The organism is Reyranella sp., assembly GCF_004297265.1.
Classification (GTDB): Bacteria; Pseudomonadota; Alphaproteobacteria; order Reyranellales; family Reyranellaceae; genus Reyranella.
In genome coordinates this window covers 169,361-220,603 of sequence record NZ_SCUT01000007.1, presented here as the reverse complement: position 1 = coordinate 220,603, position 51,243 = coordinate 169,361, and the positions used below count along the sequence as shown (strand labels likewise).

Sequence of the window (51,243 nt, the reverse complement as noted above, 5' to 3'; positions counted from 1 at the left end):
AAAGGGCGTTTAACCGCTTACGCGGTCCACTTGGGACTGGTTCTACCAGAGCCCGTCATGAACCGGCGACCGGAGCCACCCCAATACATCTTGTCCGTCTGAGGCAAAGCCTCGTTAGATTATTGCCGGATAGTCCGATGCCCGCTTTAGGCTCCGGCCCAAAGCGCCCCGATTGTTACTGCAGTTGCGCGGCGGCGATGAGTAATTGCAACGGTTATCCTAATTGCTCCTTTCCGGGTTGAAAGTTCTGGGATAGCGTTCACCCTCATGGTTGCAGTCTTTGATCGTCGCATCTAGGGCGCCAATTGAGGAAAGGCACACAATGCCGTCGATTGCTGACGTTGCGATGAAGTTCTTCGAGGCTTGCGAAACGGGCAAGGGATGGGAGGCCTGCAAATCCCACTGTGCGCCGGATGCTTCATTCTCCTGCCAAGCCGAACCTTTGGCCGACGTCAAAACGCTCGCGGAGTACGCCGACTGGATGCAAGGCTTGATGAAGATGATGCCCAAAGGAAATTACGAGGTTAAGTCCTTCGCGACTGACAGCACTCGCAATAACGTTGTCGCCTACGCCGTCTTCAAGGGAACACATACTGGTAACGGCGGCCCGCCCCCGACCGGCAAGAGCACGAGCTCAGACTATGTCTACTCAATGAATTTTGAGGGCGACAAAATCCGTCACATGACCAAGATCCGGAATGCTGGCTGGGCGCTGAAAGAGCTTGGCTGGTCTTGAGCCCTTCAGGATAGTGAGCAAAGGCCGCAGCGTCCCGGGACGATGGGGCCAGGGACCGACCATCAGCGCGTCGTACCGCCTGTTACGGTGAGTTGCGACCCACAATATGGCTCGGGCGCCGGCCGCGTCTCGACGCCGGAATCCGCGATCCATTGCTGCATCGCCTCGGCCTCACCCCTTGGTGGCGAAGTGGATCAGCTTGAAGTCGACATCAGAGGGCGACCAGCCGGCGACCGTCTCCCATCCCTTTGGCCCGGCGATCCGATCGGCGGCAGCTTCCAACTCTGCGTTGTCAGCCAGGCGGAAGGGCTCCGCCCGGTGCAGGCGGGCAACGTGGGGCAGCTCTCGCATGCGGCTCTGGTGGCTGTTCGGACTGCGGCGCGCCATGACGTGTCTCCGGTTGGCTACGGCCCCACGCCCCGCCGCCCGGTTCTGTCTCTGCCGACTCCTAGCGCGGGTTGACGGCGACGGGCCGTCGCGCACGGCGCCGGGGCCTTCAGCCTTGGAGAAAGGGTTCGATTCCCGCGGCCCTCGCGGGAGGTCCACGATGGTCCTCACCTATCGCGCCCTGATCCGTCCGGTCCCGCCGAGGGTGGACTTTCAGATCAGATAGATCCGATTGGGCAGCTCGCTCCGTTCCCCTTCGACCAATGGGAAATGAGCCGCCAGAACGGCACCGCACCGATCGATCGCCGTGACAAAGCCATCGGCAATGTGGCCCTCCCGCATATGGCCTTTCAAAACATCGATAGCGCCCTGCCATTCCTCCCGCGGAACGCGACTGGCAATGCCCTCGTCAGCAATGATGCGAGCGTAGCGCTCGGCCAACGAAACGAAGATCAGGATGCCGGTCCTCTCTCGCGTTCGCGCCATGCCGCGACTCACGAACTGTTCCATGGCCGCGCGGTGGGCGAGGGCGCGGCGCGCCGCTCGAGGCAGAAGCGCGACGCGCACACGTGGCAGGCAGAAGACCGCAAGAAAACCGAAGAAGGCCAGAACCTGCAGCGATAGCATCAGTTGCAGCGGTGCCGCCGTAAAGCTCATCAACATCCACGGTAGCGCCAGCGCAATGACCGCAGCCAGCATCACAGGCGCGCCGACGGCTTCCGACGACGAGGTCCTGGCCAGTACGCAGACGATTTCACCCGTCGTACGAGCCTCGCTGGCGTGGATGGCGGAGGAGATTCGCGCGCGGTCCTGTTCGCTCAATTCCATCACCAGCTCCCTGACGCTCCGCCGCCGCCGGAAGAGCCCCCGCGGCCTGAGAACCCACCACCGCCCCTGGAAGATCCCCCTCCGCCAAACCCGCCCGATCCGCCGCCCCGCCCGCTCATCAGCATGCCGATCACCAGCCACCGGAAGGCCGGCGACACGATCATCAACCCGATCACCGCGATGATGACGACGATGACGAGCCAGTTCACAGGAGCCGAGGCCGGTTCGCTGTCGACGCGCAGCGAGGGACGCTGCTGCCATTCCGAGGAATCGGTCGTGAGGACGATGATGATGTCGTCGACGCCGCGCGTTATGCCTCCGGCGAAATCGCCTGTCTTGAAACGCGGGGCGATCGCATTGGTGATGATCACCTTCGATAGCGCATCGGTCAGCGTTCCCTCGAGGCCGTACCCAACCTCGATCCGGACGCGCTTCTGGTTGGGGGCCACCAGAAGCAACACGCCATTGTTCCTGGTCTTGTCGCCGAGCTTCCAGGTCCGGAACAATTCGTTGGCGTACGGCTCGATTTCCTGGCCGTCGAGCGAGTTCACCGTGGCGACAACGAGCTGGATACCCGACCTCGATTCGAGGTCGGCGAGCTTGGACTCCAGATCTGCGACAGCAGACGCCGGCAAAATGCGGGCTTCGTCGACAACCCGGCCCGTCAACGGCGGAAAATTGGCGGCGAATGCGGACAACCCGAACAGCAGGGACAGCGCCAATCCTGCGATCCACGCGCCTGTTCTCAAGCGACCTAGACGCATGGTCGACGATCAGAACTTGACGGTCGGTGGCGTCTGGGCGGTATCGCTGGCGGTGAATTCAGCCATCGGCTTGTTCGACCGGAAGGCGGTCATTGCCCACAGCATGCCGGGAAAAGTCCTGAGCTCCGTATTGTAGGCCCGTACTGCTTCGATGTAGTCGCGGCGCGCGACGGCAATGCGATTCTCCGTGCCCTCAAGCTGCGACTGCAGCGCCAGGAAGTTCTGGTTCGATTTGAGGTCCGGATAATTCTCGCTGATGGCGATCAGCCGGCCCAGGGCGCCAGAAAGCTGACTCTGCGCATCCTGGAATTGCTTCACCTTTTCCGGATCGGTGAGCTGAGACACGTCGATCCTGGTCTGGGTGGCCTTGGCACGGGCCTCGACCACGGCGGTCAACACGTCCTTCTCCTGCTTGGCATAGCCTTGAACCGTCGCGACCAGGTTCGGGATCAAGTCTGCACGACGTTGGTAGTTGTTCTGGACGTCGCCCCACTTCGCTTTCGCTTGCTCCTCGAGCGTCGGGATATTGTTGTACCCACACGACGCCAGGGCAAGGCAGAGAACAGCAGTGGCCAGGCGTGAAAGGAATGAACTTGGGATCGATCTCGTGCCAGTCATGACTCTCCTCGCGAGGCCCACGCTCGTCGAGCCGCATCGGAAACGTCATTCCCTCCCGAAAGTTCCACGCCCCCCTGACGCTTCGCGTTGACCGGCAATTCGCCGCCAGCTTTGCTGACCGGGCAGCGCCCAGTTGCAGAAGATTCCGGCCGGTGCTTCTTTCACCACGAGGTGAACGCGATGCCCACGCCCGACGACATTGAGAAAGCCCTGTCCGCTATTGCAACTGAGGGCGTCGAAGAGGCCCCGGAGCCTCTGACGGTCCAGTCCGTTTTCTGGCGGCTGGACGACCTCGACAAGAAGCTGCGTGTCTTTCACAGGATGGCAGACAATCGCGATTTGCAGTTCGAGGTGATGACCTACGAGCTGCCTTCCTTCGCCAACCTCCGCCCGCCCACCGAACTGGGCGTGGAGGTCGACAAGGGACTGATCAAGCCGATCGCGGCAGCAACCTTGCTTCTGAAATCGCTTCAGCGCGCGCAGCGTATCGTTGTTGCAGGGCCGCAAGTCCTGGATGACATCCAGCGGTGCATCGACCGCTTCCTCCAGACCCTGCCGCAGGCGCGCGCTCATCTGCAGCTGTGTGGCGCTGATCCGAAACTGTCGCCACCGGCGGACGAGCTTTAGGGCGATTGGCCTTCCTGAGTTGCGCCAGCTCCTGACCGACCAGCGCCTTAATCACCTGCAGGCTCCAGACGATTCGCTTTGCTACGATGTCCTGTACCGTCTCAGGAAGAGTTCACAAGCGCCCGCGACGAAAGCAAAGACAGTAAGCCCTTGCGCGCCTGCCCCGCCGTCTACGACACTCACGACATGAACGACATCACCCCCGAGAACGAACTCTCCGAGCGCATTTCAGCCGCTGCCCTCGAGATCGAGGACAAGGTCATCGCGTGGCGACGCGACATTCATGAGAATCCGGAGCTTTCCTATCAGGAGACGCGCACCGCCGCGCTCGCCGCCGCGCATCTGGAGAAGCTCGGCTACGAGGTGAGGACGGGGGTCGGGATCACCGGCGTCGTGGGCGTGCTGAAGGGCGGCAAGCCCGGCGGCGTCGTGGCGCTGCGGGCCGACATGGATGCGCTGCCGGTCGAGGAGAAGGTCGACCTGCCCTTCGCATCAAAGGCCACGCAGCAGTATCTCGGACAGACCGTTCCGGTGATGCATGCCTGCGGCCACGATTGCCACGTCGCCATCCTGATGGGCGTGGCCGAGATCCTGGCCGGCATGAAGGACGAGATCCCGGGCACGGTGAAGCTGATCTTCCAGCCCAACGAGGAAGGCTCCAACGACGGCCGCCCGAGCGGCGCCGAGGCGATGATCGCCGACGGCTGCCTGCAGAACCCGGCGCCGTCCGCGGTGTTCGGCCTGCACGTCACCTCGGGCATCCGCTCGGGCGTGATCGCGCTGCGCCCCGGCGGGCTGATGGCGAGCGCCGATCGCCTCAAGATCGACGTCGAGGGCCGGCAGACGCACGGCTCGCAGCCGTGGCGCGGCATCGATCCCGTCGTCACCTCGGCGCAGATCATCCTGGCGTTGCAGACCATCGTCAGCCGCCAGCTCGATCCCACCCTCTCGCCGGCGGTCGTCTCGGTCTCGACCATCCATGGCGGCGTGCGCAACAACATCCTGCCGGACTCGGTCGCCATGGAAGGCACCATCCGCACCCACGACGAGGGCGTGCGCGCCGAGATCCGGAAGCGCATCGACAAGACCGCCAGCGCCATTGCCGATGCCGCCGGCGCCAGGGCCACCGTCACCGTCTTCGACGGCGTGCCGGTGACCTACAACGATCCGCCGCTCACCGACTGGGGCACCACCAGCCTGAAGAACGGTCTCGACCCCCAGCGCGTCACCGAGGTGCGCCCGGTGATGGGCGCCGAGGATTTCTCCTATCTCGCCCAGGTGGTGCCGGGCATGTTCTTCTTCCTGGGCGTGGTGCCGCCGGACGTCGACCCGCTGCAGGCGCCGGCCAACCATTCGCCGCTGTTCCGCGTCCACGAGCCCGCCCTCAAGTACGGCGTGCGCGCGCTCAGCTATCTCGCGGTCGACTATCTCAGGCGGAAGTAGCGACCGGGGTTACTTTCGCGCGGTCGCCACTGGCCAATCGATGCCAAGGCACGATATGCGGGGAGGATGAGTGATCCGACGGAAGACCAACTCGCCGCGCTCGGCACGGCCTTCGACACATTCGCGCGCCGCTACAAGCTGGCCGACGCGCAGCGTTCCGACGGGCCGCTGAACGAGTTGGACAAGGCCGCGCTGCTCTACATTGCGGAGCATGCAGGTTGCGGCCCGACCGACGTCGCCCGCTTCCTCGCGGTGCCCACGACCACGCTGTCTTCGGCCACCGATCGCCTGGTGAAGCGCGGCTTTCTCAAGCGTGAGCGCATCGAAACCGATCGCCGGGCGGTCGCGCTCACACTTTCTGCAGCGGGCGAAGCCTACGCAAAGGCACAGATCGAGGCGCATCGGCAAATGTACATGCTGATGCTTGCGCGACTGTCGCCCGACGAACGGAAACAGTTCATCGCGATGATCAGCAAGATCGTTTACAACGATACTTGAATAATACGAAGTTCGTTTTACATTGTGAGCAGTGCTGCTGCGGCGGCGCCCCGTCAGCAATGGAGCGAATATGCCGATACGTGTTAACGGCGCGGAAGTTCCACCCCCCGACGACGCCCGGATCTCGCTGCTCGACCTGTTGCGCGAGCACCTCCACCTCACCGGCACCAAGAAGGGTTGCGACCAGGGCGCCTGCGGGGCCTGCACGGTCCTTCTCGACGGAAACCGCGTCCTGTCCTGCCTCACCCTCGCCGCGCAAGCGGAGGGAAGCGACGTTCGAACGATCGAAGGCCTCGCGGGCGATCGTGGCGGTCTGCACCTGCTGCAGCAGGCCTTCATCGAGCGCGACGGACTCCAGTGCGGGTATTGCACGCCGGGCCAGATCTGCTCGGCGATCGCAATGGCGGAGGAGCTGCGCCGGGGCGACCCCAGCTATGTGACCCTCGATGTCGCTGCAGGCCCGCCGGTGGTGACGCGCGCGGAGATTCGCGAGCGCATGAGCGGCAATCTCTGCCGCTGCGGCGCACATAACGGGATCGTCGAGGCGATCGAGGACATGCTGGCGGAGACCGCGCGATGATGCCATTCGGCTATGTTCGCGCGACCGATCGGGCCGATGCCGTCGCGCGTGCCGGGAGCGGGACGCGGTTTCTGGGCGGCGGGACCAACCTCGTCGATCTGCTGCGCCAGAATATGGAGCAGGCGAGCAACCTGGTGGACGTCAGCCGTCTGGATGGCAGCATCCGGGAAAGCCATGGCGGCGGACTGCTGATCGATGCGTCGGTCAGGAATGCCGCCCTCGCCGCCCATCCGCTCGTGCGCCGCCGCTATCCGGTGCTCACACGCGCGCTGCTCGCCGGTGCCTCCGCGCAGATCCGCAACATGGCAACGGTCGGCGGCAACATTCTCCAGCGTACCCGCTGCCTGTATTTCTACGATGTCGATGGAGCGCGCTGCAACAAGCGGCAGCCGGGCGCGGGCTGCGACGCACGCGAAGGGTTCAATCGCTATCATGCCATCCTGGGCGCGTCGGATCAGTGCGTCGCCACGCATCCTTCCGACATGTGCGTCGCCCTTGCCATGCTCGATGCCGTGATCCATCTCTCCGGGCCCGATGGCGAGCGATCGGTGCCGCTCGCGGACTTTCATGCCCTGCCGAACGCCACCCCGCAGGTGGAGACCGTGCTGAAGCAGGGCGAGCTGATCACCGGTGTCGAACTGCCGCCGCCGTCGGATGCAGTCACCCACTCGGAATACCGCAAGGTCCGCGACCGCTCCAGCTACGCCTTCGCGCTGATCTCCGTCGCAGGTGGTCTGGCGCTTGCCGACGGGCGCGTTACCGAAGTCCGCATTGCACTCGGCGGCGTCGCCGCCAAGCCATGGCGGGCGAGGCGGGCCGAAACGGCGCTGGTCGGTCGTGCGCCGAGCCGCGACGCCATACTTGCCGCGATCCGCGAAGAACTGGTCGATGCCCGGCCGCTGTCCGGCAACGCCTTCAAGATCGGCCTCGCCGAACGAACGGTGACCGCCGTTCTGACGGACCTCGCGGGAGCGCGCGCATGAGCAAACTGCAGAATGCAATCATCGGCGGCGTGCGCGCTGTCCTCGGCCAGGTCCCGGCCGCCTGGCTGCCCGGCGGCACCCCCGATCCGCTGATCGACAAGCGTGTGGCGCTCGGCGGGCAGCAGTCGCGGGTCGACGGACCGGACAAGGTGCGCGGTGTGGCGCGGTTCGCCGCCGAAGTGCCGATGGAGGATCTCCTCTACGCGACCTTCGTCCATTCCACGATCGCGCGTGGCCGCATCGTCGAACTGGACACCTCCGCGGCCGAAGCGGCGCCGGGCGTCCAACTGGTCATGACCCACCGCAACGCGCCCAAGATGAGCGTCCCGCCGGCGATCGGGATCACCAACCTCAAGGCCGCCGGAAATCACACCCTGCCGATCATGCAGAGCAGCGAAATTCGCTGGAACGGGCAGGTCGTGGCGGTGGTCCTCGCCGACACGCGCGAGAAGGCGGACCATGCCGCCACTCTGGTCCGCGTGCGCTATGAGGCCTCGCCGGCTCGCACCCGGTTCGAGGTGGGCAAAAGGAGCGCCTACACGCCGGAGTCGCTCCTCGTCGAGCGCAACCGCCTCGACAAGGGCGATGCCGGCAAGAAGCTGGCCGAAGCGGCGTTCAAGATCGATGCCGTCTATACGACGCCCTGGGAGAACCATAATCCGATCGAGCCGCATGCCGCGACGATCGTCTGGCGGGACGGAAAGCTGATCGTCCACGACGCGACCCAGATGATCAACGCGACCGCCGGTTCGCTTGCGAAGATCTTCGGGCTGAAGGCAGAGGATGTCCATGTGAGCTCGCCCTATGTCGGCGGCGGGTTCGGCGCGAAGGGGATGTGGGATCATCAGATCCTCGGCGCGGCGGCCGCAAGGCTTTCGGGCCGCCCGGTGCGCATCACGCTCTCCCGCGCCAGCATGCACCGCCTGGTCGGGGGGCGCACGCGTACCGAGCAGCGGGTAGCCCTCGGGGCGGACGCAGACGGCAAGCTCAAGGCGCTGCTCCACCATGGCTATGGCGTCAAACCGCTGCATAGCGTCTGTGACGAGGCGTTCAGCCTCACCGGCCGCTCGCTCTACGCCAGCGAAAGCTTCGATGTCGTCCAGCATTATGTCGATCTCGACCTGCTGGCGAACAGCTTCATGCGAGGCCCCGGCGAGACGCCGGGCACCTTCGCGATCGAATGCGCGATGGACGAACTGGCCCATGCAATCGGCATGGATCCCATCGAACTGCGCCGACGCAACGCCTCGACCCGTGATCCCGTGAGCGGGGCGCCACACTCGCAGAACGCGATGATGGCGGCATACGATCTGGGGGCTGCGCGTATTGGCTGGGACCGGCGCACGCCAGAGCCGGGCACGCGGCGCGACGGCGAGTGGCTGATCGGCATGGGTTGCGCCAGTGGCACCTTCCCGTTCACGCGCATGCCCGGCTCGTCGGCGAGGATCACCATCGACGCCGAGGGCCACGCCCATGTCGCCAGCGCCGCCCACGAAATGGGCATGGGGACCGCGACGGTCCAGCGGCAACACACCGCCGATCGCCTGGGCCTCCCCCTGGACCACGTCACGGTAACGATCGGGGATTCGAGTCTGCCATTCGCAAGCTTCGCCGGCGGATCCTCTCAGACCGCCTCGCTGGCTGCGGCGATCAGCGCGGCGAGCCGAAAGCTCGCGACCGAACTGATACAGCTGGCGGGCAACGACACGCCGCTGGCCGGCCTCAAGGCGAGCGAGGTCGAATTCGCCGACGGCGGCCTGCGCAGTGTCGAAAATCCCGCCCGCCAGGAAAGCTTCGTCTCCATCCTGCGCCGCGCCAGTCGACGCGAACTGAGCGTGATCGGCGAAAGCGGCGCTCCCCTCGAGATCCTCAAATTCTCCATGCACAGCACTTCGGCGATCTTCTGCGAACTGCGGGTCAGCGAAGTCACAGGCGAAATTCGCGTCGACCGTCTGGTCGGCGCCTTTGATTGCGGTCGCATCCTGAATACCAAGACCGCGACCAGCCAGTTCAAAGGCGGCATGATCATGGGCCTCGGCATGGCGCTCGCCGAGGAGACCCTGCTCGACGAGCGGACTGGCCGCATCATGAGCACGTCCCTGGCCGACTATCATGTGCCGGTGCATCTCGACGTGCCGGACATCGACGTCTTGTGGACCGACATAGCCGATCCCCGCGCGCCGCTTGGCGCGCGGGGGATCGGTGAGATCGGAACGACTGGTGTAGCGGCAGCCGTTGCCAACGCCGTGTTCAATGCAACGGGCAAGAGGGTGCGCGAACTACCGCTTACACTCGACAGGCTGATCTGAAAGGCCGTTGCTACAGCCGGGCGCCTGCGAGGAAGGCGTGGCCGCGCGGAGTCACCTCGACAACAGGTCCCTTGCGGGCTACGAACTTCTGATCGGTGCATTCCTCCCAGACCGGGAGACGCGGACACGACGTGCGCCAGTTCTCGATCACTTCAGCGTGCAAACGCGGCTCCTTTGCCAGCCATGCCAGAAAGTCGCGGACCAGAGGTTCGATCGTGGCTTCCATGGGCGCAGTCTGGGAATCCTGTCGTCATATGTCAAAGATGCCAAGTGTTCCCATTGGATACTTCTTCGATATGGCCCGTCAGCCCCCTCGATAGCGGGCCGCCTATCGTGTGCCGTAGGCGATGCTCATGGTCTCGGCGACGCAGGCCGGGCGCTCCTGGCCCTCGATCTCGACAGTCCACTGGTAGGTCATGCGAATGCCGCCGTTCGGCATGTCGTCGGCGGCGAGCAGCTTCTGGCGGCCGCGGATGCGCGCACCGACCTGCACGGGGCTGGTGTAGCGCACCTTGTTCGAACCGTAGTTGATGCCGTTCCGCATGTTCTCGATCTTCAGCACATCGCGGGCGAAGGTGGAGATCACGGAGAAGGTGAGATTGCCGTGCGCGATGGTCTTGCCGTCCGGCATGTCCGTCTTGCAGCGCTCGACATCGACATGGATCCACTGATGGTCGCCGCTGGCTTCGGCGAACGTATTGATGCGCTCCTGCGTCATGACCAGCCAGTCGCTGACGCCCAGCTCCTGACCGACCAGCGCCTTCATCGCCTGCGGGCTCTCGACGATTCGCTTTGCCATGATGTCCTCCTTTTATCGTGCGATGCTTGGCATCAGCCGCCGATGGCGGCGCGGATGCGGTCGACCGCGGCATCGGGCGCGGTGAGCACGGGCGTCTTGACCGCGGCGCCGACGGCCGCCAGCGCCCGCGAGGTCGAGAAGTGCGCGAGCATGACGGCGTCGCAGTGCGCGAGCTCGGGCGCGCGCGCGGCGATCAGCGCGTTGTGCCGGTCGGCGTCCCCCTTGCGCAGCGCGTCCATGGCGCCCTCGACGACGATCGTCTCGAGCGTCGCCTGTGCGCCGGCCTCGGCGACGAACTGCTCGAACTCCTCGGTCATGGTCAGCACCGACGGCGCGAAGGTCGCGAGCATCCCGATCCGCCGTCCCCGGCCGATCGCCTCCCGGAACATCGCCTCGTTGGGCTTCAGCACGGGCACCGGCAGTTCCTTTGCCATGCGCTCGATCGCCGGCCCGAAGGCCGAGCAGGTGACGAGGATCGCCTCGGCCCCGATGCGATGGGCGTAGCCGCCCAGTTCGACGAAGCGCTCGAACATGCGCGGCGTCAGGTCATGGTCCTTGGCGCGATCGATCGACAGAGAGGCGTCGAGCAGGTCGACGGCCTCGGCCTCGGGCCAGCGCGTGGCGAAGGCGCGCTGGATGGGTTCCACGGCGACGGGCGTGCCGTGCAGGAGGACGATTCGAGGCTTCTTCGACATGCGGCCGGTCTTTCGAAAGGAGAGCGTCTTCAGGAATCAGGAATGCTTCAGGCGGGAAACCAGACCGCCGTCGCCATAGGCCTTCGCGGCTTGGGGCGAGGCGAGCAGCGCCATCCACGCAGCGGCACCTTCGGCGTTCGCGGCATCGGCAAAGACGGCGGCATCGAAGGTGGAGACGGTCTGGACCTCCGGCGGAAACGGACCGGCGACGGCGACGCCGGGGACCGACATCAGTTCGCTCACCTGCTGGATCGCAAGGTCGGCCTCGCCGCTGGCGACCTTCTCGCCGGTGAAGCCCATGGGAATCGCGACGGCGCGTGCGTTGACCTCGGCGGCGATCCCCAGCCGCTCGACCAGCCCGGTAAAGTAGATGCCGCTCGCACCGGCCCGCGAGTAGGCCACCGCCCTTGCAGCGACCAGCGTCCGCTTGAAGGCCTCGACCGTCGAGACGTCGGGTTTCGGCGCGCCTTCGCGGACGCCGACACCCAGGATCGAATCGGCGAGACAGACGCGGGTCTCGGGACGCACGACCCGGTCGGCGCAGAGTCTGTCCATGGCGCCGTCGATGGCGATGATCACGTCGGCGCGCTGACCTTCGGCGATCGACTTCATGAGCGCCGTGGTCGGACGCCAGTCGATCTCCAGGCGATAGGGCGATGCGGCCTCGAAGGCCGGCTTCAGCCAGCGATTGACGGCCACCTCGAGGGCGAGACCGCTCATGACGGCGACGGACGACGGCGATGCCACTGGATCTCACTCCTCGCAGAACGGACATCGCCACTATAGCGGGCTGCAGCCATAGCCGACGGCAAAATGTGCTATCGGTTCACAGAGATCCCGAAAACAGGAGGAGATCCAGTGAGCTTTCGTGCCTCGGGCCATAGCTGGCGTCTGTACTGCGGAACGAACGTCCTCGAGGGTTCCCTCAGGGAGGTCGCCGCGCGCGCCGGCGCCAAACGCGCCTTCGTCATTTGCTCACCGTCGATCAACGCGCGAACCGACACCGTTCGCCGCATAGAGAAGGCACTGGGGCCAACCTTCGCCGGCGTCTTCGACCGGATCGAAAAGGACTGCCCCTACCCCAACGTCTGCGCCGCCACGGATGCCGCACGCGAGGCCAAGGCCGATCTACTCATCGCCGTCGGCGGCGGAAGCGTGCTGGTCGCCACGCGGGCGGTCGCCATCTTCCTGGGGGAAGATCGTGATCCCTTCGAACTCATGACGCAGTACCCGGCCGGCAAGCCGGCCTACAGCCCGCGGCTCGCGGCACCGAAGCTCCCCATCGTCAATATCCCGACCACTCCCACCAGCGCCATGAATCGTGCCGGAACGGGGCTGAAGAACGACGACCTGGATCATCGAATGGAGTTCTTCGATCCCAAGACCCGGCCGCAGGCCATCCTGCTGGACCACGACGTCCTGATGACGACACCGTCCTCATCCCACCGGTCGACCGCCACAACTGTCTTTTCCAGTGCCGTTGCAGCCATCGCCGCTGCCGAATCCAATCCGCTGGTCGAAGGCGACCGCCTTCAGGCCTTCCGTCTCGCCTTTCGCGCCTATTCGGGCCTCGCCGAAAATCGCGACCATGCGGCCTCGCGGGCCGATCTCTGCATCGCCGCCTTCCTTCAGAACCGGGCCGAGGACGATGGAGCCCGCATGGGCGCAAGCTCTTCCTTCGGCGGAGACTATGCCGTGTCCACCGCCCTGCACGTCCAGTTCCCGCATGTCGGCCAGGGCGAGTCGATCTCCGCCATCCACGCCACCAAGATCCGGTTGTCGCAAGACGACGATGCGGCTGCGGCACAGGTCGTCGCCGAAGCCCTCGGCCTCGGTCGCAGCACCCAGCCGATCAGGCCGGTCATCGCCGACGAGCTGGAACGACTGTACCGTTGCGTGGGAATGCCGGTTCGTCTCAGCGAACTGAACATCCCGCGATCGGCGATCCCCCTCATCGCCGGGCAGACGGTGAAGAATTTCAACGCCAACGCCGGCGTACGATCCGACAGCGAACGCATTGCCGCGGCGCAGCAGCTGTTGGAGGCCGCTTACTGACCGACCGGCAGAGCATGACTGCGCAGCCGTTGAAACGTCGGCGCGACAACCAGCATCCTGGAAAAATACGTCGCGCGGCTTGCCGCATTGATCCGCTCCGGAAACAGCGCCACTGCCGCGCGTTCGTCGCAAGCGCCTGATCCATTTGGATTTTCCGGCGGGCCTCATCACCGCCTCCCGCGACCGACGGCGGCGCGACCACTATCCTTCCATATTGGATGAGTTCTCGCGCGACGCCGCGCCGAATCGGGGCTACCACACCATAAAGCGCCCGCCCCGCTTCCTTTGCCATACCAGGACAGACCATGCTGGCCGTCGCTCGCTGCATCGCTACAGAACACGATGCATTCATGATCGCCCTCGCCGCGCTGGTGTGCAGTCTCGGCACCGTGGTCGTCACCCAGATGTTCGAGCAGGCGCGCACCTCGCGCGCGATGGCCCGGATGTACTGGATCGTCCTCACCGGCGTCGCGGCCGGCGCAACGATCTGGTGCACTCATTTCGTGTCGATGATGGGGTATGCTGCGAACGCCGCCGTGCGAATCGATCCGCTGCTGACGGTGTTCTCGCTGATGATCGCGGTCGCTGGGACTTCCCTGGGCTTGTGGGTGGCCGTTGCCGGCGCCAACCTCCGCTCCGCCGCAATCGGGGGAGCGTTGGTCGGCGCCGCCGCTGCCGCCATGCACTTCCTGGGCATGGCGGGTTACCATATAGACGGCTTGATTCATTGGAGGCTGGAATACGTCGCAGCCGCGCCCCTTCTCTCGATGGCCCTGGCGGGCGCAGCCTTCGTGGTGCTTTGTGGCGATCGGGTCGGCCGCGCGCGCGTCCCGCTCGCCGCCGGTCTTCTCGTTGCGGGCATCCTGTCGATGCACTTCACGGCGATGACGGCCATGCAGGTTGCTTCGTTCGCACCCGACGAATCCAGCACCAGTTCCGACGGCAGGCATGCGCTGGGCCTGGCAACGGCGCTCGTCGGCGTGATCGCGATGGCCGCAAGCATAGCCGCCGCCCTTGTCGACCGCCGCACGAGGGTGGAAGCGTTTCGCCACGTTCGTCGCCTCGCCATGACCGATGCCCTGACCGGCCTCACCAACCGTCCGGGCTTCAACGAAGCCCTGAACAACCGGCTGGCGGCCGCCGAGCGTGCCGGGACGAAGCTGGCTGTGGTTGCCATCGACCTCGACCGCTTCAAGGAGGTGAACGACCTGTACGGCCACAAAGCCGGGGACGACGTTCTGGCCACGCTCGCGCGCCGCATGTCGGAGCAACTGCGCGCCGAGGACCTGATAGCCCGGCTCGGCGGCGACGAATTCGTCGCTCTCGTGGAATGCCGAAGCCGAGAAGAACTCCTTGTGCCGCTCCGGCGCCTGGAAGTGGCGCTGACGGCCCAGGTCGATCTGGAGGGCTTTGCCGGTTCGGTCGGCGCAAGCATCGGTGTCGCAGTCTACCCCGACGACGCGCTGACGGTAGAGACGCTCTCGACGAATGCCGACCTTGCCATGTATCGCGCCAAGCGCGAGGGGGCGTCCGAGCCCTGCTTCTACGATGCCGGAATCGACGAGGCTGCACGACGCAGGATCGAGCTTGCGCATGACCTTCGGATGGCCGTGCAAACCGGCACGCTCGAGCTGCACTACCAGCCGCAGTCCAAGGTGCGCACGGGCGAGGTGATCGGGTACGAGGCGCTGCTGCGCTGGAAGCGTCCCACTCTCGGCTCGGTACCGCCCTCCGTCTTCATTCCGGTCGCGGAGGAACACGGATTGATGGTGACGCTCGGAGAATGGGTGCTCCGGCGGGCCTGCGCCGACGCAACCAGGTGGCCCCGTGCCTGGAAGCTCTCGGTCAATGTCTCGTCGCAGCAGCTCAACAAGCCGGGCCTGTTCGAGCTTTGCGAGCGAGTTCTGCGGGAGACCGGGCTGCCGGCGCATCGGCTCGAGCTCGAACTGACGGAGACCGCCATTATGGAGAATCGCGAGCGCGGCCTCGACGTCCTTCGTCGGATTCAGGCGCTGGGCGTCAGCGTGGCCCTGGATGATTTCGGGACCGGCTACTCGTCCCTGGAGATCATGCGCCGCTTCCGGTTCGACAAAATCAAGCTGGACCGATTCTTCGCTTCCGAACTCGGCGACAGCACCCAGGCGCTCGCCATCGTTCGAGCCGTCCTGGAATTGGGCAGGAGCATGTCGATCCCTGTACTCGCCGAAGGGATCGAGACACGAAAACAGCTCGACATCCTCATTCGTGAGGGCTGCGAGGAGGCGCAGGGCTACCTGCTCGGACGCCCGGTACCCCTCAAGTCACTCTTCGTGGAGGATGCGGTGAGTTCCGGACCGCGAGGGTATTCGATGACTGATTGCCCGTCTCGCCCGGTGGCGGCTCAATAGGGCGATCGGCGGCGCCGGGGCGTATGGCAAGGGCCGAATGCGGCCTCACCCGACGACCCGTCCATCCGCCATCTGCACGATCTCGTCGGTGAACTGGGCAGCCGCGCGCGGATCATGCGTGATCAGGATGACCGTGCGGTGCGCCGTGGCGGCGCGCAGGGAGGCGATGAGCCGGCGCGCGGTGCTGGCGTCGAGATTCTCGGTGGGCTCGTCGAGGATCAGGATGCGGGGATCGCGAAGGAGCGCGCGGGCCAGGACGAGCCGGCGGGCCTGACCCGCCGACAGGCGCGCACCCGCCTCGCCGATCCAGGTGTCGATCCCATCGGTCAAATTGCGCACGAACCCGGCGAGCTGCACGACCTCGAGAGCCTGGTCCATCGCCGCGGCGTCCGCCTCCGGCGCCGCCATGAGGAGATTGTCGCGGACGGAGCCGTTGAAGAGCTGGGCATCCTGCGTGGCGATGCCGACGAGGCGGCGCAAGTCGTCCGGGCGATAGCGGCGCAGATCGTGGCCGCCCAGCCGGATCTCGCCTTCGTACTCCCAGAAGCGCACCAGGAGCCGGCCGAGCGAGCTCTTGCCCGCGCCGCTCGGTCCCAGGATGGTGAGATGCCGGCCGTCGGGGATCGCGAGATCGAGTCCGTCCAGGGCGGGCGGCAGGTCGGGCGCGTAGCGCAGTCGCACCGACGAGAAGACGATGCTCGCATCCCGCGGCGGGGGCGATGGGTCGGGCCCGGCAACGATGGCCGGGCTTCGATCGGCGAGATCGAAGATGCGGTGCGCCGCCGCCCTGACCTCACCCCAGCGCTCCATGGCCGCCGGCAACGGCGCCACCGCTTCGAAGGCCGCCAGGGCCGCCAGTGCGAGCGCCGGAACAAGGGCGGGCGCGACCTCGGGCAGGAGCGCGCCCGCAGCGACGCTCGCCGAGGCCAGCAGCGCGGCGGACCAAAGGGCCAGGCCGGCCGAAAGACCGACCGCCGCCTCTGCCATCACCCCGGCGTTCGCAGCACGCGACTGATTGTCGACCAGCCGTTGGCCGAGACCGTCGAGGGCGGCGAGCTGGCGCTCGACCGCGCCCGCCGCCCGGAGATCCGTCAGGCCTTGCAAAAGGTCGACCGTCGCCACGCGCAGGGCCGCACGCGAGGCGACGGCTTCCGCACCGGGTGCAGCGGCGGCGCGGCGCGCCAGCGCCGGCACGACGCCACCGGCCACGATCAGCAGTAAGGCGAGCGCCAGAGCCGTCGGCGGATGCAGAACGGCGACGACCAGCACGACTGCGATGCTGCACGCCAGCGCCACGGCGACCGGTGAGGCCAGACGCAGGTAGGCGTGCTGCAACGTCTCGACGTCGGCCTGCAGGCTGCCCGCCAGATCACCGCCGCGCCGCGCCTGGAGCTGCCCCGGCGACAGGGGAATGAGCCGGCGGAACAACCAGAGGCGCAGGCCGGCCAGGAGCCGTAACGTGGCCTCATGGCTCAGCAATCGCTCGCCATAGCGTCCGCCGGTGCGGACGATGGCGAAGAAGCGGATGCCGGCCGCCGGCAGGAAGTAGTTCATCATGCCGGTGGTGACTCCAGCGATCGCCATGGCGGCGATGAACCAGCCGGCGACACCCATCAGCGCCACGCTCGCCAGTACCGTTGCACAGGCGACGAAGACCGCGAGCCCCATCCAGCCGCGCCACGGACGGGCGAGCGCGAGCAGTCGACGCATCACCGCCAGGTCACTCATGGGGCGAGCCCTGCGTCGCGCAGGAGGCCCGCGAAGCGGCCATCGTCTGCCTGCACCGCGGCGCGCGGCCCCTGCTCCACGATGCGTCCCTCCTCCAGGAACACGACCCGGTCGGCGATCCGCACGGTGGCGAGGCGATGGGTGACGATCAGCGTGGTGCGACCCGCCGCGAGGCGACGGATGGCGTCGGCCACTGCCGCTTCCGTGCCACGGTCGAGTCCGGCCGTGCCTTCGTCGAGCAGCAGCACGCCGGCCTGCTCCTTGAGGAAGGCACGTGCCAGCGCCAGCCGCTGGACCTGGCCACCCGACAGCGTCTCGCCATGCTCGCCAAGCGGCGTGTCGTAGCCTCGAGGCAGCGCGGCGATGAACCCGTCGGCGGCGGCCAGCCGGGCCGCTTCCCGCACGCGGTCGAGGCCGGCGTCCGGGTCGCCCAGCCGGATGTTGTCGAGCACGCTGCCCTCGAACATGTGCGGCCGCTGCGGTACGACCGCGACATGGCCGAGCCAGTGCGCGGGATCGACGGTGGCGAGGTCGTGCCCGCTGACGAGAATCCGACCCGATTGCGGGCGCAGAAGGCCCAGCAGCAGCGACAGCAGGGTGCTCTTGCCCGCGCCGCTCGGCCCGACCAGGGCCACGATCTCGCCCGGCACGAGACGCAGCGAGAAGTCCCGGATTGCCGGTCTGTCCGGCTCCCAGGCGAAGCTCACGCCTTCGCACTCGATCGTGAGGGCCGGACCGAGGACGGGCCGCTCTTCTCCGGCTGGCATTGACGGCTCGGCTTGCAGGTCGAGGATGCGCTCGGCCGCGGCCAGGGCTTCCATGCGCGCGTGATAGTCGAGGCCGAGCTGGCGCAGCGGCGCGTAGAATTCGGGCGCGAGCAGAAGGACGAAGAAGCCGGCTTCGAACCCGAGCGTGCCGTCGAGCAGGCGGAATCCGATCAGCACGGCGACCAGCGCGATGCCCACGGTCGCGAAGAACTCCAGCGCGAGGGCCGAGAGAAAGGCAACCCGCAGCACTGCCATGGTGCTCTTTCGATAGTCCTCGGCGGCTTCCGCCAGCCGCTCGGCCTCGCGGTCGCCGGCATTCAAGAGGCGCAAGGTCGTCAGCCGCTGCAACCCGTCGAGCAGCCGGCCGGACAGGCGCAGAAGCCGCAGCCACTGCCGGCGGTTCAGCTTCTCCGCGCCGAGCCCCAGAAGAATCATGAACAGCGGGATGACCGGCGCCGTCACCAGCAGCACGAGCCCGGAGATCCAGTCGCGCGGCAGGACGACGACGAGCACGAGCGGCGGAAGGACGACGAGCACGCCGAGATGGGCGAGAAAGCGCGACACATAGGCGTCGAGTGCGTCGACGCCTTCGAGCACGACCGTCGCGGCTTCGCCCGATCCGCGCCCCGCGGTCGCCGCGGGTCCGAGCGATGCCAGATGGCGCAGCAAAGCCGAGCGTATGCGCGCCTTGACCCTGCCGGCAGCAGCAAGTGCCGCCCGACCGGATGCCGTGGCAAGGAAGAAGCGCAGCACCAGCAGCGGCAGGACCGGCAACAGCCAGAGAAGCGCCGAGGAGACAGGCGCCTTCTCCAGGACAACCGGAGCGATCGCATGCGCCAGCAGCCACGCCTGCGGGACGGCGAGGGCCGCCGCGAGGGCACCCAGCACGATCGCGCGCCGCACGCCGCTCCGCGCCGCTTGCGCGATCTCGCCGCGCAGCCAGCGCTCGACGCCGGCGCGTCGACGGCCGGGCGCGTCCGCCGGGTTGCCGGTCATGGGAAAGCGATTGTCAGATCAGCGCGAGGGCCGTTGCGCGGGCGCGTCGACGGCGCTGGAGACGTCCAGCGGTTCGCCGGGACGGCGGGCCGCCTTGGCCGCGTCCTCCTGTGCCTCGAACAGCACACCGGCCGAGACGGCGACCAGCACCATGAAGCCCGTGCCGAGGAACCATGAGAGGTACCAGGGGCCGTAGTCGCCAAGGATGATGGCGAACAGGATGGCCAGGGCCGCGAGCGTCATGGCGATGATGTAGCGCACGAACATGTCCGGCCTCCCCTAGTAGGCGTGGTCCGAGGTTTCGACGTGCTTCACGCCGACCTTGCCGCGCATCACCCAGAAGGCCCAGCTCGTGTACCAGACGATGATCGGCATGAAGATCACGACGAAGCCCACCATCCAGGTCAGCGTCACGAGGCTCGAACCGGAATTCCAGACCGTGAGGCTATGCGAGGGATTGCTGGACGACGGCATGATGAAGGGGAACATGGCGGCGCCGACCGTGCCGATCACGCCGATCCACGCCAACGCCCCCAGCCACCAGGCGAGGATCGGCCGCCGGATCGTATGCGCCAGCGCGCCCAGCAGCAGCCCGGCATAGACCAGCGCCGGCAGTGCCCACAGGACAGGATGCGCGGCGTAGTTCGCCAGCAGTGCGCCCGGCGCCCGCGTCACCTGCTGGTGCAGCGGCGTCTGCGGCACGCCCGGATCGGGTCCGGCCACCAGCTTGAAGCCCTCGATCGTCGAGACCCAGAAGCCCGCGACCGTGAAGATCGCGAGCGCCGCAAGGCCGCCCGCAATCGCCGCGCGCCGGGCACGGCTGCCGATCGGATCTTCGGCGCCGCCGGCAAGGCAGCTGCCGCCCATGTAGACCGCAAGCGCGACCGACATCAGCCCGCACAGGACGGCGAAGGGATTGAACAGCCACAGGAAGCTGCCGGTGTAGAAGGACGTGAGGCGCCAATCGAAATGAAACGGCACGCCCTGCAGCACGTTGCCGATCGCCGCACCGAACACCACCATCGGCAGCAGGCCGCTCAGGAACAAGGCGACGTCCCAGACGCCGCGCCACGCCAGCGACGGCAGCTTGCTGCGATACTCGAAGCCCAGCGGCCGCAGGATCATGCTCCAGAGCAGGAGCAGCATGACGATGTAGAAGCCGGAGAAGGCGGTCGCGTAGACCAGCGGCCAGGCCGCGAAGATCGCGCCGCCGCCCAGGATGAACCACACCTGGTTGCCGTCCCAGTGCGGACCGATGACGTTCAGCGCGACCCGCCGTTCGGTGTCGGTGCGCCCGACATAGCGCAGGATGGTGCCGACGCCCATGTCCATGCCGACCATGGCGCCAATGCCCGTCAGCAGCACGCCGAGCAGCACCCACCAGACGACCAGGAGAATCATGTAGGTTTCCATGACGCGTCTCCCTCAGTGCGCCGCGAGCGCGCGCCCGGCGGTTGGATGGCCGGCCGCGACGTGAGGACCTGCAGCATGTTCTTCCGGCCCTTTCCGGATGAACAGGAGCATCAGGTAGATCTCGACGATCGCGAAGGCGGTGTAGAGCAGGATGAAGCCCGACAGCGAGAACACCATGTAGGCGACGCTGTGGGTCGAGGCCGAGAGCCAGGTCGGCAGCATCTCGTTCACCGTCCAGGGCTGGCGGCCGACCTCGGCGACCAGCCAGCCGAACTCGCAGGCAAGGAACGGCACCGGCACCATCAGCAGGGCGGCCCACTGGAACCAGCGCTGCCGCTCGACCTGGCTGGAAAGCGTCATCAGCGTCGCCAGCACGAGGTAGGCCAGCATCAGGAGGCCGAACGCCACCATGATGCGGAAGGACCAGAAGACGATCGACACGTTCGGGATGGTGTCGCGGGCGGCGCGGGTGATGTCGGCGTCAGTGATCTTCGACAGGTCGCCCTCGGGGGCGTAGCGCAGCACCAGGAAGCCGTAGCCGACGTCCTTGCCATGCGCCTTGAACTGCGCGAGCGCGGCCTCGTCGCGCGGATTGGCGCTCAGTTTCTCCATTGCCTGGACGGCCGGGATGCCGTTCCGGATGCGCTCCTTCGCCTGGACCTCGAGCTGGTCGATCGCCGGCACGACGCCGTCGAGAGAATGCGTGACCAGGATCGACAGCATCGCGGGAATCTGGACCGTGAAATAATTCCTCTGCTCGGTCTGGTTCGGAAAGGCGATGGCATTGAACGGCATCGGCGCCTTCTCGGCCGTCCACAGAGCCTCCATGGCCGCGAGCTTGGTCGGCTGGACCTTGGCGCCGACATAGCCCAGCGCGTCGCCCAGGGTGATGACGCCGCCGCCGCCCAGCATGCCGAAGACAGCGGCGACCCGGAACGAGCGCCGCGCGAGATCGAGATGCCGCCCCTTCAGCATGTACCAGGCGCTGATGCCGCAGACGAAGATGGCCGCCGTCACGTAGCCCGCCAGCACCGTATGGACGAACTTGGACTGGGCATCGGAGTTGAAGAACAGCGCGCCGAAGTTCTGCAGCTCCATGCGCATGGTGATGGGATTGAACTCGGCGCCCTGCGGATGCTGCATGAAGCTGTTGGCCACCAGAATCCACAGCGCCGAGAAGTTCGATCCCAGCGCCACGGCATATGTCACGATGAGATGCTGGGCCTTGGACATTCTGTCCCAGCCGAACACCATCAGCCCGATGAAGGTGGATTCAAGGAAGAAGGCCATCAGGCCCTCGATCGCGAGCGGCGCGCCGAACGTGTCGCCGACGAAGCTCGAATAGAACGACCAGTTGGTGCCGAACTGGAACTCCATGGTGAGGCCCGTGGCGACACCCAGAGCAAAGTTGATCAGCAGCAGCCGGGTCCAGAACTGGGCCATCTGCTTGTAGATCTCGCGGCCCGTCGTGACATAGACGGTCTCCATGACGGCCAGCAGCACGGTGAGACCGAGCGTCAGCGGCACGAACAGGAAATGATAGAGGGCGGTGGCGGCGAATTGCGCGCGCGACAAGTCCACGACGAGATCATTCACCATCGACAGCCCCATCCCCCATACTCATGTGTCTGGAGAGACCCGCCAGACACGCATCAACATACCACTTTCGGGGGAGCTCGCTCATGCGACCCTATCGACAGAAAGGATATGATTGCGTGGCGAACCGATGAACTGTGCAGCGACAGCCCATTTCGCACTTGCTGCGCGAAAATTGTCGCTGGCCATTTTTCCGGCACCGCAACAGGGACCTGCTCCGCTTTTTCACCGAACCTTCACGAAGCGAGAAACCAAACATCAATAATAAGTCATTAGAATCAATGTGTTAGATACCTGTGACCATTGTGGCAAATATGCAACATTTGTTGGACGGATAAGGCAGGCTTCGCCACTATGCCCTTGGCCGTCGGCCACCTGGCACTGGTTCCAAGGGGGATTGAATTCATGGCTTTGAGAAACGGGCGCGGCACCACCTCAAACGTACAGACAATCTTCAAGGCGACGGGTTATTCGATCACGGTCCTGGCGGCCGTGGCCCTCTTCGGAACGACAGGCACCCTGTCTCCCGCCCTGGCGCAGGCCAGCAAGGCCCCTCCCAAGGCGAAGCTCAAGCCGGTGGCCAAGGCCGCCCCGGCCGATCCGACGGATCGCATGGCCGACGAACTCAATGCCAAGTGGCAACAGCAGAATGGCGCGTTCGCCGGCTTCAATGCCGCAGCGCCTGCCTCCGGCGTGGTGCCGGCAGCCTTCTCGGCCGGCCCGGCGGCCGCCCCCGGCAAAGGCGGCAACGAATGGGGCGACAAGCTGGTCTCGCGCGCCATGAACTATCTCGGCACCCCCTATCGCTACGGCGGCATCTCGCCGGCGACGGGCTTCGACTGCAGCGGCTTCGTCTACTACCTCTACGGCGCGGTCTTCGGACAGCGGATCCCGCGCATGCCGCACGAGATGGTGCGCGAGGCCACGCCGGTCGCGCGCAGCGACCTGCAGAAGGGCGACCTCGTGATGTTCGGCTATCGCGGCACCATCACCCATGTCGGCATCTACAGCGGCAACAACCATTTCGTGCACGCCACGCATCGCGGCTCGCCGGTCATGGTGACGTCGCTCGACGCCGATTACTACAACACCCGCTATCTGAAGGCGGTCCGGCTCGCGCCGCAGTAGCGGCGACCCGCATCGCCGTATCGCCAACCGGTACGGCCGAGTGACGCCGACCTCTCCGCCCGGCAATAATGACGCCGGAAAGAACGGAGAAGAAGAATGCCGGCGTCGTACGAAAACCACCGCAAGCAACTCGAACTGATCCTTGAGGCCTGGGGCATGCCCAAGGCGACGGCGGCCGGCACCGCCGAGATCATGAGCTGGGCCGACCTGCACGGCATCGACACGCACGGCATCTCGATGGTGCCGCCCTATGACGAGCGCCGGCTCGGCAACAAGCTCAACGTAACCGCCGAGCCGAAGGTCGTGAAGGAAACGCCGGTGTCGGTGCTGATCGACGGCGGCGGCGGCCTCGGCCATCCCGCCGGACGGCGCGCCATGGAAATCGCCATCGAGAAGGCGAAGAAGACCGGCATCGGCGTGGCGGCGGTGCGCAACTCGGGCCACTTCGGCGCCTGCGGCTTCTATGTCCTGCAGGCGGTCGGCGCCGGCTTCATCGGCCTGGCGACGACCTCGGCGAGCGGCATCCAGGTCGCGCCGACCAATGGCGCGCAGGCCCGCCTCGGTACCGACCCGATCGCCTTCGCCGCGCCGGCCAAGCCGGGCGAGCCGTTCCTGCTCGACATGGCGACCACGACCGTCGCCGCCGGCAAGATCCGCAACAAGGCGAACGAGAAACTGCAAACGCCGCCGGGCTGGCTGGTGACGAGGGACGGGCTGCCCAGCACCGACCCGCACGAGGTCAGCAAGGGCGGCTTCATGACACCGCTCGGCGGCACGCCGGAAGGCAGCAGCCACAAGGGCTACGGCCTCGGCGCCATGGTCAACATCCTGAGTTCGGCGCTGTCGGGCGGCGTGATGGTGACCGACCCGACGCGCAACACGCGGCCGGGCCCGATCGACATCGGCCACTTCTTTCTCGCGATGGATCCCGGCATGTTCCGCGACACGGCGGACTTCCAGGCCGACGTCGCCGCCTTCTGCGATACCTTGCGCGCGACGCGGCCGGCCGATCCGGCCAAGCCCGTTCAGGTGGCGGGCGATCCCGAGCGCCGCACCGCCGCCGCCCGCCTGAAGACGGGCATTCCCGTCGGTCCCAACCTGCTCGCCAAGGTCAAGGAGATCGCCCTGGCCTCTGGCGCGGAGTGGATCATGGAGGGCTGACGGTCCTCTCCATGCCCAGCTCCTGGCGACCCTCTCCGGCGCGGCTGCTGCCCGCCAATCCCGCGCTGTACGACGGACCGCAGCTTTCGTTCTGGGTGGCGATCGCCTGGCTCGGCGCGATCACCGTGCGTTCCTGCATCCATCTGCTGGCGCCGGACGGCGGCGCCCAATCGATCGCCACGATCGATGTCACGACGGTGGCCGGCGGCTCGAACATCGTCGCGCTCTTCGGCCAGTGGGGCGCAATCCAGCTCCTTCTCGCCCTGCTGCTCTGGGTGCTGCTGCTGCGCTGGCGCGGGACGGTGCCCCTCGCGCTGCTGGTCTTCGCGCTCGAGCCCGTGCTTCGTGGCCTGGCCGGACACCTCAAGCCGGTGACGACGATGGGGACGGCCCCGGGCGCTGCACTCAACTGGCTCGTGCTGCCGGTCATGGCATTCTTCTTCTACCTGTCGCTCTGCCCGGCGCGTCGCTGACCGCTCCCTTCACCGGCTCGGCCAGAGCGTGACCTCACCCGTGGGCTTGAACTGGACTCCGTACGAGGCGCCGTTGAGGCACACGGCCGTCAGCACGACGTCGTATCCGACCTGTCGCGGAGCCTCGATCCTGTGGATGCCGCTGCAGGGAGCCCGATCCCTGACCAAGGCTTCCATCAGGACCGTCTTCAATCGAGGCATCAGACTTCGGTCATCGGGCGGTGGAACGCCGAATACGGCGACGAGCTGCGCCGCCATCCAGCCCGGCGCCGCGTACAGGGCCACGCCAACGAGTCCTATCAAGAGGACCATGAGAATTCCGACGAGCTTTCCCAAATCTGCTCCCTCGGGACGGCGCCCCGCTCCTGTCCAGTCTGCGCCGGACATCTTCCGGAACCCTTAGCAGATTGAGATCGCCTCCGGCGTGGATTGGATCATGGAGCGCTGACGGCCCTCACGACTGTACCGATTCAACCAAGCGCCGCCCGCTTCCGTGCGGGGCGCAGCGTCGCGGTCGGCTCTTCAAGCAGCGCCTGCTCCTGGAGCGCCTTGAGACGCGCCGAGAGCTTCTCGCCCTCGACGAGGTTGTGCTGTTCGGACAGCTGTCCCGCCAGCTCGACATCGCCGGCCCTGATCGCATCGACGATGGGCCGATGCTGATCGAGCTTCAGGATTTGCGCCTCGGGATCGAAGGCATCGCTGGAGCGGATCAGCATCCGGACCTGCTGTTCGATGAGCGCATATTGCGCGGCAAGACGGCCATGATCGGCCAGCTTGATGATCGTGTGATGCAGGCCGAAATCCGCCTCCGCGATCCGGTCGACATCTCCACGCTCGCACTCCCTGACGAGCCGGTCCATCGCCCCGTCCAGGCGCTCGATCTTTGCCGGCGTGATCGTCGAGGCCACGAGTCGGCCCGCCAGCCGCTCGACAGCCGAGCGCAGCGTGTACAGCTCCCACACGTCGTGGGCAGACAGGGAGATGACCGTCCACCCCGTATAGGGGACAAGCGTCAGCAGCCCTTCCTTGGCGAGCTGATGCAGGGCCGTCCGCACCGTCGCCCGGGACAGGTTCATCTGCTGGGAAATCTGGATCTCCGTCACGCGTTCGCCCGCCGCGATGGAGCCCGAGACGATGGCATCGCGCAGGGCATCGGTGGCCTGCACTTCGATCGGCATCTTGATAACGCGGGGAATCTTAAGGTTGGCCAAGGCCGGCTCCCGTCAAAATCAGCAATCGCTGAACCATAGCGCAAAACGGCAAGAAAGGCGATTGTCGACAATCGCCCTTTTATGTTATGATTATCACGTTGGTGCGGGGAGTTGGCGATGGCGTTCAAGGAATATGGCGCGTACGACGCGATGGGGCTGGCGGAGCTGGTGCGATCGCGCCAGGTCAGCGCCGGCGAACTGCTCGACGAGGCCGTGGCGCGGACCGATCGCGTCGACCCGTCCATCAATGCCGTCGTCGTGCGGCATGAGGACTTTGCCCGCCGCCAGATCCAGGCCGGCCTCCCCGCCGGACCGTTCACGGGCGTGCCGTTCCTGCTGAAGGACCTCGACCTCCTCGACGGCACGCGCACGACTTTCGGCTGCAGCATCTACAAGGACTATGTCGCCGATCACAGCGGCACGCTCGCCAGCCGCTATCTCGCCGCCGGCCTCACCATCTTCGGCAAGAGCGCGACGCCGGAGTTCGGCCAGATGGTCACCACCGAATGCCGGCTGCACGGGCCGACGCGCAATCCGTGGAACCTGGATCATTCCCCCGGTGGGTCGTCCGGCGGCGCGGCGGCGGCGGTCGCAGCCCGCATTCTTCCGGTGGCCCATGCCACCGATGGCGGCGGCTCGATCCGGGTACCGGCGTCGGCCTGCGGCGTGTTCGGGCTGAAGCCGACGCGCGCCCGCAATCCGGTCGGCCCCGACAAGGCAGAAGGCTGGGGCAGCTTCTCCTGCGGCCATGTGGTCAGCATCAGCGTGCGCGACAGCGCGGCAATGCTCGACGCCACGCACGGCGCCGAACCGACCAGCCCCTATTATGCGCCGCAGCCCGAGCGGCCGTTCCTTGAGGAAGTCGGGCGCGATCCCGGCCGCCTGCGCGTCTTCTTCACCGACAAGACGCCTTATGGCGAGGCCATCGACCCGGAGGTCGCGGCGGCCGTACGAGACACTGCCCGCCTGCTCGAAGGTCTTGGCCACCATGTCGAGGAACGGGCGCCGACACTCGCGGTCGAGCCGTCGGTGGTCGCGCCCGTGGTCATCTCGGCCAATACCGCGGTGACGGTGAGAGCCGCCGAGCAACTGTTCGGCCGCGCGATGAACCGCGACGACTTCGAGACCTACACGATCGCCAACGTCGAAACCGCGCGCAAGAACAGCGCAGCGGACTACGTCCTCGGCCAGCACAATGCGTTCCTGGTCTCGCGCAGCCTCGCGAGCTTCTTCGAAGCCTGCGACATCTTCCTGTCGCCGACGCTTTGCCTGCCGCCGGTGCGGCTCGGCGAGATCGATACCAACGCCGACGATCTCAGCCACATCCGGCCGCTGCTGAAGCGCTACGTCCCAGGCACGAGCATGTTCAACATGAGCGGCCAGCCGTCGATGTCGGTGCCGCTGGCCTGGAGCGCGGCCGGACTTCCGCTCGGCATGATGTTCACGGCGCGCTTCGGTGACGAGGCGGTGCTGTTCCGGCTCGCGGCGCAACTGGAGGCGGAACGGCCGTGGAAGAACCGCCTGCCGCCAACCTGTGCTTAGCGAAGAGGGTCAGCGCCGATGCACCTGACGTTCCGGCAGGTCAACTACTTCGTTGCCATTGCTGAGGCGGGATCGGTGTCGCGGGCGGCCACGCGCCTCAATATCTCCCAATCGACCATCACCGAGAGCCTGCGCGCTCTCGAGGCCGAGACGGGCGCGACGCTTTTCGAGCGGAGTTCGAAGGGCGTGACGCTGACCTATCGGGGCCATCAGTTCCTCGAGCATTCCCGACGTATCCTGGCGACCGTCGCCGACGCCGGCCGGATTCTTCGCCCCGGCCCGGAAGCCGTATCAGGCTCGCTCAAGCTGGGTGTGACCAGCCTTGTCTCGGGCTACTTCCTGGCCGATCTCCTGGCGCGATTCCGGCGCGTCTTCCCAGACATTCTCGTCAACGTCGTGGAAGAGGACCGCGACACGATCGAGGATCAGCTCGTTCGCGGTGAACTCGATGTGGCGCTAATGCTGGTCTCCAACCTGGTGAACCAGTACGACCTGCAGTTCGAGACGCTGGCGCGTTCGCGCAATCATGTCTGGCTGCGCGGCGGCCACCCTCTTCTGGCGCAGGATCATGTCGAGCTGGCTGCGCTGGAGAAGGAGCCGTTGATCGGGCTCTCGATCGACGAGATGCCGCGCTCGGTCGAGACCCTCTGGACCTGCAGGCTCACGAAGCCGGCCTTTTCCCTGATCACCTCCTCGGTCGAGGCCGTGCGCAGCCTGGTTGCGACGGGCGCCGGCGTGGCCATCATGCCGGACATGACCTACCGGTCCTGGTCGCTCGAAGCCGATCGCGTCGAAGCCCGGCCGATCAAGGGCATCGAATCCACCATCGATGTCGGCATGGCGTGGCGGCGTGATGCAGAGCTGTCCGAGCCCACACAGATCTTCCTGCAACTCTGTCGCGAGTCGAGAAGCGATCAGACCCTGGATCGTCGGTAAAACGATCGTTCACTTCACGTTGCGCCACATCGGTGGGCGGGACCGGACGGGATCGTGCAGTGACGGCGGCCCTTCAGTCGAACAGCGTGGCATCGGACAGGCGCCTCTTGATCGCATCGGCGACATAGAGCGCGAGCGCCTGGAGGGTCGATGTCGGATTCACGCCACCCGACGTGACCCAGATGCTGCCGTCGACGATGAACAGGTTCTTCACGTCGTGAGCGCGTCCCCACTCGTTGACCACCGAACGCTCCGGATCAGCCCCCATGCGGGCCGTGCCCATCAGGTGCCAGCCGCCATTGAGTATCGGCGCCTCGCCCCCGACGTTCCGGGCGCCGGCCGCCTCCAGGATATCCTTCGACCGCGCCACGCCGTGCATCATCATCTTCCGGGTATTGTCGCCGAGCGCGTACTCGATCCGCGGCGCGGGTATGCCGTTGCCGTCCGTGAGTTCGGGATCGAGCGTGACGCGGTTGTTCTCGTCGGGCAGGTCTTCGCAGATCACGGAGATGCCGAGGCGCCGGTTCAGGATGGTCCGGTACACGTCATGATGCGCGTCGCCCCATGGCAGGAAGCCGCGCGCGGTGTTGGCAATCGCATCGACGATCGTGCCGGCGCCGCGGAAAAGCTGAAGCGTATAGCCGCGCACGAAGCCGCGGCCGGCATCGGTCTCGTAGAATTCCTGGCTCCACAGCGACAGCGGCGGGCCGCGATTGCCGTCGAGCGGTTCGTCGACGTAGCCGTAGGTGTGAGCCGAAGGATGAAGCATCAGGTTCCGGCCGACCATCCCGCTGGAATTGGCCATCCCGCCGGGGAAACGGCCCGACAGCGAATTGAGCAGCAGGCGCGGCGTGCCGACGCCGTTGCAGGCCAGGACCACCATTTCGGCCGGCTGGAAATGCTCTCTTCCGTCGGCGTCGTAATAGATCGCGCCACTCGCCAGGCCGTCGGAACCCACGGTGATCTCGCGCACGCGGCTGCGGGTGCGCAACTCGACACCGGCGCGGATCGCCTGCGGCCAATAGGTGATGTCGGTGCTGGACTTGGCGCCCTGGGCGCAGCCCGGCGTGCAGTGGCCGAGATTGATGCAGGGTGCGCGGCCGTCATACGCCACGGTCGCGATGGCCGCGTCGGAGGGCCACCAGTGCCAACCGAGCTTGTTCAGGGCCCTGGCAAACCGCTCTCCCGTCCTGCCGAGCGGCAGAGGCGGCATCTGCATCTCGTGGGCCGGATAGGCGGGATCGCCGGAGAGGCCGGCAACGCCGGTCATCCTGTCGTTCTCGGCAAAGAACGGTTCGAGTGTCGCGTAGTCGACCGGCCAATCGTCGGCCACACCGTCCAAGGTCCGCACCCGGAAATCCGAGGGATGCAGGCGCGGGAAATGCGCTGTGTACATGATCGTGCCGCCGCCGACGCCGTTGAAGTTCACGATCTGCACCGGCGACGTGCCGTTGTTGATCGGATAATCGGCGATGCCCGCGCGGCGATTGGGATTGGTCGCGAAGTCGCCAAACATCCGCGCTTCCCAATCCCGGCCATTGGTCGGGTAGTCGGTCGGCCTGACCCAGTCGCCCTGCTCCAAGCAGAGGATGCGCATCCTGGTGTCGGCGAGACTCCAGGCCACCGCCGCTCCGGATGCACCGGCACCGATGATCAGGACATCGACCTTGTCGTGCATCGGTTGCGCGGACGTTCGCTACTTTTTCGTGATTCCCCAGAACACCGTGACGGGCGGAAGGGGCGTCGGCACGTTGATGTTATCGCGGACGGCGCGCAGGCCGAACCATTCCCCCAGCGGGACGTGCGTGACGACTTCCATGGCACGGACCTGCACCGCCTCTGCCGCCGCCTTCTTCTCGGCCGGCGTCGTTGCCTTCGCGTAGGCGTCGCGCAGCTTCTCCAGTTCGGGGTCGCAAGGCCAGCCCGACTGGGCCTTCTCACACGTCGCGACCAGGTTGAGCGTCATCAGCGGATCGAGGATGTCGACCTGCGAGTAGGCCGTCCCGTAGGCATTCCAGCCACCTTCCGACGGCGGCCCCCTCTTGGTGTTGATGCGGCCGATCAGGCTCTGCCAGTCCATCGCCTGAACGTCGACCTTGAAGCCGGCCTTCTCGAGTTGCGACTTTGCGACGGGCGCGATCTGCTTCAGCACGGCGAAATCGGTTGGCTGCGGCATCACCACGGGCGTGCCGTCGTAACCCGCTTCCTTGAGGAGCTCCTTCGCCTTGGCGATGTTGCCTTCGACCAGCCCCTGCGTGCCGGCATCCGAGGCCAGCGGCGACTCGCAGGTGAACAGGGCCTTGCAGGTCCGGTAGAAGCGCTTGTCGCCGATGCTCGCCTCGAGGAAGTCGGGCTGGCTCAGCGCATAGGCGGCCGCACGGCGGATCTTCACGTTGTTGAAAGGCGGTTGCAGCCAGTTCGGCCGGAAGGTGTACTGGTACGGAACCGGACTCTTCACGACCTTGACGCCCTTGGCCTTCTCCAGGATCGGCAGATGGTCGGCGCTGACGACTTCGAGCAGGTCGACCTCGCCGTTCATCAGGGCGTTGATCTGCGTCTCGGCGTCGGGCATGGCGATCCACTCGACCCGATCCACGCCCGCAACCTTGCCGCCGGCCAGGCCGGAGACCGGCTCCGCGCGCGGCCTGTACTTGGGGTTCTTCACGAAGACCATCTTCTCACCGGGCTTCCATTCGTCCCGCTTGAGCAGGAAGGGACCGGAGCCGATCGAGGAGTCCATCTGCTTGAACGGGTCGGTTTCCGCGACGCGCTTGGGCATCATGAAGGGAACGATGACGGAGGGCTTGCCCAGCGCTTCCAGCATCGGGCCGAACTTCTCCTTGAGCACGATCTGGAATGTTCTGGCATCCACGATCCTGTACTCGGACAGGTAGCTCGCGAGCTTCTGCCCCATCGGATCGCGGACCGACCAGCGCTTGAGCGACGCCACGCAGTCTTCCGCGGTGACCGGCGCACCGTCGTGCCACTCGAGCCCGTCACGCAACGTGAACGTCCACGTCAGTCCATCGTCGCTGGTCTTGTAGGTATCGACCATCTGCGGCTTGATCTGGAACTGGCCGTCGACCGCGAACAGCGTATCGTAGATCATGTAGGCGTAGTTGCGCGTGATGTATCCGCTGCTCCAGACCGGATCGATGATCTTCACGTCCGACTGCATCACCACCCGGAGCACGGACTCTGCCGAGGCGACTACAGGTGACAGCACCGTCGCAACCGATACGACCGAAGCAACGAACCAGCGACGCATGCCTGTCTCCAGAGAAATGGATTACAGGATCATGATAGGCAGGCCGAACATCCCGTCGGAAATACAAAAATCCCGCATGGCCTCATCGAGAAAACCGAGAGCCCACGCCACTTCCCGCTCGCGCCACGCAACCAGCGACAATCGGTTTTGCCGATACGGCGGGACCTGAACTTTGAATTTCCGGCACAGGTCTCCTTGGCCGATGGTGCGCCGGCGTGTGCAATGGCTCCTGAAAAACATCGCCAATCGAATCGCCTCTCCCCGATCGCCCTGCCGATGATGCCGCGGCTCGACGGTCGCGACGCCGAGGCACTGACCCTGCATCATTTCGGAATCTCCGGCAGCGCCATCGAGCTGGGCGGCGAGCGCACCCAGAATTTCCGTATTCGCACCTCCGGCACGACCGACTTCATCCTGAAGGTTTCGGCGCCGCAGGAGGATATCGACGTCGTCATGCTCGAGAGTGCCGCCCTTCTCCACATCGAACGGACGGCGCCCGCGATCGTCGCCCCACGTGTCGCCACGGCGCTCAACGGGCAGGAAAGCATCTATCTGGGGCCGCATGACGGACGCCATCTGCGCCTGCTGAGCTACGTGCAGGGCACGCCATTGTCGATGGTCGAAACGCCGTCGGCCGAACTCCGCCGCGCCATTGGCCGCGCCGTCGCCGATCTGGATGCGGCGCTGCGGAGCTTCGACCATCCCTTCTCGCACCAGCGCGATCTGATCTGGGACATCAAGAACATCGGCCGCGTGAAGACCTTCTTCGAGCTCATCGATCCGGAGCGGCGGCCGCTCGTCGAGATCATGATGCGGCGTTTCGAGAGGCTGGCCGCGCCGCACATGACCAGCCTCCCGGCGCAAACCGTCCACAGCGACATGAACGGCCAGAACATCCTGGTGGCACCGGGTCGCAACGACAGAATCGTCGGCTTCCTCGACTTCGGCGACCTGGTCCATGCCCCGCGCCTCGTGGACCTTGCGGGCGTTGCGCTCCTCCAGATCGGCCAGACCGGCGACGACCTGCAGGCCATCGTCGACGTTGTGCATGCCTATGACGGCGCCACGCGCCTGACCCCTCTCGAAGTCCGCCTGCTGCCGGAACTCATGATCGCGCGCTGCATCATCAACGTCGCCGTCACCGAAAGCCTGGCCGCCTGTCAGCCCGCTAACCGGCCCTACATCATGAAGAACAATCCCGCCTCCTGGGCACGGCTCGACTGGCTGCACACGCTGCCGGTCGACGCCCTCCCGGAGGCGATCAACCTCCGGAGCGAAGATCGAGCGCCATGACCAGCAGCATCAGCGTTCCCGTGATGATCAATGCGTTTGACGCGAAGGACGCCGGGAAGCTCGATGCCCGTACCCGCGGGCTGGTCGAACGCCGCCAGCGGGTGCTGGGCCAGCCCTATCGCATGTTCTACGAAGAGCCCGTGCACTTCGTCCGGGCGAATGGTGTGCATCTCTACGATGCCGACGGAAATGCCTATCTCGACGCCTACAACAACGTTCCCTGTGTCGGCCATTGTCACCCACGCGTGGTCGAGGCGATCGCCGAGCAGGCCGCGCGGCTCAGCACCCACACGAGGTATCTCGACGAGAGCATCCTCGCCTACGCCGAGCGGCTGCTCCCGTATTTCCCCAGCGAAACGAACCGGCTGATGCTGACCTGTACCGGCAGCGAAGCCAACGACCTCGCTCTTCGCGTTGCCCGGACCCACACCGAAGGAACCGGGTTCATCGTCACTTCCAACGCCTATCACGGCATCTCGCACGCCGTGGCGGCCCTCTCACCCTCTCTCGGCAAGCATGTGCCCGTGGGATCCGACGTACGGCTCGTCGCGCCGCCCGATCCGGCTTTGGCGGGATCGCCGGAGGCAGTCGGCGCTTTCTTCGAACGACAGGTGCGGACCGCGATCGCCGACATGCGCCGCCACGGAATCAAGCCGGCGGCGCTGCTGGTCGACACCATCTTCTCGAGCGATGGCGTCTTCGCCGAACCGGCGGGCTTTCTCTCCGGCGCGGTCGCGGCCATCCGTGAAGCGGGCGGCCTCTTCATCGCCGACGAGGTGCAGGCGGGTTTCGCTCGGATGGGATCGCATATGTGGGGCTTCCAGCGACACGGCGTCGTGCCGGACCTCGTGACCATGGGCAAGCCGATGGGCAACGGCTATCCGATCGCCGGCGTCGTCGCCCGGGAAGCCGTTCTCGAGCGATTTGCGCGAGAGGCGCGATACTTCAATACGTTCGGCGGTAACCCTGTCGCCTGCGCGGCCGCGCTCGCTGTCCTCGACGTGCTGCGCGACGATTGTCTGATGGAAAACGCCCTTGCGACGGGGCGCCACATCAAGGCGGGTTTCGCCGCGCTCGCCGACCGCCACAGGTCGATCGGCGGCATTCGGGACCAAGGCCTCTTCTTTGGTCTCGACATCGTCGACGATGACGGCAATCCCGACCCGGAATCCGCCGGCGCGCTGGTCAACGGCATGCGCCAGCGCCGCGTGCTCATCAGCGCGTCCGGCCCGCTCGGCAACGTGCTCAAGATCAGGCCGCCGCTGCCCTTCTCGCTCGAGAACGCCGACGAACTTTTGAGCGCCTGCGACGCGGTACTGGGCGAGATCGCCTAGGTGGCAGCGCCCTCGCCGATCGCCTTGACGCTCAGCAGCGCGTCAATATCGGCGTCGCTGTAGCCGACTTCCGTCAGGACCTCCCGCGTATGCTGGCCGAGCGTGGGCGGCAGGCGACGGATGGCGGCCGGGCTTTCGGAGAAGCGCGCCGGCGGGCGGGCCTGCTGGATCGTCCCTTCCGTCGGGTGCTCCAGCTGCTGGAACAGGCCGACGGCCTTCAGATGCGGCTGCTCCTGGACCTCCTTCATCTTCGCGAACGAGGCATGGGGAACATCGATCTCGAGCAGCAGCGCCTCCCATTCCGCGGTGGTGCGCTCCAGCGCGATCTTGTTCATGCGCTTGTAGATCGCATCGATGTTGGCCGCCCGCTTGATCGGGTCGCGAACGGAGAACTCCTCGATGCATTCGGGATGGCCGACCGTTTCGAAGAAGGTGCACCAGTTCTCGCCCGAGTATGGGAGCATGGTGAGCCATCCGTCCTTGGTCTTCACCGGCCGGCGTTCCTTGACCCGCTTGTAGCCCGCGGGCCCGATCGGCGGGACGAAGGCGTGGCCGCCCAGCATCTCGATGCTGTTGAACGCCGCGACCGTCTCCAGCATCGGCACTTCGACCAGCTGCCCCTTGCCGGTGCGCTCGCGATAGACGAGTGCGGCGGCCACGGCGCCGGCGAGCGCCAGTCCGCAGAGCTTGTCGCCGACCAGGCTCGGCACGAAGGCCGGCTCGTCGTCCGTGCCGATGGAAGAGGCCAGGCCGGACGCCGCCTGGACGATCTCGTCGAAGGCCGGCCGCTTGGCCCAAGGCCCATCCTGGCCGAATCCGGTGGCGGCTGCGTAGATGATCTTGGGATTGAGGGCCTTGCAGGCCTCGTAGCCGAAGCCGAGCCGTTCCAGGGCGGCCGGCCGGATGTTCGTCACGAGCGCATCCGCCCGGGCGATCAGGCGGCGAAGCACCTCGGCGCCGCCTGGCGTCTTCAGGTCGACCGCCACGCTGCGTTTGTTGCGGTTGGCGGCCATGAACTGCCCGCTCATGCCCCGGTTCCGGAACTGGCCGGTATAGCGCCACTGGTCGCCGGTCAGCCCCTCGACCTTGATGAGCTCGGCGCCCCAGTCGCCCAGCGTCTGGGCGCCGAAGGGGCCGAAGAGGACGGTCGTCAGGTCGAGAATTCGGATGCCGGCGAGCGGCCCGGTCGGCTCGGTCATTGCAATTCCTGCGGAAGGTCGGTGCGACCTCTCAGATAGACAAGCGCGCGCACCAGCGAAAGTGCGGCCAGCCGATCATCGAAATGCAATGACTGCAGGGGTCCCTTTGACGCATCAGACAGGACCGCATCAAACCGGGTGCGTCGGGCCCGAGGTCAGGCGCCGCATGTGGCGGCGCATGCCGTGATAGTCGTTGATGGCATTGTGCATCGTACGCCGGTTGTCCCAGATCGTGATCGTGCCGGGCTTCCAGTGGACGCGGCAGGTGAACTCGGGCCGGGTCGCGTGCGCCTGCAGCCAGTCGATCATCGGCTTGCTCTCCTCCGGCGTCATGCCCTCGAAGGCGATGGTGTGCCCGATGCTGCAATAGAGCGCCTTCTGGCCGGTCTCGTCGATCGTGCGCACGATCGGATGCACCGCCTCGTAGGAATCGGCGTCGTCGGTGCCGGTGATCTTCATGCCGCCGACCACCGAATGGTGCGCCTTACGGCCGCCGAGATGCTTGAGGCCGGCGCTGTTCACCCCCTTGAGCGTGCCAAGCATCTCCTTCAGGCGATCCGACAGGCTCTCGTAGGCCGCGACCGTGTCGCAGTAGAGCGTATCGCCGCCCCGTGCCGGCGTCTCCAACGCATAGAGCAGGGTCGCAAGCGGCGGGGTCTCCACGTAGGTCGTGTCGGAATGCCAGCCGCCGCCGAAATTGCGCTTCTCGGACGGCTCCTTGACGATGTCGAACAGGAACGGAAAGTCATCCATGCCCTTCACGAAGGGATAGTGGTTGGGCTCGCCGAAGCGCGCGCCCACGTCCATCATGTCCTGAGGCGACAGCTCCTGGTCGCGGATCGCGATCACCTTATAGTCGAGGAACGCCTGGTGGACCTGTGCCCAGTCATGGTTGTCCATGGTGCGCAGGTCGACACCCGTCACCTCGGCGCCGAGGGAGCCTGCGATCGGCGTCACGGTGATGCTGCTGCTGGCCATGCGATCGCTCCTGATGGTCCACTTGTCCTATTGGGAGGCAATTAAAGACCCTGACCGCCGGTGACGGCAATCGCCCCACCTGGCAGGTTCCGCGTCGCGAGCCCCGGCACATAGCCGGCAGCCTGTCTCGCCGGGTAAACTGACGGGCAAAATCGACTGGATACGGGATGAAAAAAGACAGCAGCACCTTCTGGAAGAAGTCGCGGGTGGAACTCCGGGCCGCCGGCTTCGAGCCCGACAAGACGGCGCAGACCAGCGCCGTGGTCACGATCGCCAGCGCCTACACCAATGCCCATCGCTGCAACAACCGGGTGCGTACGATCGGCGACCTGCTGGTGGAATTGCTGGCCGAGCGCGGCGGGAACGGGCTGATCGTCGGGGCGCCGGCCGTGTCCGATGCACTGACGCAAGGCACGCCAACCGCAGGCTACAGCCTGGTGTCGCGCGACGTCGTGGCCGACTGCTTCGAGATCGGCCACTACGCCCATCACGGCGATGCGATGATCGTGATCTCGGGCTGCGACAAGACCGGCGCGGCCGCCCTGATGCCGCTCGCCCGCACCAACGCCTTCGGTCTCGTCCTCTATCCCGGCACCAGTTCGCCCGGCCGCGTGTCGTTCGGCGCTTGGGCCGCCAAGGGCAACAACCTCACCATCATGGACTATGTCGAAGGCCGCGCCGCCAACGAGGCCGGCCGCATCTCCGGCGAGGAGCTGCTCGAACTGGAGAGCAACGTCATGCCGGGCAGCGGCACCTGCGGCGCGATGTTCACCGCCAACACGATGAGCACGATCGCCGAGGCGATCGGCATGATGCTGCCGCGCGGCGCCTCGCATCCGGCCGATTACAGGGCCGGCAGTGACATCCATGCGGACGTGCGCGCGCAGGCCAAGGCGTCGGTCGACGCGACCTATCGGCTGATGGAGGCCGGCATCCGCCCGCGCGACATCATGACGGAGAAGGCGTTCGAGAACGCCATCGCCACCGTTTATGCGATGGGCGGCTCGACCAACATGTATCTTCACCTGCTGGCCATCGCGCGCGAAGCGCAGGTGCCGATCACCATCGAGCGCATCCAGCAGGTCGGCGAGAGGGTGCCGCTGATCTGCAATCTGCAGCCGCACGGCCCCTATGCGATGGTGAGCCTGCACGAGATCGGCGGCGTGCCCGTCGTGATGAAGGAACTGCTGCGCCACGGCTTCCTCCATGGCGACGTGATGACCGTGACCGGCAAGACGCTCGCGGAGAATCTCGCCTCGGTCCCTACCCTTGAGGAGATCGGCCCGCAGGACATCGTCCTGCCGGTGTCGAAGCCCGCGGCGCCTGCGAACAACCATATCAGCGTGCTGAAGGGCAACCTGGCGCCGGAGAGCTGCCTGCTGAAGCTCAGCGGCAAGACCCTGGAGAAGGGCGAGTTCCGCGGCACCGCGCGCGTGTTCGAGTCCGAGGCCGACACGATGAAGGCGATCCGCGCCGGCGAGATCGTCCCTGGCAACGTCGTCGTCGTGCGCAACGTCGGTCCCGTGGGCGGGCCCGGCATGCCCGAGATGGTGATGCTCACCATCCAGCTTCAGGGCCGCGGGCTGGGCGAGGACGTGGCGCTGATCACAGACGGCCGCTTCTCGGGCGTCAGCCACGGCATCCTGATCGGGCACATCTCGCCGGAGGCGGCACGCGGCGGCCCGATCGCGGCGGTACGCGACGGCGACACGATCGTCATCGATCCCAATGCGCGGACGCTGAACCTCGAAGTCTCCGACGAAGAACTGGCCCGCCGCATGGCCGGCCGGCGGCCGCCCGACCCGGCCGACCGGCCGCGCCCGGGCTCCGTGCACGACAAGTACACGCGCCTGGTCTCGTCGGCCCATTACGGCTGCGTCGTCTAGCTCGCCAGGAACTCGTTCCACTTCTCGGTGTAGTATTCGAGGTTCTTCGGCCGCGTGTTCCAGACGAACACGCGCTCGGCGCGGTCGGCCAGCGAGCCGCCGTCGCGGCCGACACCGCCATAGACCTCCTTCACAAGCTTGGGATCGAGGTACTTCTCGTAATTGTCCACCGTCGAGAAGTAGCCGATCTCCGACTGGCGTGCGCCGGGATAGCCTTCCATCCAGTAGTTGAGCCATTCGTAGCAGGCGTCGAGGTTCTTGGTACCGGCGGCGATGCCATAGCCGTTGCACCAGGCGCGATAGCCTTCCTTGGCCACGGCGTAGTGCACGGGAATGCCCTTGCTCGCGACCTCGACCACCACCGGCCACCAGGCATCGGCGATCCAGACCTCCTCGGAGGCCATGAGGTTCACCAGCTCGCCATAGGCCTTCCACATGGCCCGGAAGTGCCCTTCCTTCTTCTTCTCCTTGAGGAAGGCCACGACCGTGTCGACTTCCTTCTCGGTCATGTTGCTGATGTCGACCGGATTGAGCAGGCCGAGTGCGCGCATGCCCATCGCGGCGTTCAGCATGCCCAGCCAGTCGATGCCGAACATCGCGACCTTGCCGCGCCATTTGGGATTGAACAGCTCGCCCCAGGACAGGGTGTTGTTCTCGGCCGGGATCTTGCCGGCGTTGTAGCCGATACTGTCCATCTGGAAGAACATCGGCGCGAACGACACCTTGGTGCGCGCTTCGTCGAGATACATCATGCGGCCCGGATTGGCGCCGAAGCCCAGCGGCGCCGTCGGCGTCGCGCGGCCGTCCTTCAGGAGCGGATGGAGCTTCGACCAGTTCGGCAGACGGGAGATGTCGATCGGCTGCAGCAGCTTCTCGCCGTTGGCAAAGGCCGCGAACGGCGCGTCGAGCAGCACGCAGTCGACGGGCGCGGTGCGCAGGCGATCGACCCTCACCTGGGTCGAGGGATTGACGAAGGGCCGCGGCGTGATGCCGGTGCGCTTGGAGAATTCGCCGAGGATGGCCTCGCGCATGTCGTAGCTGGCGCCCGCCAGGTTGATCTGCTTGGCCTGGGCGAAGGCCTGGCGCCCGAGAGCGGGGGCGGCAAGGGCCGAGGCGCCGGCCGCGGCCAGCAAGTGACGACGTCTGATCGACATGGCGTGTCTCCTTTTTCCTACAACTGTCAGGACCTCCGAACGGCCGTCGATCGCCGCATCGCCCAGAAGGCGACGGTGAAGAGCGTGATGGCGATCAGCGAAAAGAACGTCGTGGCGGTGCCGACGGCGTAGATCTCCGGGGTGAGCTGGCGGTCGAGCTGCGCCATGACGGCGAGCGGCAAGGTGAGTTCCGGCCCCGTCGTGAACATGCTGCGCGCATACTCGTCGTAGGACAGCGAGAAGCCGAACAGTCCCGCACCGATCACGCCGGGCAGCACGAGCGGCAGGGTGATGCGCCGGAACGCGGTCAGCCGCGACGCGCCGAGCGTCAGCGCCGCCTCCTCGATCCTTGCGTCGAAGCGGTTGAAGACGGCGAGCATGGTCAGGAAGCCGAACGGCAGGGTCCACGAGACCTGGACCAGGAAGGTCGTGGTGTCCCAGGACAGCTCGACGCCGAGCAGCCGCATCATGATGGCGAAGCCGAAGCCCACCAGGATGCCGGGCGCCATGAGGCCGAGCAGCATCAGGTAGAAGAACCAGCCATTGCCCCGGAAGCGCCCGCGCATCGCCTGGGCGGCCATCACCGACAGCACGATGGTCGTCGCCGAGCAGGCGATTGCCAGCAGGGTCGAGCGCAGGAGCGGCGGCTTGAAGTCGTTCATGACGCTGGCGCGCCACAGCTCCTCGTACCAGTGGAACGACGTGCCGTTCATCGGGAAGGTCGTGCCGCCGGTCGGGCCGCTGAACGACAGCAGCGCCAGGGTGAAGATCGGCAGCCACTGATAGGCAAGGAATACCAGAGTGAGCGTTCCCAGGACCCATCCGGTGAGGCGAAGTCCCAGCTTCCCGCCCATGTTCCTGCCCACGGGTTCAGGCCCCCAGCCGTCTTATGTCGACGACGCGCAGCGCCACCACGACGCCGGCCAGCATGCACAGCATCAGCAGCACGGCGACCACCGAGGCGGCGCGGATCTGGGAGCCTTCGTAGAACAGCAGGACGAGGTTGGAGAGCAGCGCGTGCTTGTTGCCGCCGATCGTGGCGACGGTCGCGAAGTCCGACATCACGTTGAGGAAGACCAGGACCTGACCGATCACCACCCCCGGCAGGGTGAGTGGAAAGACGATGCGGCGGAACACCACGAAGGGCGGCGCCTTCAGGGTCATCGCCGCCTCGCGGAGCTGCGGCGGGATCGAGTTCAGCATGTAGACGACCGGGCCCGCCGCCATCATCGTGTAGAGCGACACCTGCGCCATGGTGATGCCGGTGTGGGAATAGAGGAACGCCTCGATCGGCGACTGGGTCGCGCCGGCGAACATCAGGGTCTGGTTGATCACGCCGTTGACGCCGAGGAACGGCACCCAGGCGATCGCGCGGATCAGGGTGCTTGTCCAGAACGGGATGATGAAGGCGAGGAACAGCGCCAGCCGCCAGCCCGGGCTGCGCACCTTCATCACCAGGAAGTAGGCGATGCAGTAGCCCAGCACGCCGGTCAGCACCATCAAGGTGGCGGTGTGGACGATCGTGCCCAGCACCAGCTTGAGATAGGTCTGGTTGGCGAAGAAGCGGGCGTAATTGTCGAAGGTGAGCGGGCTCGCCGTCGAGAAGGCCCGGCCACCCCAGAACGACACCCAGACCAGCAGCACGATCGGCACCACCACGACCGCCAGCATCCAGGCCGCGGCCGGCAGCGCCAGCCAGTAGCCGGCGGCGGAGCGCGGCCGGATGGTGCTCACGCGCCCGCTCTCCCGTGGAGCACGGTCGACTCGATCGCCCAGCCGAGCGTCACCCGCTGCCCCGGCACGATGCGGGCCGCGTGCGCGCCGAACTGGTCGTATTTCAGCACCTCGCCGTCCGACCGTTCGAGGATATGCCGGCGCACCGAGCCGAAATATTCGACGGCCGTACAGGTGGCGGTCAGGCGATTGACGTGACGGTCGGAGAGCTGGTCGGTGATCTGCTCGGCCCGCACGGAGAAGGAGACTTCGGTGCCCGGCGGCACCGGCGGCGCGCCGAGGGCCCGCGGTGCCAGAAAGGTGCCGGTTCCGGTCTCGATGCAGAACGCATCGGCCAGCACCTCGCCCATCCGGCCGCGAAAGACGTTGTTGCCCTGCACGAAACCCGCGACGAAGGCGGTCGCCGGGCGCAGCAGGATGTCCTCCGGTGCGCCCTGCTGCTCGATCCGGGCGTGGTTCATGACCACGACGAGGTCGCCCAGCGAGAAGGCCTCGTTCTGGTCGTGCGTCACCCAGATGAAGGAGATGCCCGTACGCTGCTGCAGGAGCTTGAGCTCGAGCATCACCGTCTCGCGCAGGGAGTAGTCGAGCGCGCCGATCGGCTCGTCGAGCAGCAGGATGCGCGGCTCCGTGATCATCGCGCGGGCGAGCGCCACGCGCTGGCGCTGGCCGCCGGACAGGCTGGCGGGCTTGCGATCGGCCAAGGCCGCGATCTCGAACGATGTCAGGATCTGCTGCACCCGCTGGGCGATCTCGACCTTGGGCCGCTGCAGCATCTCGAGGCCGAAGCCCACCTGCCTGGCCACGGTCATGTGCGGGAACAGCGCGAAGTCCTGGAACATCATGGCGATGTCGCGCTTCCAGGGTGGATCCTGGGTTACCTCCTTGCCGCCGATCAGGATGCCGCCATCGTCGGGCTCCTCGAGGCCCGCGATGCAGCGCAAGGTCGTCGTCTTGCCGCAGCCCGACGGGCCCAGCAGGCAGACGAACTGGCCCTTGCCGACCTTCAGCGAAACGTCGTCGACCGCGGTAAAGCTGCCATAACGCTTGCGGATGTTGCGCAGCTCAAGGTCGAGTTGCGCCCTTGCCGGTCCCTGCGCCGTACCGGCCTTCGCCGGCGGTGAGGCCGCAAGGGCGTCCACGGTCATGCCGCCGCGGCGGCGAGCTTGGCCCGGCTTCGCATCAGCGGCTGGATGCGCTGCCCGAACTGTTCGATGCCGATGATGAAATCGTCGAAAGTCAGCATCACGCCGGCCAGCCCGTCGATCTCGGCCATCTCGTCGAGCAGGCGCGCGATCGTGGCGTAGGAGCCGATCAGGCGCGAGCCGTTGTTGGGCAGGGGCTCGCGACGGCGGATGCGGCCGGCGGTCGAATTGGCGGCGGCGAACTTGTCGGACGCCGCCTGGTCGGAGCGCCAGCCGATGGCGTCGAGATCGACACCCGCCTTGTAATGCTCCCACTTGGCCATCGCGGCTTCGTCGGTCTCGTCGGCGATGATCATGGTGAGGGCCAGCGCCTTCACGTCGCGGCCCGCGGCGGCGCAGGCGGCCTTGAGCCGGCCGACTGCATCGGCGCAGTCGCGCGGGTCGTTGGCCTCGCCCTGGCCGCTGCAGAAATTGTAGGTGCAGTGCTCGGCCGCGAATTTCATGCCGGCGTCGCTGGTGCCGGCCGAGATCAGCTTGATCGGTCGCGACGGAAGCGGCGACAGCCGGCAGTCGTTCATCGTGAAATAGTTGCCCTTGAAGTCGGACTGGCCCTTCTCCCAGAGTTCCTTCATCACCGTCACGTACTCTGTGACCATCTCGTAGCGATGCTTGAAGTGCTCCTCGCCCGGCCACAGTCCCATCTGGTCGTACTCGGCCTTCTGCCAGCCGGTGACCAGATTCACGCCGAAGCGTCCCTTCGAGATGCTGTCGATCGTCACCGCCATGCGCGCGGTGATCGCGGGCGGCAGGGTGAGTACGGCGACCGTCGCGATGAGGTCGATGCGCGTCGTCACCGCGGCGAGACCTGCCATCAGTGTGAAGGATTCGAGGTTGTCGTCCCAGTAGCGCGATTTCCCGCCGAAGCCGCGCAGCTTGATCATCGACATGGCGAAGTCGAAGCCGTAGCGCTCGGCGCGCTGCACGACCTCACGGTTGAGGTCGAAGCTCGGCGTGTATTGCGGCGAGGTCGACGAGATCAGCCAACCGTTGTTGCCGATGGGAATGAAGACGCCGATTTCCATCCTGCACCTGCCTTTGATGCCGGACAGGCAGCAAGCGTCATGCCATTGGCGCGCATCGCGGAATCGTGCGGAAAAGCCTCCGCAGCGCCCGTTCAGGCGCGGCGCTTTGCTCCGATTGAAGCAGTCTGCCCTTCTTCTCCCGCCATCTCAGCACGATGGCAGGCAACGTCATGGTCACCCGCAACAGGTTGCAGCTTCGGTGTCGATTGCCGACAGGCCGGTTCGGCGATCGGGCAGCGGTCGAAAAACGAACAACCGGGGAGGATGAGGCGCGGGTTCGGCGGATCGCCGCGAACCAGCGACGGCCCCGATGCGCGGCGCCCGGTCAGTCGCGGCGCCGCCGCCAGCAAGGTGCGGGTGTAGGGATGCGTCGGCTGGCCGAACACGGTCTTCGCCGTGCCCAGCTCGACGATGCGGCCGAGATACATGATCGCCACACGGTCGGACAGGCGCTCGACCACCGACAGGTCGTGCGAAATGAAGAGATAGGTGAGCGAGAATCGCTCTCGCAGTTCCAGCAACAGGTTCAAGACCGTCGCCTGCACCGACATGTCGAGGCCGGAGGTCGGCTCGTCGAGGATCAGCACGCGCGGCTTCAGAAGAAGGACGCGCGCCAGCGCCAGTCTCCGAAGCTGGCCGCCGGAGAATTCGTGCGGATAGCGCCGCGCCGAGGTCGGGTCGAGCCCGACCGCCTGAAGCATCGCCGCGACCCGGTCGTGCCGCTCCGAAGCGTTCCGCACGCCGTGGATCTTGAGCCCCTCTTCCAGCGTCCGCCCGATGCTCCACCAGGGATCGAGCGCCGCGCCGGCATCCTGATGAGAGTATTGCACGATGCTGCGCGCCCGCCGCGCCGCCTCGGGCGCGAGACCGCTCACCCGGCGCCCCTCCAGCAGGATCTCGCCCTCGCTCTCGCGCTGCAGGCCGAGGATGGTGCGGCCGAGCGTCGTCTTCCCGCAGCCCGACTCGCCCACGAGCGACAGGATCTCGCCGCTGTGCAGGTCGAGGCTCACCTGCTTCACCGCCTGGACGGGCAGGATCGTGCGCTGCAGGAAGCCCTTGCGGCCACCCAGCCGCACCGACACGTCGCGCAGTGTCAGAAGCGGATCGGCGGTCATGCGAACTTCACGCAGCGGACCTCGGCGCCCGAACGGGCCTGTCCCTGGGGCGGCCGTCCCGTCAGGCAGAGCGCCTGCGCGTCGATGCAGCGTGGCGCGAACAGGCAACCCGGCGGACGCGCCAGCGGCGACGGCACCGAGCCCGGAATGCCGAGGAACGTCGTCGCCCGGTCGGGGTGACAGGCGAGCAGCGCGCGGGTGTAGGGATGCGACGGTGCATCGAGGATCGCCTGCACGGCCCCCGCCTCCACCGTCTGGCCGGCATAGATGACGCAGAGATCGTCGCACAGCTCGGCGACGACGCCGAAATCATGCGTCACGAACAGCAGCGAGATTCCGAACTCCGCCACCAGCTCGCGCAGCAGGAGCAGGATCTGGTGCTGGGTCGTGACGTCGAGCGCCGTGGTCGGCTCGTCGGCGATCACCAGGCCCGGCGCACAGGCCAGCGCCGCCGCGATCAGCAGGCGCTGGCGCTGCCCGCCCGAGAATTGATGCGGATAACGCTCCAGCGCCGTTTCCGGATCGGGCACCTGCATGCGCTTCAGCAGGCTCACCAGCCGCTCGACATGCGCCCGCCGGCGTGCCGCACCGCGCAATCCGTTGTCAGGCGCATGCCAGCGCATGATTTCGAGCATCTGGGCGCCGACCTTGAACACCGGATTGAGCGCGAGCAGCGGGTCCTGCGGAATGAAGCCGACGCGGCTGGAGCGCACGCCGTCGTTCAGCTCGGCTTCTGAGAAGGCCAGCAGGTTCTCGCCTTCGAACCAGATCTCGCCGGCATCGACCGTCGCCGCGCGCGGCAGGATACCCATGATCGACCGGATCAACGTGGACTTGCCGCAACCCGACTCGCCCACCACGCCCAGGATGCGGCCACGCTCCAGGGTGAGGCCGATATCGTCGAGGATCTCGGCATTGCCCTCGTCGGTGCGGATCGACACCTTGAGGCCGCGCACACTGAGGACCGGGATCATCGCGAGCGCCGGATGCGGGGATCGACGATGTCGCGCAACCCGTCGCCCAGGAGATTGAAGCCCATCACGGTGATCAGGATCGCGAGGCCCGGGAAGGTGGCGTACCACCAGGCGCGAGGCAGGTAGGTGCGGCTTTCGGCGATGGCGAGGCCCCAGTCCGGTGCCGGCGGCGTCGCGCCCATCCCGAGGAAACCCAGGACCGCCGCCACCAGGATCGTGAAGCCGAGGCCGATGGTGGCGCGTACGATGACCGGCGAAAGCGCGTTGGGCAGGATGTGCAGGAAGACGATGCGGCCGCTGCCGGCCCCGATGCCGCGCAGGGCGTCGACGAACAGGGACGCCGAGAGTCGCCGCGTCTCGGCATAGACGATGCGGGTGAAATACGGCCAGTAGGTGAGCGAGAGCGCCAGCATCGCGCTTTCGAGCGAAGGCGACATGAGCTGCGCCAGCGCGAGCGCCAGGACGAGCTGCGGGATCGCCAGTACCACGTCGGTGACCCTCATGATGCCTTCGGACACCCAGCCGCCGCGATAGCCCGCGATCAGGCCCAGCGGCACGCCGATCAGCATGGCGGTCGACACGACGGTGAGCGCGATCGAGAGCGCGCCGCGCGCACCCAGGATGACGCGGGAGAAGATGTCGCGGCCGAGATTGTCCGTGCCGAACGGGAAGGCGGCGCTGGGCGGCTTCAGCCGGCGCGTGAGATGCGAGGCCGCCGCATCCTCGGGGTACGGCGCCAGCATCGGCCCGAAGATCGCGATCACCAGCACGAAGAGCACGATGCCGAGCCCCAGCATCGCGGGCAGGTCGCGGCTGAGCTTGCGCAGGATCGGGCTCATCCCCGCTCCATCAGGCGGGGATCGAGGACGCCGTGCACCAGGTCGGTCAGGATGTTGACGGCGGCATAGACCACGCCCACCAGAAGCGTGACCGCGAGCATGACCTGGCGGTCGCCCGTCAGGATCGCCTGCACCGTGTAGCTGCCGATGCCCGGCCAGTCGAAGATCGATTCGACAACGACGCCTCCCGCGATCAGGCCGCCGAACAGCAGGCCGATCTGGGTCACGGTCGCCGTCACCGAGTTGCGCAGCACGTAAATCCAGTTGAGCCGCCACCGGCGATACCCCATGGCGCGTTCGTAGAAGACGAAGTCCTGCTGCATCGTGTCGAGCACACCGGCCCGCGTGAACCGCACGATGGTGGCGAGCCCGCCCAGCGACAGCGTCACCGCCGGCAGGACCAGATGGCGCAGGGCGTCGGCGACCACGTCGAAGCGGCCGGCGATCATCGCGTCGATCACCATGAAGCCGGTGATCCTCGGCGGTCGCGGTATCGTGGCGGAGATCTCGCCGCGCAGGGGCAGCCAGCCGAGCTCCATCGAAAAGAGAAGCTGCAGCATGATGGCGAACCAGAAGGCCGCCACGGCGATGCCCATCACCGAGAAGACACGCAGCAGGTAGTCCGGCCAGGCATTGTGCGAAAGCCCGGCGATGACCCCCAGCGGCACGCCGACGAAGACCGAGATCGCCAGCGCGCAGAAAGTGAGCATCAGGGTCGCCGGCAGGCGCTGGGCGATGTCAACGGCGACCGGCCGGCGCGAGAAGGCGCTCTCACCGAGGTCGAGCGTGGCGACCTTGCCCACATAGGAGACGAACTGCTCCCAGATCGGGCGGTTGAGGCCGTACTGCTGGCGCAAGCGCTCGATCTGTTCGGGCGTCGCGGCATCACCCGCCATCGCCACGGCCGGATCCGACGGCACCACGCGGATCAGCAGGAAGGTGACGACCAGCAACCCGAGCAGCGACGGCAGCACGAGCAGGCAGCGCCGGACGACGAAACGCAGCATGCTCAGCCGTCGAGCGTGATCCAGCGAATCTCGGCACCCTGGCCCACGGTGCAGAAGCGACGGCCCTTGACCCGCTTGTTGAGGCCCTGGAGCTGCATGGAATTGTAGATCCAGATGTCGGGTGAATCGGCCATGATCTTGCGGATGGCCTCCTCGTAGAGCGGCGCCCGCTCCTCCTGCTTCACCGCCGCGCGCGCCTTGCGCAGCAACGCGTCGACCTGGTCGTTCTTGTAGTAGGACGAGGCCTTCCAGGTCCCGTGGAACTGGCTGTCGTACATCTGGCCGACCCAGTTCTCGGGATCGACGAAATAGGTGCTGACCCAATGGACCCACATGTCCGGCGTGGTGTCGGGCTTGGCGGCGGCGGTGGTCAGGTTCGACCAGATGTTGCCGACCACTTTCAGGTTGATGCCGATCTGCGCCAGGTCGGCCTGGAAGAGCTGTGCGCCCTGCACGCTCTGCTCGTTCTCCGACTGCACGTGCAGCTCGAGCGGTCGCTTCATGGGCGCGCCCTCGGCGACGGCCTTGGCGTAGTATTCCTTGGCCTTCTTGAGGTCGTAGTCGTAGCCCTTCACATCCTTGGGAATGCCCCACAGGTTGTCGGGCATGGGATAGGGATCGCGCGTGGCGTAGCCGCCCAGGATGTCCTTGATGAAGCCCATGTAGTTGAAGGCATGGGCGAAGCACAGGCGCGCATTGAGATTGTCGAACGGCGGCTTGGTGTTGTTCATGCGGATGACGAAGGTCCGCATGACCACATCCTTCTGGACGTAGGCGATCTTGGAGGCGTTGATCTGCTCCACCTGGTCGGCCGGCAAGTTGGGATCGGTGCAGTCGAGCGATCCGTTCAGCAGGGCCAGCACGCGAGTCGAGGTTTCCTTGGTCGGCCGGTAGGCGATCTTCTTCACCGGCTTGGGATTGTGCGACCAGCCGAGGAAGTGTCCTTCGTTGATCTCCATGTCGAGATATTCGAGCGGCCGGTAGCCGGCGGGAATGATGCGGTAGGAGCCGGAGCCCGCGCCGTTCGAGGCGAGCCAGGCCTTGCCCCAGTCGCCGTTCTTCACATTGGGTTCGATCAGGCGCGGATTGACGATGGAGATGCTCGGGATCGCCGCGAAGAACGGCGCATAGGAGGTCTCGAGCTTGAACCGCACCACGAGGGGCTCGGGTGCCGTGACGTTGTCGGGCTTCAGGATCTTGAGGAAAGCGCCGGCCGGCGCCAGTCCCAGCGCCAGCACGCGACGGAAGCTGTAGACGACGTCTTCCGCCGTCATCGGGCTGCCGTCGTGGAACTTGATGTTCGGGCGGAGCTTAAATTCCCACAGCAGGCCGTCATCGGAGACGGTATGGCTTTCGGCCAGCCACGGCACGATCTGCGGCGGATCGTTCTGGTAGCGATAGAGATTGTCGTAGGCGTTCAGCATCATCGACTGCATCGGCACGTCATAGACCTGATGCGGATCAAGGTTCATCGGCAGGGCGAAGCCGCTGACGAAGGTCGAAGAGTCGGCGGCCTGGACCGACCGGATGGAGCCCGCGACGAGAGCGCCGGCAGCCAGCCCTGCGACCTGGCGGCGGCCGAGCATGGGTCCCTTCATTGTCATTGGGCGGCTCCTGCAAAGCGGTCGGCATGGAAACGGCTGATCGGCCGCGGCAGGCCGAGATTCCCGCGCAAGGTCATGGATTCGTACTCCGTTCTGAACAGACCCCGGCGCTGCAGTTCGGGGATCACGAGGTCGACGAAATCGGTCAGCGAGCCCGGCAGCCAGGCCGGCATCACGTTGAAGCCGTCGCAGGCACCGTCCTTGAACCAGTGCTCCATCTCGTCGGCGACCTGGCTCGGCGTGCCGATGGTGAGCACGTGTCCGCGCGGACCGGCATTGGCGAGGCAGAGCTCCCACAAAGTGAGTTTGTCGCGGCGCGCCTGATCGAGCAGGAGACGCTGGCGGCTGAGCGGACCGTTGGTGTCGGGCATCTCGGGCACCGGCCCGTCGAGCGGCAGCTTGTCGAGATCGTGCACGCCGATCGTGTGTTCCAGAACGGCGAGGCCAACGCTGGGATGGATCAGCGACTGCAGGTAATCGTACTTCTCCCGCGCCTCCGATGCGGTCGGTGCGACGACCGGATAAAGGCCGGGCATCACCAGAACTTCGGAGGGCGAGCGGCCGTAGCGCGGCAGCCGCCCCATCACGTCGCCGTAGAACTCCTTGCCCTGATCGAAGGTGGTCTGCGCGGTGAACACCAGCTCGGCGAGGCGCGCGGCGACATCGCGTCCGGTGCCCGAGGCGCCGGCCTGGACCAGCACCGGCCGCCCCTGCGGCGAGCGGCCGACGTTGAGCGGCCCGCGTACCTGGAAATGCTTGCCCTTGTGATGCAGCGGATGGAGCTTGGAGGGATCGAAGAAGACGCCCGACTCCTTGTCGCGGATGAAGGCGTCCTCGTCCCAGCTGTCCCACAGGCCGGTGACGACCTCCGCGAACTCGATGGCACGCTCGTAACGGTCGGCGTGCGCGGGATGCTGATCGAGACTGTAGTTGAGCGCGTCATCCTCGTTGTTCGAGGTGACGAGATTCCAGCCGGACCGGCCGCCGCTGATCTGGTCGAGCGAGGCGAACTGGCGGGCCAGCGTATAGGGTTCGTTGAATGTTGTGGTCGAGGTGGCGACGAGGCCGAGATGCCTGGTGACGGCGGCGAGCGCCGACAGGATGGTCATGGGCTCGAATTTGACCACCTTGCCCATGCGGCCACGTGATTCAGGCGTTCCCGACAGGCTGACGGCGGCCGTGTCGGCCAGGAAAAGGAAGTCGAACTTGCCGCGCTCGGCGGTCTGGGCAACCTCGACCGCGTCGGCAAGACTCGCACCCGAGTGGAAGTGAGCTTGGGGATGGCGCCAGGCTGCAACATGCTGCCCGGTTTCGTGGACGAAGGCGCCGAGACGCATCATCCGTCGTTGAGTCTTTTGAGGCACGCCTCGCTCTCCCGTTCGGAACGCGGACAATCACTGCAAAAAGACGCAAGTCCCATGCCACGGATCTGGCCACGCCACGGACGGCGGTGGCGTGCACCAGCTGCATCGGATGGCACAGATTCTGCTGACTTGACCTGTATAGACAGGCTACAGGCTAGGCATGGGGACCGAACAAAAAGTGCCGCAAACGGACGATGCGGAGCGCTATCGCCAGGACGGTGCGATCGTGCTGCGCGGCGTCTTCGATGATTGGGTGGAACCGCTGCGCGCCGGTGTCGACGCGCTGATGGCCAATCCCAGCCCGCTGGAACGGACGGTTCGTCCGGCCGACGGCTCGGCGCCCTTCTTCCAGGACCTGTGCAACTGGCAGCGCATCCCGGAGTTCGAAGCCTTCGTCTGGAAGTCGCCGGCCGCGGAGATCGCGGCCCGCCTCATGGGCTCGCGCACGGCCCGCTTCTTCCATGACCATGTGCTCGTGAAACAGCCGGGCGGCAGCACGGTCACGCCGTGGCACCAGGATCAGCCCTACTACTGTGTAGAAGGCCGGCAGAGCGTCAGCTTCTGGATCCCGCTCGATCCGGTGCCGCGCGACGTGGTGATGGAGTGC

Annotated in this window: 49 protein-coding genes (1 of these 49 running past the window's edge); 18 read left to right on the top strand and 31 right to left on the bottom strand. The window is 66.3% G+C overall.

Annotated elements, in window-relative coordinates:
• The first annotated feature begins 322 nt into the window (after positions 1–322).
• Positions 323–736 (top strand): nuclear transport factor 2 family protein, encoded by a 414-nt coding sequence (locus EPO41_RS02790; protein ID WP_296320042.1) that lies wholly within the window; start codon positions 323–325, stop codon positions 734–736.
• 171 nt (positions 737–907) lie between these two features.
• On the opposite strand, the gene EPO41_RS02785 is transcribed toward EPO41_RS02790, so the two are convergent.
• The 4 genes from EPO41_RS02785 to EPO41_RS02770 form a co-directional block, all read right to left on the bottom strand.
• On the bottom strand, positions 908–1,123 hold the full coding sequence (locus EPO41_RS02785) for a hypothetical protein (RefSeq protein ID WP_296320039.1): 216 nt from the start codon (positions 1,121–1,123) through the stop codon (positions 908–910).
• 213 nt (positions 1,124–1,336) lie between these two features.
• Complete coding sequence (locus EPO41_RS02780; RefSeq protein WP_296320036.1) at positions 1,337–1,951, bottom strand: TPM domain-containing protein; 615 nt, start codon at positions 1,949–1,951, stop codon at positions 1,337–1,339.
• The gene (locus tag EPO41_RS02775) at positions 1,951–2,619 is read right to left on the bottom strand and encodes a TPM domain-containing protein (RefSeq protein WP_363246943.1); all 669 of its coding nucleotides are present in this window, start codon (positions 2,617–2,619) and stop codon (positions 1,951–1,953) included. Before EPO41_RS02775 ends, EPO41_RS02780 begins: the two co-directional genes overlap by 1 nt.
• Before the next feature lie 105 nt (positions 2,620–2,724).
• Positions 2,725–3,333, bottom strand: coding sequence for a LemA family protein (locus EPO41_RS02770; protein ID WP_296320032.1), 609 nt, complete (start codon positions 3,331–3,333; stop codon positions 2,725–2,727).
• Positions 3,334–3,513: 180 nt separating this feature from the next.
• Between EPO41_RS02770 and EPO41_RS02765 the strand changes: the two genes are divergently transcribed.
• The 6 genes from EPO41_RS02765 to EPO41_RS02740 all read left to right on the top strand — a co-directional run bounded on the left by EPO41_RS02765 (position 3,514) and on the right by EPO41_RS02740 (position 9,773).
• Entirely contained in the window at positions 3,514–3,960 is a 447-nt protein-coding gene (locus EPO41_RS02765; protein ID WP_296320030.1) for a hypothetical protein, read from the top strand.
• A gap of 186 nt (positions 3,961–4,146) precedes the next feature.
• Positions 4,147–5,403, top strand: a complete 1,257-nt coding sequence (locus EPO41_RS02760; protein ID WP_296320028.1) for an amidohydrolase — start codon at positions 4,147–4,149, stop codon at positions 5,401–5,403.
• A gap of 66 nt (positions 5,404–5,469) precedes the next feature.
• Positions 5,470–5,901, top strand: coding sequence for a MarR family transcriptional regulator (locus EPO41_RS02755; RefSeq protein WP_296320025.1), 432 nt, complete (start codon positions 5,470–5,472; stop codon positions 5,899–5,901).
• Positions 5,902–5,971: 70 nt separating this feature from the next.
• A complete protein-coding gene (locus EPO41_RS02750; protein ID WP_296320022.1) occupies positions 5,972–6,481 on the top strand; it encodes a 2Fe-2S iron-sulfur cluster-binding protein in 510 nt (169 codons plus the stop codon).
• Positions 6,478–7,464: a xanthine dehydrogenase family protein subunit M gene (locus EPO41_RS02745; protein WP_296320020.1), complete on the top strand. Its 987-nt coding sequence runs from the start codon at positions 6,478–6,480 to the stop codon at positions 7,462–7,464. Before EPO41_RS02750 ends, EPO41_RS02745 begins: the two co-directional genes overlap by 4 nt.
• A complete protein-coding gene (locus EPO41_RS02740) occupies positions 7,461–9,773 on the top strand; it encodes a xanthine dehydrogenase family protein molybdopterin-binding subunit (protein WP_296320019.1) in 2,313 nt (770 codons plus the stop codon). The genes EPO41_RS02745 and EPO41_RS02740 overlap by 4 nt, the downstream gene beginning before the upstream one ends.
• A 10-nt stretch (positions 9,774–9,783) precedes the next feature.
• Here EPO41_RS02740 and EPO41_RS02735 read toward each other — a convergent pair whose 3' ends face one another.
• From EPO41_RS02735 to EPO41_RS02720, 4 genes are all read right to left on the bottom strand, one after another.
• Entirely contained in the window at positions 9,784–9,999 is a 216-nt protein-coding gene (locus EPO41_RS02735) for a hypothetical protein (RefSeq protein WP_296320016.1), read from the bottom strand.
• A gap of 102 nt (positions 10,000–10,101) precedes the next feature.
• Positions 10,102–10,572: a MaoC family dehydratase gene (locus EPO41_RS02730; protein WP_296320014.1), complete on the bottom strand. Its 471-nt coding sequence runs from the start codon at positions 10,570–10,572 to the stop codon at positions 10,102–10,104.
• 32 nt (positions 10,573–10,604) lie between these two features.
• Entirely contained in the window at positions 10,605–11,267 is a 663-nt protein-coding gene (locus EPO41_RS02725) for an aspartate/glutamate racemase family protein (protein ID WP_296320011.1), read from the bottom strand.
• A 36-nt stretch (positions 11,268–11,303) separates the two neighbouring features.
• Complete coding sequence (locus tag EPO41_RS02720) at positions 11,304–12,014, bottom strand: substrate-binding domain-containing protein (RefSeq protein ID WP_296320008.1); 711 nt, start codon at positions 12,012–12,014, stop codon at positions 11,304–11,306.
• 111 nt (positions 12,015–12,125) lie between these two features.
• On the opposite strand from EPO41_RS02720, the gene EPO41_RS02715 reads away from it, so the two are divergent.
• On the top strand, positions 12,126–13,322 hold the full coding sequence (locus EPO41_RS02715; RefSeq protein ID WP_296320006.1) for an iron-containing alcohol dehydrogenase: 1,197 nt from the start codon (positions 12,126–12,128) through the stop codon (positions 13,320–13,322).
• A gap of 305 nt (positions 13,323–13,627) precedes the next feature.
• Positions 13,628–15,709: an EAL domain-containing protein gene (locus EPO41_RS02710; protein ID WP_296320002.1), complete on the top strand. Its 2,082-nt coding sequence runs from the start codon at positions 13,628–13,630 to the stop codon at positions 15,707–15,709.
• A 45-nt stretch (positions 15,710–15,754) separates the two neighbouring features.
• Here EPO41_RS02710 and cydC read toward each other — a convergent pair whose 3' ends face one another.
• From cydC to EPO41_RS02685, 5 genes are read right to left on the bottom strand one after another with little or no spacing between them, the layout of a single operon-like run.
• Positions 15,755–17,437, bottom strand: coding sequence for a thiol reductant ABC exporter subunit CydC (gene cydC, locus EPO41_RS02705; RefSeq protein ID WP_296319999.1), 1,683 nt, complete (start codon positions 17,435–17,437; stop codon positions 15,755–15,757).
• On the bottom strand, positions 17,434–19,200 hold the full coding sequence (gene cydD, locus EPO41_RS02700) for a thiol reductant ABC exporter subunit CydD (RefSeq protein WP_296319995.1): 1,767 nt from the start codon (positions 19,198–19,200) through the stop codon (positions 17,434–17,436). The genes cydC and cydD overlap by 4 nt, the downstream gene beginning before the upstream one ends.
• 18 nt (positions 19,201–19,218) lie before the next feature.
• Positions 19,219–19,467, bottom strand: coding sequence for a hypothetical protein (locus EPO41_RS02695; RefSeq protein ID WP_296319992.1), 249 nt, complete (start codon positions 19,465–19,467; stop codon positions 19,219–19,221).
• 12 nt (positions 19,468–19,479) lie between these two features.
• Positions 19,480–20,613: a cytochrome d ubiquinol oxidase subunit II gene (cydB, locus tag EPO41_RS02690; RefSeq protein ID WP_296319988.1), complete on the bottom strand. Its 1,134-nt coding sequence runs from the start codon at positions 20,611–20,613 to the stop codon at positions 19,480–19,482.
• Between the two features lie 12 nt (positions 20,614–20,625).
• Positions 20,626–22,194, bottom strand: a complete 1,569-nt coding sequence (locus EPO41_RS02685; RefSeq protein WP_296319985.1) for a cytochrome ubiquinol oxidase subunit I — start codon at positions 22,192–22,194, stop codon at positions 20,626–20,628.
• Between the two features lie 420 nt (positions 22,195–22,614).
• Here EPO41_RS02685 and EPO41_RS02680 point away from each other — a divergent pair, with 420 nt between their 5' ends.
• The 3 genes from EPO41_RS02680 (at position 22,615) to EPO41_RS02670 (ending at position 24,971) form a co-directional block, all read left to right on the top strand.
• On the top strand, positions 22,615–23,337 hold the full coding sequence (locus EPO41_RS02680; RefSeq protein WP_296319983.1) for a C40 family peptidase: 723 nt from the start codon (positions 22,615–22,617) through the stop codon (positions 23,335–23,337).
• Positions 23,338–23,433: 96 nt separating this feature from the next.
• Positions 23,434–24,498: an Ldh family oxidoreductase gene (locus EPO41_RS02675; protein ID WP_296319979.1), complete on the top strand. Its 1,065-nt coding sequence runs from the start codon at positions 23,434–23,436 to the stop codon at positions 24,496–24,498.
• An 11-nt stretch (positions 24,499–24,509) separates the two neighbouring features.
• Positions 24,510–24,971, top strand: coding sequence for a hypothetical protein (locus tag EPO41_RS02670; protein WP_296319977.1), 462 nt, complete (start codon positions 24,510–24,512; stop codon positions 24,969–24,971).
• A 9-nt stretch (positions 24,972–24,980) separates the two neighbouring features.
• Here the strand turns inward: EPO41_RS02670 and EPO41_RS02665 are convergent, their stop codons facing one another.
• Complete coding sequence (locus tag EPO41_RS02665) at positions 24,981–25,256, bottom strand: hypothetical protein (protein WP_296319974.1); 276 nt, start codon at positions 25,254–25,256, stop codon at positions 24,981–24,983.
• A gap of 185 nt (positions 25,257–25,441) precedes the next feature.
• Entirely contained in the window at positions 25,442–26,182 is a 741-nt protein-coding gene (locus EPO41_RS02660; protein WP_296319972.1) for a GntR family transcriptional regulator, read from the bottom strand.
• Positions 26,183–26,299: 117 nt separating this feature from the next.
• Between EPO41_RS02660 and EPO41_RS02655 the strand changes: the two genes are divergently transcribed.
• Positions 26,300–27,724: an amidase gene (locus EPO41_RS02655; protein ID WP_296319969.1), complete on the top strand. Its 1,425-nt coding sequence runs from the start codon at positions 26,300–26,302 to the stop codon at positions 27,722–27,724.
• Positions 27,725–27,742: 18 nt separating this feature from the next.
• The gene (locus EPO41_RS02650) at positions 27,743–28,660 is read left to right on the top strand and encodes a LysR family transcriptional regulator (RefSeq protein ID WP_296319967.1); all 918 of its coding nucleotides are present in this window, start codon (positions 27,743–27,745) and stop codon (positions 28,658–28,660) included.
• A gap of 73 nt (positions 28,661–28,733) precedes the next feature.
• Here EPO41_RS02650 and EPO41_RS02645 read toward each other — a convergent pair whose 3' ends face one another.
• Genes EPO41_RS02645 through EPO41_RS02635 form a run of 3 tightly spaced genes read right to left on the bottom strand, consistent with a single transcriptional unit; the run spans position 28,734 to position 32,174 of the window.
• Positions 28,734–30,338 (bottom strand): GMC family oxidoreductase, encoded by a 1,605-nt coding sequence (locus EPO41_RS02645; protein WP_296319965.1) that lies wholly within the window; start codon positions 30,336–30,338, stop codon positions 28,734–28,736.
• An 18-nt stretch (positions 30,339–30,356) separates the two neighbouring features.
• Positions 30,357–31,928: an ABC transporter substrate-binding protein gene (locus tag EPO41_RS02640; RefSeq protein WP_296319961.1), complete on the bottom strand. Its 1,572-nt coding sequence runs from the start codon at positions 31,926–31,928 to the stop codon at positions 30,357–30,359.
• Between the two features lie 21 nt (positions 31,929–31,949).
• A complete protein-coding gene (locus tag EPO41_RS02635; protein ID WP_296319958.1) occupies positions 31,950–32,174 on the bottom strand; it encodes a hypothetical protein in 225 nt (74 codons plus the stop codon).
• Positions 32,175–32,204: 30 nt separating this feature from the next.
• Between EPO41_RS02635 and EPO41_RS02630 the strand changes: the two genes are divergently transcribed.
• Positions 32,205–33,221: a phosphotransferase gene (locus EPO41_RS02630; RefSeq protein ID WP_296319955.1), complete on the top strand. Its 1,017-nt coding sequence runs from the start codon at positions 32,205–32,207 to the stop codon at positions 33,219–33,221.
• Positions 33,218–34,555 carry an aspartate aminotransferase family protein gene (locus tag EPO41_RS02625; RefSeq protein WP_296319953.1) on the top strand — a complete coding sequence of 446 codons (1,338 nt, stop codon included), beginning with the start codon at positions 33,218–33,220 and terminating at the stop codon, positions 34,553–34,555. The genes EPO41_RS02630 and EPO41_RS02625 overlap by 4 nt, the downstream gene beginning before the upstream one ends.
• On the opposite strand, the gene EPO41_RS02620 is transcribed toward EPO41_RS02625, so the two are convergent.
• Positions 34,552–35,754: a CoA transferase gene (locus EPO41_RS02620; protein ID WP_296319950.1), complete on the bottom strand. Its 1,203-nt coding sequence runs from the start codon at positions 35,752–35,754 to the stop codon at positions 34,552–34,554. The two genes, EPO41_RS02625 and EPO41_RS02620, sit on opposite strands and share 4 nt — an antisense overlap.
• 129 nt (positions 35,755–35,883) lie before the next feature.
• On the bottom strand, positions 35,884–36,732 hold the full coding sequence (locus tag EPO41_RS02615) for a TauD/TfdA family dioxygenase (RefSeq protein WP_296319946.1): 849 nt from the start codon (positions 36,730–36,732) through the stop codon (positions 35,884–35,886).
• A 167-nt stretch (positions 36,733–36,899) separates the two neighbouring features.
• Here EPO41_RS02615 and EPO41_RS02610 point away from each other — a divergent pair, with 167 nt between their 5' ends.
• The gene (locus EPO41_RS02610; protein ID WP_296319944.1) at positions 36,900–38,618 is read left to right on the top strand and encodes a dihydroxy-acid dehydratase; all 1,719 of its coding nucleotides are present in this window, start codon (positions 36,900–36,902) and stop codon (positions 38,616–38,618) included.
• Here the strand turns inward: EPO41_RS02610 and EPO41_RS02605 are convergent.
• From EPO41_RS02605 to EPO41_RS02555, 11 genes are all read right to left on the bottom strand, one after another.
• A complete protein-coding gene (locus tag EPO41_RS02605) occupies positions 38,615–39,772 on the bottom strand; it encodes an extracellular solute-binding protein (RefSeq protein WP_296319941.1) in 1,158 nt (385 codons plus the stop codon). The two genes, EPO41_RS02610 and EPO41_RS02605, sit on opposite strands and share 4 nt — an antisense overlap.
• A gap of 26 nt (positions 39,773–39,798) precedes the next feature.
• Positions 39,799–40,626: an ABC transporter permease gene (locus EPO41_RS02600; protein WP_296319937.1), complete on the bottom strand. Its 828-nt coding sequence runs from the start codon at positions 40,624–40,626 to the stop codon at positions 39,799–39,801.
• A gap of 16 nt (positions 40,627–40,642) precedes the next feature.
• Positions 40,643–41,506, bottom strand: coding sequence for an ABC transporter permease (locus tag EPO41_RS02595; protein WP_296319935.1), 864 nt, complete (start codon positions 41,504–41,506; stop codon positions 40,643–40,645).
• On the bottom strand, positions 41,503–42,654 hold the full coding sequence (locus EPO41_RS02590; protein ID WP_296319931.1) for an ABC transporter ATP-binding protein: 1,152 nt from the start codon (positions 42,652–42,654) through the stop codon (positions 41,503–41,505). The genes EPO41_RS02595 and EPO41_RS02590 overlap by 4 nt, the downstream gene beginning before the upstream one ends.
• Positions 42,651–43,733 carry a pyrimidine utilization protein A gene (gene rutA, locus EPO41_RS02585; RefSeq protein ID WP_296319928.1) on the bottom strand — a complete coding sequence of 361 codons (1,083 nt, stop codon included), beginning with the start codon at positions 43,731–43,733 and terminating at the stop codon, positions 42,651–42,653. The genes EPO41_RS02590 and rutA overlap by 4 nt, the downstream gene beginning before the upstream one ends.
• Before the next feature lie 92 nt (positions 43,734–43,825).
• Positions 43,826–44,848 carry an ABC transporter ATP-binding protein gene (locus EPO41_RS02580; protein ID WP_296319926.1) on the bottom strand — a complete coding sequence of 341 codons (1,023 nt, stop codon included), beginning with the start codon at positions 44,846–44,848 and terminating at the stop codon, positions 43,826–43,828.
• The gene (locus tag EPO41_RS02575; protein WP_296319922.1) at positions 44,845–45,822 is read right to left on the bottom strand and encodes an ABC transporter ATP-binding protein; all 978 of its coding nucleotides are present in this window, start codon (positions 45,820–45,822) and stop codon (positions 44,845–44,847) included. Before EPO41_RS02575 ends, EPO41_RS02580 begins: the two co-directional genes overlap by 4 nt.
• The gene (locus tag EPO41_RS02570; RefSeq protein WP_296319918.1) at positions 45,819–46,661 is read right to left on the bottom strand and encodes an ABC transporter permease; all 843 of its coding nucleotides are present in this window, start codon (positions 46,659–46,661) and stop codon (positions 45,819–45,821) included. The genes EPO41_RS02575 and EPO41_RS02570 overlap by 4 nt, the downstream gene beginning before the upstream one ends.
• Complete coding sequence (locus tag EPO41_RS02565; RefSeq protein WP_296319916.1) at positions 46,658–47,668, bottom strand: ABC transporter permease; 1,011 nt, start codon at positions 47,666–47,668, stop codon at positions 46,658–46,660. Before EPO41_RS02565 ends, EPO41_RS02570 begins: the two co-directional genes overlap by 4 nt.
• A 2-nt stretch (positions 47,669–47,670) precedes the next feature.
• Positions 47,671–49,272, bottom strand: coding sequence for an ABC transporter substrate-binding protein (locus EPO41_RS02560; RefSeq protein ID WP_296319913.1), 1,602 nt, complete (start codon positions 49,270–49,272; stop codon positions 47,671–47,673).
• A complete protein-coding gene (locus EPO41_RS02555; protein ID WP_363246942.1) occupies positions 49,269–50,612 on the bottom strand; it encodes an LLM class flavin-dependent oxidoreductase in 1,344 nt (447 codons plus the stop codon). The genes EPO41_RS02560 and EPO41_RS02555 overlap by 4 nt, the downstream gene beginning before the upstream one ends.
• 184 nt (positions 50,613–50,796) lie before the next feature.
• Between EPO41_RS02555 and EPO41_RS02550 the strand changes: the two genes are divergently transcribed.
• Positions 50,797–51,243, top strand: the 5' portion of a protein-coding gene (locus EPO41_RS02550; RefSeq protein WP_296319911.1) for a phytanoyl-CoA dioxygenase family protein. It continues 360 nt past the right edge of the window; the window shows 447 of its 807 coding nt (coding positions 1–447); the start codon lies at positions 50,797–50,799; its stop codon lies off the right edge, out of view.

Coding starts and splice junctions, on each gene's coding strand:
- cydD (WP_296319995.1), bottom strand. CDS start 19,200: ATGACCGGCAACCCGGCGGACGCGCCCGGCCGTCGACGCGCCGGCGTC.
- rutA (WP_296319928.1), bottom strand. CDS start 43,733: ATGGAAATCGGCGTCTTCATTCCCATCGGCAACAACGGTTGGCTGATC.
- EPO41_RS02680 (WP_296319983.1), top strand. CDS start 22,615: ATGGCTTTGAGAAACGGGCGCGGCACCACCTCAAACGTACAGACAATC.
- EPO41_RS02605 (WP_296319941.1), bottom strand. CDS start 39,772: ATGTCGATCAGACGTCGTCACTTGCTGGCCGCGGCCGGCGCCTCGGCC.
- EPO41_RS02625 (WP_296319953.1), top strand. CDS start 33,218: ATGACCAGCAGCATCAGCGTTCCCGTGATGATCAATGCGTTTGACGCG.
- EPO41_RS02670 (WP_296319977.1), top strand. CDS start 24,510: ATGCCCAGCTCCTGGCGACCCTCTCCGGCGCGGCTGCTGCCCGCCAAT.
- EPO41_RS02620 (WP_296319950.1), bottom strand. CDS start 35,754: ATGACCGAGCCGACCGGGCCGCTCGCCGGCATCCGAATTCTCGACCTG.
- cydB (WP_296319988.1), bottom strand. CDS start 20,613: ATGGAAACCTACATGATTCTCCTGGTCGTCTGGTGGGTGCTGCTCGGC.
- EPO41_RS02640 (WP_296319961.1), bottom strand. CDS start 31,928: ATGCGTCGCTGGTTCGTTGCTTCGGTCGTATCGGTTGCGACGGTGCTG.
- EPO41_RS02655 (WP_296319969.1), top strand. CDS start 26,300: ATGGCGTTCAAGGAATATGGCGCGTACGACGCGATGGGGCTGGCGGAG.
- EPO41_RS02610 (WP_296319944.1), top strand. CDS start 36,900: ATGAAAAAAGACAGCAGCACCTTCTGGAAGAAGTCGCGGGTGGAACTC.
- EPO41_RS02570 (WP_296319918.1), bottom strand. CDS start 46,661: ATGAGCCCGATCCTGCGCAAGCTCAGCCGCGACCTGCCCGCGATGCTG.
- EPO41_RS02600 (WP_296319937.1), bottom strand. CDS start 40,626: ATGGGCGGGAAGCTGGGACTTCGCCTCACCGGATGGGTCCTGGGAACG.
- EPO41_RS02770 (WP_296320032.1), bottom strand. CDS start 3,333: ATGACTGGCACGAGATCGATCCCAAGTTCATTCCTTTCACGCCTGGCC.
- EPO41_RS02565 (WP_296319916.1), bottom strand. CDS start 47,668: ATGCTGCGTTTCGTCGTCCGGCGCTGCCTGCTCGTGCTGCCGTCGCTG.
- EPO41_RS02710 (WP_296320002.1), top strand. CDS start 13,628: ATGCTGGCCGTCGCTCGCTGCATCGCTACAGAACACGATGCATTCATG.
- EPO41_RS02765 (WP_296320030.1), top strand. CDS start 3,514: ATGCCCACGCCCGACGACATTGAGAAAGCCCTGTCCGCTATTGCAACT.
- EPO41_RS02750 (WP_296320022.1), top strand. CDS start 5,972: ATGCCGATACGTGTTAACGGCGCGGAAGTTCCACCCCCCGACGACGCC.
- EPO41_RS02645 (WP_296319965.1), bottom strand. CDS start 30,338: ATGCACGACAAGGTCGATGTCCTGATCATCGGTGCCGGTGCATCCGGA.
- EPO41_RS02785 (WP_296320039.1), bottom strand. CDS start 1,123: ATGGCGCGCCGCAGTCCGAACAGCCACCAGAGCCGCATGCGAGAGCTG.
- EPO41_RS02630 (WP_296319955.1), top strand. CDS start 32,205: ATGATGCCGCGGCTCGACGGTCGCGACGCCGAGGCACTGACCCTGCAT.
- EPO41_RS02725 (WP_296320011.1), bottom strand. CDS start 11,267: ATGTCGAAGAAGCCTCGAATCGTCCTCCTGCACGGCACGCCCGTCGCC.
- EPO41_RS02740 (WP_296320019.1), top strand. CDS start 7,461: ATGAGCAAACTGCAGAATGCAATCATCGGCGGCGTGCGCGCTGTCCTC.
- EPO41_RS02580 (WP_296319926.1), bottom strand. CDS start 44,848: ATGACCGCCGATCCGCTTCTGACACTGCGCGACGTGTCGGTGCGGCTG.
- EPO41_RS02780 (WP_296320036.1), bottom strand. CDS start 1,951: ATGGAATTGAGCGAACAGGACCGCGCGCGAATCTCCTCCGCCATCCAC.
- EPO41_RS02615 (WP_296319946.1), bottom strand. CDS start 36,732: ATGGCCAGCAGCAGCATCACCGTGACGCCGATCGCAGGCTCCCTCGGC.
- EPO41_RS02735 (WP_296320016.1), bottom strand. CDS start 9,999: ATGGAAGCCACGATCGAACCTCTGGTCCGCGACTTTCTGGCATGGCTG.
- EPO41_RS02590 (WP_296319931.1), bottom strand. CDS start 42,654: ATGACCGTGGACGCCCTTGCGGCCTCACCGCCGGCGAAGGCCGGTACG.
- cydC (WP_296319999.1), bottom strand. CDS start 17,437: ATGAGTGACCTGGCGGTGATGCGTCGACTGCTCGCGCTCGCCCGTCCG.
- EPO41_RS02760 (WP_296320028.1), top strand. CDS start 4,147: ATGAACGACATCACCCCCGAGAACGAACTCTCCGAGCGCATTTCAGCC.
- EPO41_RS02675 (WP_296319979.1), top strand. CDS start 23,434: ATGCCGGCGTCGTACGAAAACCACCGCAAGCAACTCGAACTGATCCTT.
- EPO41_RS02560 (WP_296319913.1), bottom strand. CDS start 49,272: ATGACAATGAAGGGACCCATGCTCGGCCGCCGCCAGGTCGCAGGGCTG.
- EPO41_RS02790 (WP_296320042.1), top strand. CDS start 323: ATGCCGTCGATTGCTGACGTTGCGATGAAGTTCTTCGAGGCTTGCGAA.
- EPO41_RS02650 (WP_296319967.1), top strand. CDS start 27,743: ATGCACCTGACGTTCCGGCAGGTCAACTACTTCGTTGCCATTGCTGAG.
- EPO41_RS02575 (WP_296319922.1), bottom strand. CDS start 45,822: ATGATCCCGGTCCTCAGTGTGCGCGGCCTCAAGGTGTCGATCCGCACC.
- EPO41_RS02755 (WP_296320025.1), top strand. CDS start 5,470: ATGAGTGATCCGACGGAAGACCAACTCGCCGCGCTCGGCACGGCCTTC.
- EPO41_RS02695 (WP_296319992.1), bottom strand. CDS start 19,467: ATGTTCGTGCGCTACATCATCGCCATGACGCTCGCGGCCCTGGCCATC.
- EPO41_RS02730 (WP_296320014.1), bottom strand. CDS start 10,572: ATGGCAAAGCGAATCGTCGAGAGCCCGCAGGCGATGAAGGCGCTGGTC.
- EPO41_RS02555 (WP_363246942.1), bottom strand. CDS start 50,612: ATGATGCGTCTCGGCGCCTTCGTCCACGAAACCGGGCAGCATGTTGCA.
- EPO41_RS02745 (WP_296320020.1), top strand. CDS start 6,478: ATGATGCCATTCGGCTATGTTCGCGCGACCGATCGGGCCGATGCCGTC.